Origin of the sequence: Actinocrispum sp. NPDC049592, assembly GCF_040675465.1 — a bacterium.
Taxonomy (GTDB): domain Bacteria; phylum Actinomycetota; class Actinomycetes; order Mycobacteriales; family Pseudonocardiaceae; genus Kibdelosporangium.
Genome location: NZ_JBFAPA010000007.1, coordinates 285,245 through 342,197 on the forward strand (window position 1 = coordinate 285,245; position 56,953 = coordinate 342,197).

Here is a 56,953-nt window from a genome sequence, read left to right on the forward strand (position 1 = left end):
GCGAGCGACAACGCGTCCGGCACGCCGCCGTCGAGGCACAACGTCCGGTCCGCGAACGAGGACAGCGGGCTCGCGCCGGATCCGTCCTCCTCCAGCAGCCGCCGGTTGCTCACCAGCACCTTCGGTTCGGTCCGCCGCAGCAGCGCCCGTACCGAATCGGGTGGCAGCAGCCCCGACAACATGACCGGGACGGCGCCGATCCTGATCCCGGCGGCGGCCAGGAGCAGGCAGTCGAAATGGTTCTCCTTGTACACCGCGACCCGGTCGCCGGGCCGGACTCCGGCCGCGTACAGGCCGGCGGCGGTGTTTCGCACACATTCGGCGATGGCCGGCAGGTCGAGAAGCCGCTGCTGTCCGGGATCGATATCCATGGGACGGCTCAGGCGGAAGAACATTGGTTTTCCAATGTCCGCCCTGCGGTCGAAAAGGGTTCCCAGACTCGACTTCCATAATTGCATGCCAGACATTGATCCGCATTCCCCCGTTTCGGGCCGATCAATTCGACGCTTCGACGTTACGGCCGTATAACGCGCAAGGTCAAGAACGCTCACTTCGGCTTCCGTAGTGAGTGGCGTGCTGGATGAAAGATTTCTTGACAGGCCGTGAACTGCGACTTCCCGCATTACCTGCCGGTACTCGGACAGATGTGTGATAGATTTTCGTCGTGATTCACGTCACAATCATGTCAGCGAAGTGCACTTTCGGGAGAATGGCGTTGTGCTGCAGGCGATCATCGGGGTCTCAACGCTTTTCGGGCTGGTCCAACGGCCGCGCGTCCGGGTCCGGGGCGGGTGGGGACATCCGGGGGTGTGGTTGCTCGGGGTCGTCGCGGTGCTGCTGGTCAACCAGGTGCTGCTGAACGTCCACATCCTGGCCGTGCACCACGGGGACGTGAGCTTCATCGCGAGGTATGTCCCGGATGGCTGGTTCGACATCGCCGACCACGATCCGGTGATCACCTGGCTGGCGGCGAACTTCCCGACGCCGCAAGCCTTCGCGGTCAGCATCTTCCGCATCCCGTCGTTCTTCGAGCTGCCGTTCGGGATGCTCGCCTACCTCACCGTCTGCCGGTGGTTCGGACCGGAGCTGTACCGCCGGGTGGCGAGCCTGGCCTGGCCGATGGCTTTCGCCTACACCACGGTCTTCTCGCTGATCGAGGTGAAGCTCGAGAACCCGTACACCGTGCAGGACGTCGTCATCCGGTACGCCTCGGCCGTGGCCGTCGCGTTCATCGTGCCGAAACTCGATGCGCCGCAAGGCCAACGGGTCACCAGCGCGAAGGACCTGGTGCTGTTGCTGGTTTCGGTGGGCGCGACCGGCGCACTGGTGCTGGCGATCTACGACACCGTGCTGCTCTACAACCTGGGTCGCGTGGAGAAGCAACTACCGGTGGTGATCATCGCGGCAGTGGTGCTCACCGCGACGAGGCTGGCGGCGCGTAACAAAGGAACTGCGGCGGGACCGGCGATCGGCACGGTCATCCGGATGCTGTCCTGGTTCCTGGCCTACTTCGCAGTGCCCGCGCTCGCCATCCGCTACGGGCTGATCTTCGGCGCGCCGTGGACGGCCACGATCGCCGGAGTCGCCGTGATCACCGTGGCACTCGCCCGGACCGTGCGCGAGATAACAGTCAGCGCCCGCTGGGCGCTGCAGCTGACCGGGGCGGCGGCGGCCGGGGTGGTCGCCGCCTACCTGGGGTACCGGTTCAGCGCCGGCTACCCCGAACTGCGGTTGCTGCTCGCGGTGACCGCGTTCTGTGCGATCGCGGTCACGACCTGCGCCGCGACCGACCGGCTCTACTGGAGGTAGCCCTCGACCTGCTGGGCGGGCCGGGCCTGGGCGTCGTCCGGGTCCTCGCCGGCGCTGCGCCGGGCCCGCCGCTGGCGCAACAGGTCCCAGCACTGGTCCAGGGCCTCTTCCAGGCCACGCAGCTGGGCGTGCTCCTCGTCGGAGTCGATCTCGCCGGCCACCGAGCGGGTGCGCAGCTCGTGCTCGCGGTCGACCAGTGAACGGATCTGGTCGAAGATTTCGCGTTCCGTCATGGACGAACCGTAACCCGTTCACCTGCTCTCAGGTCCGTTGGCTTAGCCTCGTGGCGTGGGGAATCTGAGGACACGGGTGATCGCGTGGTTCGCGCGACGCTATCTCGCGCGCGCCCAGAAAAAGGGCTTCGACCTGGCGAGAATGCCCATTCCCGAGGCCGCACTGATGCCGTTGAAACGCGATGGTCTCGATCCGGTGGCCGATCTCGGCCAGATGCGCGAGCGCACCCCGATCGGCAAGCTGCCGATCGGCTTCGGCATCAACCTCTGGCTGGTCAGCGGGCACGAAGAGGCCAAGGCCGTGCTCAGCGACGCCAAGGCGTTCAGCAACGACTTCGCCAACCTGGCCGGCGCGGGCGCGACCGTCCAGCAGGACCCGGGCGGTCTCGGGTTCGCCGACCCGCCGGTGCACACCAGACTGCGCAAGCTGCTGACCCCGGAGTTCACCATGCGCCGGCTGGCCCGGCTGACCCCGGGCATCAAGGAGATCATCGAGCAGCGGCTGGACGCGATGGCCGCCTCGGCCGGCCCGGTCGACCTGGTGCAGGAGTTCGCGCTGCCGATCCCGTCGCTGGTGATCTGCGAGCTGCTCGGCGTGCCCTATGAGGACCGTGAGGCGTTCCAGCACCTCGCGATGGCCCGGTTTGACCTGTTCGGCGGCGCGGGCGCGTCGCTGGGCGCCATCTCCGAGTCGCTGGAGTACCTGCTCGGCGTGGTCCGCAAGGAACGCGAGAACCCGGGCGACGGCCTGCTCGGCATGATCATCAAGGAGCACGGCGACGAGGTCGACGACCGTGAGCTGGCCGGTCTCGCCGACGGCGTGCTCACCGGCGGGTTCGAGACCACCGCGAGCATGCTCGCGCTCGGCGCCCTGGTCCTGCTGCAGGACGAGGAGATGTTCCGGCGGGTGCACGACGACGATGACGCCATCAACGGGTTCGTCGAGGAGGTCCTGCGCTACCTGACCGTCGTGCAGGTGGCCTTCCCCCGGTTCGCCCGCGAGGACATCGAGGTCGGCGGGGTGCGGATCGCCAAGGGTGACGTGGTGATCGTGTCGCTGAGCGGGGCGAACCGCGACCCGGCGCTCGGCCTGGACCTCGAACGCGTCGACTCGACCCGGGTGCCCACCTCGCACCTGGCCTTCGGGCACGGCGTGCACCGCTGCATCGGCGCCGAACTGGCCCGGATGGAGCTGCGGGCCGCCTACCCCGCGCTGGTCCGCCGGTTCCCGCGGCTGCGGCTGGCCAAGCCGGCCGACGAGCTGGCGTTCCGCAAGGTCTCGATCGTCTACGGCGTGGAGTCGCTGCCCGTACTCACGTCGTGATGCCGCTGGTAGTAGCGGCCGACGCGGGCCCGGTTGCCGCATGACGGCTTGCACCACGCCTGCCGAGGGTGGGCCTGCAGGAAGTACTTCACGCACCGGGGCGCCGGGCAGGCCTTGAGCCGCTTGCGATCCGGGCCGCTGAGCACGTCGATGGCCGAGCGGGCGATCTCGGCGAGCAACTGGTGCGACTCGTCCGCGAACGTCTCGCGGTACTCGACCTCGTCCGGCCAGACCAGCTGAGGCGCGCGCAACACCCCGGTGGCGGCCTTGTTCAGCTGCCGCAACGCGATGTCCAGCGACAGCCTGCCGTCGTCGTCCTTGGCCGGTGGGTCCGGGTGCACCGCGTGCGCGAACAACGCCCGGATCGCGCGGCGCAGTTCGACGACCTTCTCGCGGGCGCGCGACGGGCGCAGCCCCTGGCTCTCCAGCCATTCGCCGAAGCCCTGGCCCGTCTCGATGTCGTCGATCACGCCGTCCTTGCCGTCGTGGTGGACGGTCCGGGCGAGCTCCAACGCGAGGTTGCGCATTCTCCCAGCCTAATGGGACTTGGCTGGATTGCCGTGTGACCGCTAAGGTCGCCTAATGGGGTATGACGAGAATGCCATTAGAGACGCCATCGCCGCCGGGCACGAACGCCTGCTCAAGCTGCTGGACGGCGCCGATGACGCCGCCATGCGAGCGTCGACCGAGCTGCCGGGCTGGACCCGGGGACACGTCGCCACGCACGTGGAACACAACGGTGCCGCCTGTGCGCGCCAAGCCGTGTACGCGGGCCGGGGCGAGCTGATCGACTTCTACGACGGCGGCCGCCCGGCCGCACAGCCCCGGATCGAGGCCGCGTCGGGCCGTCCGGCGGCGGAGATCAAGGCGGCGATGGCGGACTCGATCGCCGCGGTGGAGCAGGCGTTCGCGCAGGTCGAGGACTGGGAGGCGCCGGTGACCTACCGCGACGGCGTGCTGCGCGACGTGCTGGAGGCGCGCTGGCGGGAGGTCGAGATCCACACGGTCGACCTGGGCCTCGGGTACACGCCGAGCGCGTGGACCAGCGAGTTCTGCTTGCACGCCTTGGGGTTCCTCAGCGCCCGGGTGGCGGGCGAGCTGACCGTGGTCACTCCGGATGGCACATGGGTCTTCGGGTCAGGTTCGCCTTTCCGGGTGACCGGGGAACTCGGCGATGTGGTGGCCTGGATCGCCGGACGGACGCCGGAGAACACCCTTTCCGGCGAACTCCCGGAGCTCGGACAGTGGCCCTAAGTCACAGTTCCTGACCTAATAGTGGTGATCTTGTTCCGCGCTCCGATAAGTTTGCCGGTGGTTGACCAGAACACCGGGGGTTGGATATGCGCGCAGCGCGCTTATGGGGTGCCGTCACCGTTTTTCTCGTCATGTCCGGGACACCGGCGCTGGCGGGGGAGACACCGGCGCCGGCGGCGCCCTCCGGGAGCGCGCCGGCGTCCGCACACGCGGCCGCGGCAGCCCCCGCGCTGAAGATCGACGTGGCCGTCCCGGACCGCAAGTTCGTGGTGGACGAGGAAGTCCCCTTCGACGTCACCATCAGCAACACCGGTGACGCGGATGCCAAGGCGGTCAAGGCGGTCGCCGAGCTGACGGCCGGTTCGCCGTTCCGGCTGAACACCGGAGGCTTCGGCAAGTTCGCCGGCGACGGGGACGCGGTCGCCGCGGGCAAGAGCACCCTGTTGCACCTCAAGGGCAGCGCCACCGAGTGGAAGGACGGCGACGCCAAGCTGACCTTCCGCGTGTTCACCCCCGATGACACCAGCAGCGCGGGCGCCACGAAGGACGTCACCGTCAAGCTCGTCCCGACCACGGCCAAGTCGACGGTCACCGGCGTTTTCTACGGTGACACCAACGACAACGGCGAGCTCAACGCGGGCGAGGGCCTCGCGAACGTCACCGTGAAGCTCACCGCGACCAGCGCGCAGTCAGCGACCGCGACCGCGACGACGGACGCCGATGGCAAGTTCCAGTTCACCGACGTGCCCGCGCGGATGTACAAGGTCGAAGCCACCGGTGCGCTGGCCAATGACTGGATCGCGCCGAACGTGCAGGTCGTGGCCGTCGACGGCACCAACCGGCAGGTGACGTTGCGCGCGGCCAAGCCGATCAGCACGTTCCTCAAGGCCACCGCCAAGTTCGACGACGGCCCGTACCGGCCGGGCAACGAGGCACACCTGACGATCACGTTGGTCAACAGCGGGACCCGCGCGGTCGAGCACGTCGTCGCGTCCTGTGACGCGGCCGGCTCCGGCTGGCACCTCAAAGGCCACAAGGACGCCGCCCGCTGGGGCGAGCTGGTGTCCGGGGCGACGGTGAACGTGGGCGAGACCCGGGTGTTCAAGGTCTCCGGGATCGTGCCGGACGATGCCATCAACTCCGGGATCGTCTACATCACCTGCCAGTTCGGCCCGGCCGACGGCCAGTACGCCAGCGGGTTCCCGAAGGTGTTCACGCTGGCCAAGGTGCCCGGCAAGAACGGTTCCTTCGTGGCGACGCTGTACAACGACGCCAACAACAACTCAGCGGTGGACGACGGCGAGGCCGTGCCGAACATCGACGTCGTCCTGCACGACCCGCTCACCGGCGCCGAGGTGACCAGGGCCAAGACCGACGCCGCGGGCCTGCTGAAGTTCGAGAACATCCCGGCCTGCTGGTACATCCCGGAGCTGTCCGGCGGCTGGCGGCTCAAGGACAACGGGTTCATGCCGGTCAACGCCAAGGACACCCAGCACTGGGCGCTGCAGGTCGTGCAGAAGAACGACGCCAAGCCACGGGACGACACCCAGGGCGCTCCGACCGAGGCCAAGAACGTGCAGACCACGAACCTGGCCAACACCGGGGTGGACGTGACCGGCCCGGCGATCACCGGGTTCGCCCTGCTGGCGCTCGGTGTCGGGGCGGTGTTGTCCGGGCGGCGGCGCGTGGCCTGACGTGTGTGCGGCCGGTCACACCGGCCGCTGTCACATTCGCCCCAGCCCGCCCGTCAAGTGGGTATGGCGAAGACGATTCTCGTGACCGGCGGGACCGGTAAGCTCGGCTCGTTGGTGGTCGGCCTGCTGCGGGCGGATGGCCATGACGTGCGGGTGGCCAGCCGCGGCACCGGGCCTGGACTGTTCACTGTGGACTGGAAGACCGGCGCGGGCCTGGACGCGGCCGTCGCCGGGGTGGACGCGATCGTGCACTGCGCGGCCGCGTTCAACGACATCGCGCCGGATCGCGCGCTCGTCGCCGCGGCGGCGAAGGCGCAGGTGCCGCACCTGCTGTACATCTCGATCGTCGGCGTGGACAAGATCCCGTTCCGGTACTACGCGACCAAACGCGCCGCGGAGGAGCTCATCGAGCGGTCCGGCGTGCCGTACACCGTCCTGCGCACGACCCAGTTCCACGACCTGATCCGGGTGCTGCTCGCGTTCCTGGCGCGCTCGCCGCTGATGTTCGTGCCCAGCCTCAGGTTCCAGCCGATCGATGTGTCCGAAGTGGCCACCCGGCTGGCCGGGCTGGCGGCCGGATCACCGGCCGGGCACGTCGAGGTGATGGGCGGCCCGCAGGTGCGGGAGCTGACCGAGATGGCCCGCGTCTACCTGGCGGCCACCGGGCGGCGCCGGGCGATCGTGCCGTTCCGCTTGCCGGGCAAGGCTTTCGGCCGGTTCCGGGCCGGTGATCACCTCGCGCCGGACCATGCCGTCGGCAAGATCACCCTCGAGGAGCACCTCGCGTCCACTAAGGACACCCGGAAGGTGGCGTACCGATGACTCGCGTTCTGGTGTGGCTGCTGGCCGTGGTGGAGGGAGCGATCGGGGTGTGGGCCACGGTCTGGCCGGTGTCGTTCTACGAGGACGGGCCGATCCCGTTCGCCGGCACCGGCTGGGTCGCCGCTTTGCCGCCGTACAACGAACATCTCATGCGCGACTACGGCACGATGACGTTGGCGATGACGGTGGTGCTGGTGTACGCGGCCGTGCGGATGACACCGTCGGTCGTCCGGCTGAGCATGGTGGCGATGCTGGTGTTCGCCGTGCCACACACTCTCTTCCACGTGCTGCACTTGGAACATTTCAGTCCGGGTGCCGCGGTCGGTCAGACGGTGACGTTGGCGCTCACCATCGTGCTGCCGTTGGTCGTTCTCGCGTTGTCCGGGAGGCGGGTCACGGCCGCGGTGTGATTGCATGGCGCTGTGGGGGAGGCACGGAGACCTTGGTGGCGGCGAGCGATGCGGATCGCGCTCGTCGTCGCCTGCGTGCTGGCCGTGTTGCTGGGCGCGTGCGTCACGTGGACGTTCCTCGCCTCCAGCGGGCACCGGTACGTCTACACCGACGCGCCGAGCACCGAGACCGTGATCGTGTTCGGCGCGAAGATCGAGGACGGCAACCCACTGCCGTTCCTCACCGGACGGCTGGAGACGACCGCCGCGCTCTGGCGGGCCCGCAAGGTCCACTCGGTCCTGGTGTCCGGGAACGCTTCCGGGACTTCGGGCGACGAGACCAAGGCGATGACCGAGTACCTCGTCACGCACGGGGTCGACCGTTCGGCCATCACCGTCGACCCGTATGGGCTGGATACGTACGACACATGCGCGCGAGCTGTACAGGTTTACGGGATCAATCGGGCACTGCTGGTGACGCAGGCCTACCACCTGCCCCGGGCGGTGTCGTTGTGCCGCAACCTGGGCATGGACGCCGACGGGGTGGCCTCGACCTGCGACTGCGGCCTGTTCAGCATGATCAAGAACCGGGCGCGGGAGGTGCTGGCGACCGTCGGCGCGGTCCGCCTGGCGATCTGGAACCGGCCGCCCGCCGTGTCGGCCAAGTGAGCGCGTTCCCCCGATAGTGGCATGATTGTGCTGAGCAGAGGGGGACACAACATGGTCGAAGGCGAGCACGGGAGGCAACCGCTGTTCCCGTCGCCGCTACCGGCGCCACCCACCCAGCCACGCAACTCGCCCTGGGCCATCCTCGGCGTCGTGGTGGCCCTGGCGCTGGCCCTGACGTTCATCGTGGCGCCCGGGACCTTCACGCGGACCGTCGCGGGCGTTCCGCTCGCCGCGCCTACCCAGGCGGACGACAAACCCAACGCCGCCGCCCCGGTCGCCCCCTCCAGCACCGCCCCGGAAACCCCCAAAGCGCAGTCCGTGACGGACACCAACGCGTTGCTCAACCCCGGCAAGTCGCTGCCGGCGGTGAACTGCAAACTGCCCGCCTTCGGCAAGTCCGCGGACCAGCTGCGCAACTACTACCAGGCCATGATCGGCTGCCTGGACTCCGCCTGGAAACCCGTGCTGGAGCAGGCACATGAGCCGTTCGAGTCCCCCTCCCTGAACGTCGAGGACGACCCGGTGAGCGGCTGCGGCACGCCCTCGTCGGAGATCGCGGTGGCCTTCTACTGCCCCAAGGACAAGACCATCTTCATGCCACGTAATCGTGTGGTGGACTCGATGGGCGCGAACCAGGGCGGGCACATCATGGTGCTGGCACACGAGTACGGGCACCACGTGCAGATGCTCAGCGGGATCACGCGCGGGCTCGGGTACAAGATGGGCGGGAAGGACGAGAACTCCCCCGAGTACCTCGAGCTGACCCGGCGGATGGAACTGCAGGCCGACTGCTTCTCGGGGATGTTCATCGGGGCGGTGAGCGGACGAGGGTCCATCGGCAAGACCCTGGGGACCTCCGCTTCGGGCGCGTTCCGGAGTTCGGTGGCGGACAAGACCCACGGCAGCGTCAAACACCAGATCCAGTGGGGCACCGCGGGCGTGAAGAACAACAACACCGCCTCGTGCAATACCTGGACCGCCGCGAGTGGGGACGTCAGCTGAGCCCCGGTCTTCTGTGGACAGCTGGGGGCTTGGGTCGCGGGATTGTCGGTGGGGGTCGGTACGCTGGATTTCGGGGGGCCGGAGGCAAGGGGCGCGCTGCGTTGGGGCGCGGTTCGGTTTGACATGGGTCCCGTCGGCGGCCCTACGGCAGGTCCGCACTGGGACGTGGCTTCAAGGCCGAGCCCGATCGCGGCTGGCCCTGGACCTGCCCCGCGCGACCTTCCTTAGGGCCGCCTCAAACCCCGCCGCTTCAGCGGACACCACCCCACATCTATCGCCTCAGCGGACACCATCCCAAGCCCACCGCCTCAGCGGTCACGACCTCAAGCCCAGCTACCTGGGCGGTCACTAGCTCAACCGCCCACCATCTCGGCGGGCACCACCTCGGGGCTGGCCACGCCACCAGGCCTTTCGCCCCCTCAATGGGCCTACCGCCCTCTCAGGCGCGCCCACCCGAACCGGCCGCCGACCCACGGTGCCCACCGCGCCACCTCCTCATCACCCGAACCGGCCGCGCCTCACCGTGCCGCCTCGCCATCCCAACTTCCCTCCGTGCCAACCTCCCGTCACTCAACCTCGCGCCACCGCACCCTGCTCGCCACCGTGCCATGCCTGCCCGCTCCGCATCGGCTCGGCTGCGGGGCGGGCCGATGCGCTACGTGAGGGTTTTCCAGAGGAATTCGAAGACGAGGGCCCATTTGAAGGCGAGCTGTTCGTTGTCGGCGGCGGCGCCGTGGCCGCCCTCGATGTTCTCGTAGTAGCGGACGTTGTGGCCCTGTTCGAGCATGCGGGCCACCATTTTCCTTGCGTGGGCGGGGTGGACTCGGTCGTCCCTTGTGGACGTGACGAAGAGGGTGGGTGGGACTTTCAGTCCTTTGTGGATGTTGTGGTAGGGGGAGAACGGCTTGATGTAGGCCCATTCCTCGGGTTCGCGGGGGTCTCCGTACTCGGCGATCCAGGAGGCGCCGGCGAGGAGTTCGTGGTAGCGCTGCATGTCCAGGAGGGGGACCTGGCAGACGATGGCACCGAAGTGTTCGGGGTACCTGGTCAGCATGACGCCCATCAGCAGACCGCCGTTGCTGCCACCCTGGATCCCGAGCTTGCCGGGGGTGGTGATGCCCTGGGCGACGAGATCCTTCGCGACGGCCACGAAATCCTCGTAGACGAGGTGCCGGTTCTCCTTCACCGCCTGGGAATGCCATTCCGGGCCGTACTCGCCGCCGCCCCGGAGGTTGGCGACCACGTAGGTGCCGCCGCGGGCCAGCCAGCCGCGGCCGACGTGACCGAGATAGCTGGGGGTCAACGAGATCTCGAACCCGCCGTACCCGGACAGCAACGTGGGACCGCCGGAACCCACGACGTAGTAAGGGATCTTCGTGCCGTCCGCGGAGGTCGCGAACAGCTGCCGCACCTCGATCCCGGTGGTGTCGAACAAAGCGGGAGCCTGCTTGAGGATCTCCGGCGACGAAGCAGCACTCAGGTCTCCGCGGCGGAGCGTCGCCGGTTCGGTGTAGCCGCTGGAGTTCAGGAAGTACTCGTTGCTCTCCTCCGGGTCGGTGTCGGTGATCCCGGCGATCTGGCCCGCGGGAACGCCGGGCAGCGGGGCACGCGTCCAGCCGGAAGGTCCCGGGGTGAGGACCTCCAGGCGGCTCTGCACGTCGTGCAGCGTGTTGATGATCAGGTGGTCCCGCGTCCACGAGTGGTAGCTCAGTGAGGTGTGTTCATCCGGCGCGAAAAGCACCTCGAGGTCGCGAGAACCGGCCAGGTAGGCCTCGAACCGCGTCGCGATCAGGCAGCCTGGAGGGTAGGTCGTGCCGTCGACGGTCCACGGCGAACGCGGCGTGATGAGCAGCCACTCGCGCTCGACGTCGGTCTCGGCGTCGTCGGGCACGTCGATCCGCACCAGCTCGTCGTCCCGGCGCAGGTACCGCTCGGTCCGGTAGAAGTCGATGCTGCGGGCGGCGAAATGCCGTTCGAACCCGCGGGTCGGATCGTAGGTCGCCGAGGCGGACACGTCGTCCGGCTTGCCCTCGAAGACGACCACGGCCTCCTCCAGCGGGGTGCCGCGCCGCCACTGCTTGACGATCCGCGGGTAGCCCGACGAGGTGAGCGAGTCCGGGCCGAAGTCGGTGCCGACGTACACCGTGTCGATGTCGATCCAGCGCATCCAGCACTTGGCCTCGGGCAGCTCGAACCCGCCCTCGACGAACGAACCCGTCTCGATGTCGAACTCGCGGATCACGTTCGCGTCGGCGCCGCCGCGGGACAGGTTGACCAAAGCGAAGCGGTGCTCCGGCCGCAGCACGGCCGCGCCGTCCCACACCCAGTTCTCGCCTTCGCGCGTGGCCAGCTCGTCCAGGTCGAGGATGATCTGCCAGTCCGGCTCGGCCTGGCGGTAGGACTCCAGCGTGGTGCGCCGCCACACCCCGCGTGGGTTGGCCGCGTCCTGCCAGAAGTTGTAGAGCATGTCCCCGCGGCGGCGGATGTAGGGGATCCGGTCGTCGGCGTCGAACACCGCGCGGATCTCGTCGCGCAACTCGGCGAAACGGGCGCTGCCGGTCAGCTCGGCCACCGCCTCGGCGTTGCGGGCGCGGACCCACGCCATGGCGTCGTCCGCGGTCACCTCCTCCAGCCAGAGGTACGGGTCGTAGTCGCTCATACCTCCTAGTGTGACCTAACCGCGCCACAACTCCAGCACGGAGTCGATCTTGGTCCGGATGCGTGCCCGTGCGTCCTCCCGGTCCACACCGGACATCAGCAGTTCGTCGTAGTCGGTGTCCTCATGACGGATGGACGCGATGACAGCCCGGGTCATGGCCTCCTCGTCGAGCGCGCGCCCGGCCGCCGAACGGCCCACCCGGCCACTCCCACGCAGCCCCGTGTGCCGCGCGATCGCCTCCGCGCGACCCGGCGGACAGTGCGGGAACAACCGCCCGATCAGCTCGGCCATCCGCGCCTGCAGCTCGACGTCCCCCTCGGCCCGGCGGACCGCGTCCCGTTCGCGCCGCCGCAGCCGGACCTCCTCGTCGGCGAAACACTCCTGCTCGGCCTGCTCCAGCGCCCGCTCCTCGACGAGCACGCCCTTGCGGTCGTAGCGCTTGCGCCGCTTGTTGAACTCCACGACCACCGCGGCCAGCCCGCTGGCCTTCCTCGCGCGCCGGGTCAGCGTGGCGTCGCCGGACGGCAGGAACACCAGGTGGTCCATGTCCGCGCAGGTCAGACAGCTCGGGCCGGTGTTGTCCATGATCAGGTACGGGCCGGTGTCAGCACAGCCCACGCACGTCCACTCGCCGGCCGGGATCACCACGATCAGATCCGGAGCGGTGTTCTGCTTCTGCGTCAGCCGTTCCCGGCGCTTCTCGGACAGGTCCGGCGCCAGCCAGTGCGCCCGGTACTCGCGTTCGACCGCCTCATCGCCGTTCTCGGTGAACCGCAACGGCCGGCGGCCCCGGTTGGTCGAGACGTAGCTGCTCTCGCCCGCGGTCAGACCGCGTTCGCGGGCCCAGCGGCGCAGGATCTCGCGCGCGTCGGCCAGCTTGGCCGAGTCCACGGCCGCGATCGACTCCAGCGTCCCGGCCTGCTCGCGCTCCCACGCCTGCAACCGCGGCAGCCAGCCCAGCTGCGCCAGCACGTCCACCGTGGTGACGATCTTGGACTTGGCCAGCAGGGCCTCGGCCGCGGTGACGATCCGCCGTTCCAGCTTCGTCTCGAAACTCACGCGCGCCATTCTCCCGTCGTGGTTACCGTGCCTGGACATGGTTCCAGGAGTGCGCATCCCGGCGGCGGCCGAGCTGGCCCTGCTCGAGGCGATCGAGACCGCGGCGGACAAGGTGTTCCAACCGCTGGGCATCGTCTTCCCGCCGGGCAGCGTGATCAGCACCGTCACCGACCCCGCCAAGCTGCTCGTCGCGGGCGACCCGCCCGTCGGCTTCGCGTACGCCGACGACGTGGACGGCGCCCTGCACCTGCACCAGATCGCCGTGCACCCCGACCACGCCCGCCAGGGCATCGGCACCCAGCTGATGGACGCCGTGTTCGAGCGCGCCGGGGGACGGCCGGTCACCCTGACGACGTTCCGTGACGTGCCGTGGAACGGGCCCTGGTACGCGCGGATGGGGTTCACCGAAGTCGCCGAGCCCGGTCCGGGGCTGGCCGCGATCGTCGCCGAAGAACACGCCGCGGGCCTGACCGACCTGGGTGTTCGCATCGCGATGACAAGACCGGAACATAACGGACACATACAGTGATCTGTTGCCGATCACACCTGAACGCCTAGCCTGCCAGTAGGCAACGTCACACCGGCGGTTAGGACGGAGGCGCCTCATGCGGATCGCGGACGTATTGCGCACCAAAGGCTCGACGGTGGCGACAGCGGAACCGGAGACCACGGTGACCGAACTGCTCGCCATGCTGGCCGGGCACAACATCGGCGCCATGGTCGTGCTCGCCGCCGACGGCACGGTGGTCGGGATCGTCTCCGAGCGGGATGTGGTGCGAAGGCTGAACGAACGCGGCGCCGCACTGCTGGACCGGCCGGTCTCGGAGATCATGACGCCCGAGGTGTTCACCTGTCAGCCCGACGACTCGGTGGACAGCCTGACCGTGCTGATGACCGAACGCCGGATCCGGCACGTTCCGGTGGTCACCGAAGGCAGGCTGGTCGGCATCGTGAGCATCGGTGACGTGGTCAAGAGCCGGATCAAGAAGCTGGAGGAGGACCAGCAGCAGCTCGAGGCCTACATCACGCAGGGCTAGTGAGCTTCGCCAGGACTGCGTCCAGTTCGGCGTCGGTCAGCTCGACGCCGAACTGGTCCCGCAGGGTCTCGACGGCCTGTTCGGGGGTCAGCGTCCGCTGTGAACGCACGCCTTCCGGGCCCTTCACGGTCAGCTCGGTGCCGCTGAGCACGAGGTGCTCGTCCTCGTCCCGCGACTGCGCCACCAGCCGGTTCACGAAGGGGGATCCCTGCCAGGTGGCCGTGTAGTGGTTGGCCATCAGGTAGTCGGCCGGGTAGGTGTGCTCGATCGCGAACGCGTACAGGTCCGACCAGCCCTCCGGGCCGAGCAGCTGCAGCACCCAGATGTCGTCCTCGCGGGTCAGCCGGAACGTCCAGGACCCGTGCTGCACCGTGGTTTCCCGCAGTGGCACGGGATCGAGCAGGTTCGCGCCGAAACCCACGTCGGTCAGGAACCGTTCACCGTCCACAGTGGCCAGAAGCATCATGTGCGTGCGCGGGCGGACGGTTTCCGGACCGCCCACGCGGGTGCGCGCGGCCAGGCGGGTCACCTCGATGCCCAGGCGTTCCAACGCGGCCGCGTACAACGTGTTGTGCTCGTAGCAGTAGCCGCCGCGGCCGCGCTGCACCATTTTCGCTTGCAGGCTCGGCAGATCCAGCGCGGGAACGCGGCCGATGTACGGGTCCACGTTCTCGAACGGGATGTTCGCGCGGTGCCCTGCGGCGACCGACCGCAGGTTCGGCTTGTCCACCTCGATGCGCTTGAGGTACGCGTCCAGGTCCAGCTCTTCGATCCCCCACTGCGACAACGTGTTACTCCCGCCAGCCGATCATCTCCACGCCGCGTGCGACGTCCACCCGGAAGCCTACGGTGATCTCGCCGCTGGCGCCCGCGGCCAGCGGCAGCTTCCAGGTCAGCTCGCCCAGGTCGGTGCGCTCGTCCGGGTTCGGCTTGCAGGTCACCTCCTTGACCACGATGCTGTCGTCGCGCGACACCGGGATCTGGTCCAGGACGGTCACGGTGGTCTGGCGGCGGCCGAAGTTGCCGATCTTGATCCGGTACTCGGCCTCCCGCCTGCGGGTGCTGCCGATGATCGCCTTGCCCGCGGTGCGCCGGACGAGTTCGCGTTCGACCCGGATCCGGTCGTCCACGCCGAGGTTGAGCTCGACCTCCTCGCTCGGCGACCACACCTGCAGGCTGGTCGTGCCGACGAACTCCGACTCGTGGAACACCGACGCCTTGCCCGGCCGCAGGGTGTGCTCGGAGGTGTTCACCGCGGTGGCCCGCAGGTAGGCCTCGGGGCCGATGACCGGGGCGGTGACGTGGTCGAGCGACGCGGACAGGTCGATGACCGTGACGGTCGTGCGGTGCGCGGTCCCGTCGGATGGCACCGCGACCTGGCGCGTCGGCCGGTAGGTGGCCGCGGCGGCGCCGTGTTCGACCTCGTGGACTGCCCTGGTGAGCGCCTGCGCGGACCGGGCGGCGCCGGGCATCGCCATCTTCGGCGCGGGCGGCGGGGCCGCGGCTCCGTAACCCGCGACGGCGGTGTCCATCATCGCGGCCGGCACCGGCATGGGCTGGAACCGGTCCAGATACCAGGGGTCCAGTTCCGGCACCTGGGCGGTGACCGCGGGGCGGGCAGTGGACAGCGCCAGCTCGCACTCCGGCCAGTCCTCGCCGGTGCTCTGGGTGATCTCGGCGTGCCAGGTCAGGGTGAGCTGCTCGCCGGTCAGCCGGATGTCGTAGGTGGACTCCCACTGGGCCTGGTAGACCACATAGGACAGTTCGACCTCGACGTCACCGTCCTCCCGCACGTCCAGCTCGACGAACACGGCCTTGCGGTCCGGGACCTGCTGCGCGTGGTAGGCGGCCAGCGTGCGCTGGTGCATGTCGTGCTCTTCCTGGACCCGCAGCCGCTGCTCGGCCAGCTCCCGTTTGCGGCCAAGCGCTTTCGTCAGCTGGTAGCTCAGATCCCCGGACAGGCCGGCGACCTTGCGCGTCTCCATGGTCCCGGCGGCGAGTGCGCGGGCCAGCGGCCCGGTCATCCGGCGGCCCAGCGTGTTCAGCAGCTCGACGTGGCTGTCCTCGACGCTGGTCAGGTCGGCCAGCTCGGCGAGCTCGCCCTCCAGCGCCTCGATCTTGTCCTCGAGCTCCTTGACCCGGTCGTCCGGCGACTGGGTGTGCAGCTGCATGGTCACGTCGACACCCAGCACGGTCGCCGCCCCGCGCCCGCTCACCCGCACGGAATCCTGTTGCAGGCCAAGCGGAAGCCCGCCCACCGTCACGCGCTGCTGGCCCTGCGTCAGCGTCACCGTGGTCCGGCGCGTCACCCGCGCCTGGCCGGGGTACACCGTCACGGCCACGATCGGAGCCTCTGTCCGCACACCGCTGGTCACCCGGTGAGGCTACCGGCATTCCCACTCAGCCCGGCCGTGCCCCGGCATCCCGCGCGGCTTGGCCTGCCTCCGGAGTCCAGCTCCTTCCGGGTGCCTCGGGGATCCCGGACCCCTACTTGGTCCCGCCGATCATTTCCGGCGTGCAGCACGCGCGGTCTCGCCTACGCTGGAACACGACCCGCGCTGGGGTCGCGAGGCCGGCCGCGTGGCGCGAGCCGGAAATGACCGGCTTCCGGCGACCAAGCCCGTCCGAGCGAAGCGAGGACAATTGACACAGTTCGCGATCTCCTTGCCGCAGGCCGAGTTCGATCCCGGGGCATTCCGGGCATTCGTGACCAGGGCCGAGGAGCTGGGGTTCGACAGCGCGTGGACGCAGGAGCAGGTGCTGGGGTCCGCGCCGCGGCTCGGGCCGGTCGAGGTGATGACGTACGCGGCGGCGTGCACGACGACCCTGCGGCTGGGCTGCGCGGTGTTCGTCAGCACGCTGCACAGCCCGTTGCACCTGGCGAAGAGCATCAGCACGCTCGACCACCTCAGCGGCGGCCGGGTCGAGGTCGGCATCGGCGCGGGTGGGCCGAGCCGGGCGCTGTCGGCGTTCGGCGTGTCCCGCGACGGCCTGGTCACCCGGTTCACCGAGGGCCTCGCGTTGATGAAGGCGGCCTGGACCGAGCCGGAGATCACCTTCCAGGGCCGGTTCTGGCAGGTCGAGGGCCTGCGGATGGAGCCGAAACCGGTGCAGAAGCCGCACCCGCGGGTCTGGATCGGCGGTGGCCACCCGAACGCCGTCAAACGCGCCGCGCACCTCGCCGACGGGTTCTTCGGCGCCGGGTCGAGCACCACCGAGGCGTTCGCCGAGCAGGTCAGGATCCTGCGCGAGGCGCTCGGCGGCCGCGAGTTCCCGATCGCCAAACGCGTCTACATCCGGGTGGACGACGACACCGACCGCGCCCGCCGGCACATCTCCGACGATCTCGACAAGCTGTACGGGTTCTTCGGGATGAAGGGCAAGCTCGCCCCCGTCGCGGTCGCGGGCACGCCCGAGGACTGCATCCGCGGCCTGCGCGAGGTCGAGGCCGCCGGCGCCGAGCTGATCCAGCTCAACCCCATGAGCGACGACGCCGCGCAGCTGGAACGCCTGGCCGCCGAGGTCATCCCCGCCTTCGCCTAGAGCGCGGACATCCAGGCCGCACACTGCCAGCTGTGCCCGGCGTGCTTCACGCACGGCCGGAAGGAGCGGCCGGGCACCTGGTTGACTGCCTTGGTCGTGACGCTGGTGTGTCCTTTCGCGACAGTCGCGTGGCAGGGATGCCACGTCCGGTGCCCATCATCCGACCAGTCCAGCGAAACGACGTCTCCCGCCTTGAGCCCATGTCCCCACACCCAGAAGATGGGCTGGTTGTTGATGACCGGCCGGATGCTCATGTAGAGGGTGCCGGTTGCGTTGCCGCCCGTAATCGCTTGGACATGAGCAGAACCTCCCTGACTGCTGGTGTGGAAACACCAGCGTGCCTCAGGGAGGTTCGTTCCCGCCGGTCCAAGCCCTTGCGTGGCAAGGGTTTTGGCAAGGTCTAGGTGTCCGCGTAGAGGGTGATCGTGGTCCAGGCGCCCATGTGGATGCGGTCGCCGTCGGTCAAGGGGCGAGGGGTGTTGGGTTTGAGGTTGTCCTTGCGGTAGTTGAGGAAGGTGCCGTTGGCGGAGTTCATGTCGACGACGGCCCAGCCGCCCTCGGCGTTGGCGACCAGCAGGGCGTGCAGGCGGCTCACTCCCGGGTCCTCAGGCGGACCGGTGAGGTCGATGTCCGGCAGGATCCCGCGGGTGGCGCTGCGGCGCCCGACGCTGACCTGGTCGCCGCGCAACGGGAAATGCCGGTCCGGGCAGTACGGCGGGAACTGGATCGAGTCGGCGTCCGGCCCGCCGTCCGCTTTCACGCTCTCGTAGTACTTCCGGTCCGCGGACACCACCACCGACCACGTCGAGACCTTGGGACCAACGGGCGCCGCCACAACCGGGGCCGAGACCGGCTCAGGCACAGCGGAAACAGCGGGAGCGGCCGGCTGGGCCGCGGGGATCACCGCGAGGGAGTCCGCGCCGCAGTCCTCGCAGAACCGGTCGTCGAGCGGCGCCCCGCACGACGGGCAGTTGCGAGCCTCCTCCTGGACGACGGGAGCCGCGGCGGCGACGGCGGGCGTGGAGTCGAAGGCCAGCCCGCAGACGTCACAGAACTCCTCGTCGGCCGAGTCGTGGCCCTGGGAACAGGTAGGCATCAGCTCTCACCTTCGCCGGACTTCCTGCCAACGCGCTTGGTCACCTGCGACCGGCTCTCCAGCGTCATCGCGTCCACCGTGCTGACATCGCGTTTGAGCCGGACAGTGCCCCGTGCGGCGTCCTCCACATCTACCACTTTCGCCAGCAGTTTGGCGGTGTCCTCGTGCCCGGACTCGTGCGCGATGGCCACCGCGCGGCCCAGTTTCGCCGTCGCGGTCTCGATCTGGCCCGCGCGCTGCGCCTCCAGGCCCTCCTCGATCACCTGCGCCAGCTCGGCCTGCCCGGTGTAGTGCGCGACCTCGGGGTTGATCTTGGTGGACAGCGCGGTGTCGTCGGTCCACACCGCGAGCACCTTGCCGTTGCCAAGCACCTCACCGCCGGAGGCGACCAGGCTCACCCGGGCGGCGAGCATCTTGTCGCCGACGTTGGCCGGTGCCACCTGGATGCACACGTGGTAGTCGCGGCTCTCCGAACCCCACGAGCCGGTGGGGTAGTCCCCGCTGCGCGGCACCGAGTCCACCCGGCGCTCGGTCAGGTCCTGCAGCGACGGCTCGACCTGCTTGACGAACTTCACGGTCGCGCCCTGCGGGGTCCACACCCGCAGCGCGACGTCCGCGACCTCCTTGCCCATCGCCGCAGTGGTCATCGCGCGGAAGTCCGCCTCCAGGCCCTCCGGCTCGGCCACGATGTCCACGCTGCCCAGCAGGGTGTCCGCGATCTTGCGCAGTTCCTTGACCTCCCAGTCGGTTCCGACCCCGCGGCAGTCGCACACGAACTGCCCGTTGACGTTCGCCAGGATGCGTTCCAGCTTCTTCGGCCGCTCATGGACGTTCTGGCCGTCGGTGAGCAGGATCGCGTGCCGCAACGGGTTCGACTGGGTGGCGAACAGCTCCTTGGCCAGCAGCAGCCATTCGCCCATCGCGGTGCCGCCGTCCGCGCGCAACGCGTTCACCGCGCGCTTGGCCTCCTCGCGGCTGATCATGCTGGCGCCGCGCATGCCCAGCTTCGGAGGGTAGACCAGCTCCGCGATGTCGGTCCCGGCGACCACCGCGAAGTTCACGCCGTCGCGCAACGCGTCGATCGCCGCCGCGGTCGCCCGTTTGGCCGCGGATAACTTCGTCGGCGGATGGTGCATCGACCCCGAGGTGTCGATGATGATCACCTCGGCGGCCGGTTGTGCCGAGGACGAGGACAGGGACGCCGACCCGCTGCCGGTCGAGGTGACGGTGACGATCGCGTTGACCTCGGCGGCGCCCTGCGGCAGGAACTCGTTCTGGTAGACCTCGACCTGGAAGTCCGGGTGTGCGCTCATCATCTCTCCTTGAAGGGGAACGGGACCACGACGGTGGTGATGTTGTCGTGGCCGCCGAGGTCGAGGGCGACAGTGGTCAGCTCCGCCGCGAGCTTGAGCGGCGGCGCGTCGGATGTCTTCTCCGCCAAGGACTCCGCCTCCGGCAGGTAGTTCCACAGGCCGTCGCTGCACAGGATCAGCCGGCCGGGGCCTTCGGGTGTGAGCACGGTGATGTGCGGGGGAGCGGCCTCCGCGTCGGCGCCGACCCACCGGGCCAGCGCGTGCGCGTTCAGTGCCGCGGACGCCTCGTCCTCGGGCAGGCCCGCGGCGACCAGCTGGGCCGCCAGGGTGTCGTCGGTGGTGAGCCGTTTCGACGGTGTGCCAGGGGAATCGGAGACCCAGTAGGCGCGGCTGTCGCCGATCCAGCCGACGGTGATCTCGTCCGCGGTCACCACCGCGGAGACGAACGTGCACGAAGGCGCGGTGTCCGGCGAGTTCGGCCGCGCCAGCTCGCCCACCGCCTTGTACGCCGCCTCGGCACCGTCGTCGGTCGCCTCGCGCGCGCCCTTGCCCTCCATCAGTGCGTCCACAATGGACTCGATGGCCGCGTCCACGCCCGCCTGCGAAGCCGAGTCCGCGCGCTCGGTGGACCCCACCCCGTCGCACACCACCACGACGATCGAGGACGGGTCGTCCACCGGGCCGAGGACGCCGAACGCCATCGAGTCCTCGTTGCGCGCCCGCGCCCGGCCCCGGTCGGACACCCCGGCGACCAGGTCCAGGTCGAACTCCATCCGGTCGCGCCCGGCGGGCTGGGCCAGCCCGCACTTCTCGCAGAACCCGTCCTTGCCCATCTCGGCGGCGCCACAGCCCACGCAGGTGTCCGCCGAGATGGGCCCGAACGGCCCGCCGGACGGCGTTCTGCGCAGCTGCAGGCTGCCACCGCAGTTCTCGCAGTAGCGGTCGGTCGTCTCGGCCGGCTCGCCGCAGTCAGGACAGTTCAACGCGGTTCTCGTTTCGTCGTCTAGATCCAGGTGCGGGGCCGGATCCGGTTGGCGTGGTCCACCAACGCGATGCGCTCCCGGCGGGTTCCCGCCTGCCGGGCCAGCGCGCGGTAGGTCCGCTCCAGCCCACGCCGCAGGTCGTCTTCGGCCAGGCGGCATCCCAACACGGTGCCAGACGCCCCGTTCGGACCGCTGCGCACCCACGCGAACGCGGATTCCAGCAGGTCACGCGAGGCGTGCGCGCGCCGCGAGTCGTCCAGGTCCAGCCCGGCCAGCTGGCTGCCGGCGAGCACCAGATCCTGTTCGGACAAGCCATCCGATCGTCCGACGCCGGTCCGCGCCCGGATCGCGGCCAGCTGGGCGGCGAGGTGGTGGCTCGACGTGTCCGGCACGGAGTTGAGCACGTCCACAGCCTCCCGGCGTTCGCCGCGGCCCTGCAATGCCCGGGCGAGCCCGAAAGCCGCACTGATGAACGTCCGGTCGGTTCGCCAGACGATCCGGTAGTACTTGTCCGCCTCCAGTAAGTCGCCCTCCGCCTCGGCGCACACCGCGATCGCCAGTTTCGGCGCCGCCTCGCCGGGAACGGCGTCGTAGACCGTCTCGAACGCCATCCGCGCGGCACCGGGGTTCTGCTCGGCCAGCGAGGCCAGCCCGCGGTGCCAGGCCACCCGCCAGTCGCCCTGGGTGATCTTGGTGGTGTTCAACGTCTTCTTCGCGCCGGCCAGGTCGCCCAGCTCGATGTACGCCCGGGCCAGCCGGAGTTTCACCTCGGCGCTGGACACCTTGGCCGCCTTGAGCTCCTCGACCAGTTGCGCCGGATCCGTCGCGGTCACCCCGGCGAGGAACACCGCGCCCGGATCGGCCGCGTCCACCCGCGGAATCGGCAGCGACTGGGCCACCACACGCAGGTCGAGCGCCTCGGTGATGCCGAAACTGCGCCGCTCCGGGGTGAACTCGACCGAGATACCCGGCCGGGGGTCGCCGTCCTGCGCGGCGGCGACCTCCCGGAACACGCCCTCCAGCTGGTCGCGCATCTCCTCGGCGGAACCGAACCGCTGGGCCGGGTCGACGTGCGTGGAGCGCAGGAGCAACCGGTAGAACGACTCGTACTCGGCCAGCAGCGGCTGTTCCGCCGGACCGGGCAGGGTCGTCTTGTACGTGTTGTGGAAGTCGAACGGGAACGCCATAACCGCCAGCGCGCGGCCCACGGTGTACACGTCGGTCACCGGGCTGGGCAGCTCCTTGCCGACCTCCGGCGCCTGGTAGCCGGTGGTGCCGTAGATCGGGCTGTCCTCGTCGTCGACGTGCCGCACCGCGCCCAGGTCGATCAGCTTGAGCTGCTCCTCGACCTGGATCATGTTGTCCGGCTTGAAGTCGCAGTACGCCAGGCCGATCCCGTGCAGGTAGCCCAGCGCGGGCAGGATCTCCAGGGTGAACGCGATCGCCTGGGTCAGCGGCAGGCAGGCCTGCGGGTTGTTCCCGGCCAGCCGTAACGCCCGCACCATGTCCTTGATGGACGTGCCGCCGACGTACTCCATCACGATGTAGCCGGTGGTGGTGTCGCCGTGCTGGTGCTCGACGAAGTTGAAGATCTTGACGATGTTCGGGTGCTCGACCTGCGCCAGGAACCGGCGTTCGGCCATGGCCGCGGCCATCGCGTCCGCGTCCCCGGTGTCCAGCAGGCCTTTCAGCACCACCCACCGGTCGGCGACGGCGTGGTCCAGCGCCAGGTAGATCCAGCCGAGGCCACCGTGCGCCAGGCAGCCCAGCACCTCGTACTGGCCGACCCGGTCACCGGGGTTGAGCTTGGGCCGGTAGTCGAAGTTGTGCCCGCACTTGGCGCAGAACCCGTGCACCCGCCCGGGTTTGTCCTCCCGGCCACGCCCGACCTTGGCCCCGCACTTGCTGCAGAACCGCTTGTTCTCCGGCACTTCCGGGTTGGTCAGCACGGCCTCGCGCGGATCCCGTTTGGGCACACGGGGAATGTCCACGATGCCGCGGCCGAGCAGGCCGCGGTTGGTCGACCGGGTCGAGCCGCGGCGCGAGGTCCGCGAGGACGACGCGCTGGTCGGCGAGGTCCACGCGGTCGCCCGGCTGGTGCTGGACGTGCGAGAGGACGGTGTCGACGACGACGGTGTTGCTGACGGGGGCGGCGCCGTGGACGAGCTCAGCGGGGCCGGGGCCTGCAGGCCGCAGGTGTCGCAGAAGCCGTCCTCGTCGATGGTGCCGTCGCACCCGGTGCGGGGGCATGTGGTCACGAGACACTCCTCTTGTCCTGCAGTGCCTGCTGGTAGCGGTTGACGGCCCGGGTGGCGGCGGCGAGGTCGGTCGGCCGCGTGTACAGCACGGTGTGCGCCTCGCGGTGCAACGCGGACAGCTCGCGGTCTTCGGCGTGCCCGAGGCGGTTCGCCTTGGCGCGGTAGGCATCCAGCCGGCCGCGCAGCTCCAGCCTGCGGTCCAGCAACCCGGTGATCAACCGCAGCTGGGTGCGCGCCTCGGCCAGCGCGGAGGTGGCATCCCGTTCCAGGTCGTCCAACCCGCCCGCCAGCTCCCGCCACTGCCCGGCCCGCCACAGTTCCGGCAGCTCGGTCAGCCGGGCCCGCAAGGGCGGCAACAGGTCCGTGAGCCGGGGCAGGCCGGGGGACGCGATCTTCTCCAGCACGGTCGCGTACGCCAGCTGCGCCTGCTGTTGCGCGATGGTGATCTCCGCCAGCAACGCCTCGATCCGCGCGGTGTGGTCGTCGAAGGAGTCCTTGGCGGAGGCCAGTTTCGCCAGCCTTGTGCGCGCATCCGCCAGCTCGTCGGCGATCCGCTCCGGCGGGGTCACCTTGCCCATCGCCATCGGGTCGGACAGCGCCAGGCTCCGGATCTCGGACAGCTCGCGGTCGATCCTGGTCAGCCCCGGATCCTCAACGCCAAGCGACGCGGCGACTCCGGCGACGGAGCGCAGCTCGGTCTCCAGCGGGTCAAGCTGTTTCACCGTCGTGGTCCACGCGGTGTCCGCCACGGCAAGCACTTCGGCGACCGACGCGTAGGCCGCTTTCATCCGTTCGACCAGCTGGGTCAGCGTGACCCGGTCGCTCACGATCGCCGGACCGGTCAGGCCGCGCTGCTCGATCGGCACCTGCTGGGCGTTGAGCTCCACGACCGCCTCGGTCAGCAGCGTGGTCACCTCACCCAGCTCGGCCGGGCCCGGCCGGGACTTGCGCGACAGCACCTCGTTGGCCTGCTCCAGCAGCCGCCGGTGGGTGTTGAACTGCTCCCACAACACCGCCATCGACGCGCTCGCCTCGTCCCACCGGCGTTTGGTCAGGCCGGTGAGCGTGGCGTTGCGCAGCAACTGGTTGCCGGCGTGCGAGTCCATCGCCACCAGCGCGTCCGCCATCCGGTCGCTCTCCGCGCCGAGCCGCTCCAGGGCGTGCACGGCCTCTTCCTGGCTCAGCACGGGATCAGTCCTTGTACCGCGGGACCGGGGCGGCCGGCGGCGGACCGGGGATCAGGTCGTCCAGCCAGCGCTTGTACGACGCCGACCAGTAGCCGCTGGCGATGTCCTGCGCGATCACGCCGTTGACGAACCGGACGAAGTCCACATTGGCCTTCGGGATCGCCATCCCGTACGGCTCGTTGGCCAGCGGCGTGCCGACCACCTCCGTGTACCGGTCCTGCGCGGCCATCCCGGCCAGGATCACGTCGTCCGTGGACACCGCCTCCACCTGGCCCTGCTGCAGCATCACCAGGCAGTCGGTCCAGTCGGAGACCTTCACGCCGATCGGCTTGGACCGCGCCTGCGCGATGTTGCTCAGCGAGGTGGACCCGTTGGTCGCGCACACCCGTTTGCCGCCGAGCTGGTCGATCCCGCCGATGCCGGAGTTCTTCTTCACCAGCACCTGCTGCTTGGCCTCGTAGTAGACGGCCGAGAAGTTCACCTTCTCCAGCCGGTCGCAGGTGATGCTCATGGTCCGCACGACGATGTCCACGTCACCGTTCTCCAGCGCCGGGATGCGCTGGTCGGACGTGACCGCGCGCAGCTGGATCGCGTTGGGGTTGCCGAAGATGGCCTGCGCGATGCTCTTGGCCATGTCGATGTCGAAACCCTGGATCTCCCCGCTGAACGGGTCGCGGAAGCCCACGTTGTAGGTGTTCTGGTCGACGCCGACGACGAGCTTGCCGTGCTGGGCGATCTTCTCCATGGTCGACCCGGCGGGCATCTGGCCCGGCCTGGGCAGCGCGCCCTCCGGGCGCCAGCTGGCCAGCTTGTCGCCGCACTCCTGCCTGGTCACGCTCGGCGGCGCGGTCAGGTCCCCGGCGTTGGCCGGTTTCGGCACGACCGCGGACACGGCCAGCCGTTCGGTCGTGGTGCCGCCGCCGCTCGTGCCACAGGCGGTCAGCACGATCGCCGCCACGCCCAGGGCGGCCGCCAGTCGCCGGTTCATCGGTACTCCTTCAGGCGCTGCCAGATCCCCGCGGCCGCCCCCGCAGCGACCACGACGGCCAGCAACACCACTGCGACCACTGTGCCACCAAGCGCGTCGCTCGCGTCACGGATTCGCGCGGTGAACGACTGCCTGGTCTGGTCGATGGCCTTCTGCAGGTTGCCGTCCAGCTGGTCGAACGCGGTCCCGGCGCCCTCCGGGGTGGGGTCGATGGCCAGTTTCACCGCGGTGCCGTAGTCACCCGAGTCGTCTGCCGCGCGGACCTTGTCGTGCGCGGACGCCCACGCCTGGCCGCGGTTCCAGGCGTCGTGCACCCGGTCGCGGACCAGGTCGTCGGTGGCCTGGGACTGCGCGGAGTTCAGCAGGCCCTTGAGCTGCTCGGTCTTCTTGACGTAGTCGTCCTGGTAGGCCTTGCCGGTGCCACGGGCCACCAGGGTGAGCGTCTCGTCGGTCCGGGCCTGGAGGGTCGAGATGCGGGCCTTCGCCAGCACGTCGGTCTGCGTGGATCCCTTGGTGCGGCTGTCGTCCACGCTGCCGATCACGCTGAAGCTCGCGACCGACACCCACAGCAACGACACCACCGCCGCGGCGGTCGCGAACAGCAACCCGATGTTGAACACGCGGTTGGTGTGCCTGCGCATGTACACCTGCGCGACGATCAACACGCCGAGCACCAGCAGCCCCAGCAGGATCTCCACGACCGGGAACGCCCCGGCCCGGTCCTGGTCCGCGGACACCCGGCCGGACTCGGCCTCGTACAGCGACTGCGCCGCGGGGAGCAGCTTCGTGCTCATCAACGTGGACGCCTCACGCTGGTACGCAACGCCCAACGGCAGACCCTGGCGGTTGTTCGCGCGCGCGGTCTCGACCAGTCCGGTGTACACCGGCAACTGGCCTGCCAGTGTCGCCAGCGGGCTGCCTGCGGCGGTCACATCCGCGGTGTCCCGGGCGGCGATCGCGAACGCCAGCGAGTTGCTCGCCTGCGCGATGTCCTGCTCGTAGCGCGCCCGGACCGCGGCCGGCTCCAGCCCGCCGGACAGGAACGCCCCCGTCGCCGTGGCGTCCGCGTCCGACAACGACCGGTAGATCTCCTGCGCCGCCTCGCTCAACGGCCCGCTGCGCGCCGACAGGTCATCCAGCGCCTGCACCCGCCCCTGCACGCTGATCGCGCCGAACACCCCCGCCGCGAGCCCCACGACGACCACGAGCAGCGCCAAGGTGCCGAGCACCCCTGGTGTCGTCCTGGCCAGCGACCTGACCTGGCGCAACGGCCGCACGGCCGTGCTGTCCTGAGTGGTGATGGTCATCCCCGGTCACCCGCTGCCATACCGCAGTCCCACCCCTCACTACGCCGGTCTCCCCATAGCCGGTGATGATCCCCACATTAACCCGAAGACCGGCTTCCGCGAGGTCCGTTGACACACTGGCTGTGGACAACTCCATCTCTTCTCCATAACAGCATGGACACCTGGGGACAGCTCCCCGGAACGATCCGTGTTGTTGGTCCTCGCTTCGCTCGGACGGGCTTGGCCGCCGGGAGCCGGTCATTTCCGGCTCGCACCACGCGGCACCAGCCCGGGTTTCCTTCCGGCGCGGGCAAGGCCGGGCGTGGTGCGAGCCGGAAATGACCGGCGCGGCCAAGCCGGTTTGTTCCTGACTTGACGCTCGTGCGTTTCGGTACTGGAATGCGGAAATGGACAGCGTGGTCGGGGACGTGACGTGGCGGAAGGCAGCCCGGCGGCTCGTGCCGTACCTGGGGCTGCTGTACTTCGTGAACTACCTGGACCGGGTGAACATCGGGTTCGCCGGGCCGAACGGGATGTCCAAGGAGCTCGGGCTGACCGCGACGGCGTTCGGGTTCGCCTCCGGCGTGTTCTTCATCGGGTACCTCATCCTGGAGGTGCCCAGCAACCTGGCGCTGCACCGGTTCGGCGCGCGCCGGTGGATCGCCCGGATCATGATCAGCTGGGGCATCATCGCCACCGCGGTCGCGTTCGTGCCCAACCCGACCGTGCTGGTCATCCTGCGGTTCCTGCTGGGGGTGGCCGAGGCCGGGTTCTTCCCGGGGATCATCCTTTACCTCACGTACTGGTTCCCGGCCGCGCACCGGGCCCGGATGGTGGCCTGGTTCATGGTCGCCATCCCGGTGTCCACCGCGGTCGGCTCGACCGTGTCCAGCCTGTTGATCAAGGGCGGCGAGGGTGTGTTCGGGCTGTCCGGCTGGCGGTTCATGTTCCTCGTCGAGGGCATCCCGGCGATCCTGCTCGCGTTCGTCACCTGGTTCTACCTCACCGACCGGCCCAGCGACGCGAAGTGGTTGACACCAGAGGAAAGCAGGTGGATGCAGGACCAGCTGGACCGCGAACGCGCCCAGACCGAGCAGGAGCACCGCTGGACCTTGCGGAAAGCCCTGACGCACGGGCGGATCATCGGTCTGGCGTTCGTCTACTTCGGAAACGTCTACGGCCTGTACGCGCTGAGTTTCTTCCTGCCCACCATCATCGCGGACTTCCAGCACGACTTCGGCACCACGTTCTCGATCATCGAACGTGGGCTGATCACCGCGATCCCTTACGCGGCAGGGGCGATCGCGATGGTCTTCTGGGCGCGGCACGGTGACCGCACGGGCGAACGGGTCTGGCACGTGGCCGGGCCGATGATCCTCGGCGGCATCACCATCCCGGTCGCGTTGTACCTCGGCAGCCCGTTCGCGGTGATGGTCGCGGTCACCATCACAGGGATCTGCATCTGCTGTGCGCTGCCAACGTTCTGGGCGCTGCCGTCGACGTTCCTGGCCGGTACCGCGGCTGCGGGCGGCATCGCGTTGATCAACTCCATCGGCAACGTCAGCGGGTTCGTGGCTCCCTACGTCACCGGCGGCCTGAAGGACCTGACGAGCACCGACCGCGCTGGGTTGTGGGTGGTCGGCGCGTGCATGGTCGCGGGCGCGGCACTGGCGTTGGTCCTCAAGGCGGCACCGCGGAAAGACACGACTTCCGGCGCCTTGACAGCGGACTTGGACGGCGGCAAGGGTTCGGACTGACCCTGTTTGCCGTTCTCCCTGGGGAGTTGCCTGTGCGGCGTGTAGTGACCATGCTTGCCGCGGTTGTGGTGGCCCTGCCGTTGGCTTCGGCGACGGCGTTCGCCGCACCGGCGCAAGGACCTGTTTTCGTTGACGGACAAGCGCAACCGGTGTTCGACCCGACCGACATCGTGCGCGACAACCTGTGGGTGACCGCGCCGGTCGACAGCGACCGGGACGGCAAGGACGACCTCGTGCACGTCGAGGTGGTCCGGCCGCGCGCGACCGAGCAGGGCCTGAAGGTTCCTGTTGTCTACCAAGCGAGTCCGTACTACGCGGGCGGCAACGACGTGCCGAACCACGACGTTGACGTCGAGCTGAACGTGCCGACACGGGGCCACGGTGGTCACCACGGCGCGGACGAGCGCCTTGCCGCGGCCGTCGGCCCGAACCCGCAGATCACCTGGCGCTACGAGTCGTACTTCATCGCCCGCGGGTTCGCTGTGGTGTATGGGGAATCGCTCGGCACCGGCCAGTCGACGGGGTGCCCGACCTCCGGCGGCCGCAACGAGACCATCGGCGCGAAGTCCGTTGTGGACTGGCTGAACGGCCGGGCCCGCGGCCAGGACGCCGCCGGGGCGCCGCTTGCGGCCAAGTGGTCCAGCGGCAAGGTCGGCATGATGGGCGTGTCCTACAACGGAACCCTGCCCAACGCGGTCGCGACGACGGGTGTGCGCGGCCTGGAGGCGATCGTGCCGATCGCCGCGATCTCCAGCTGGTACGACTACTACCGCGCGGATGGTGCGGTCGTCGCGCCTGGCACGTTCCAGGGTGAAGACCTCGACGTGCTCGCGAAGTACGTCTACACCCGCGCGGACCGCGAGATCTGCAAGCCGGTCATCGACGAGATCGAGAAGCAGCAGGACCGCGTCACCGGCGACTACAGCGCGTTCTGGAACGAGCGCAACTACCTCAAGGACGTCGGCAACGTCCGCGCCGCGGTCCTCGAAGTGCACGGCCTGAACGACTGGAACGTCAAGGACACGCACGCCAACCAGTGGTACGAGGCGATCAAGCGCGTCGGCGTGCCGCACAAGATCTGGTGGCATCAGGCCGGTCACGCCGACCCGTACAACCTCCGCAAGGACGAGTGGCTGGTCGCGCTGAACCGCTGGTTCACCCGGTTCCTGTACGGCGTGCGCAACGGTGTCGAGAAGGAGCCGCACGCGACCATCCAGCGCGAGGACATGTCGTGGGTCGACGAGGCCGAGTGGCCGGCGCCCGGCACCTCGCCCGCGTCGCTGTTCCCCGGCGCCGGTGGCAGCGCCCGCGGTCCGCTGACCCAGTCGCAGACCCACCGGCCGGTGATCGAGTCACTCACCGACGACTCGTCGATCCACGCCGAGACCCTCGCGGACGCGCCCAGCTCACCGAACCGGCTGGCGTACACGACCGGTGTGACCAAGACGCCGGTGCGGCTGAGCGGCAAAGCCACGGTGGACCTGCGGGTGTCGTTCACCCGCCCGGCCGCCAACGTGACCGCGCTGCTGGTCGACCGGGGCCCGGACGGCAAGAGCAAGATCGTCACCCGCGGCTGGACCGACCCGCAGAACCGGATCAGCCCGTGGATCACCACCCCGGTGACCCCCGGCCGCAAGTACCCGGTCGAGGTCGGTTTCGAGCCCAAGGACTACGTGTTCGCGGCCGGCCACACCATCGAGTTCGTGCTGTTGTCGAGTGACTTCGACTACACCCTGCGGCCCAAACCGGGCGCCGGGATCTCCCTCGACCTGTCCCGCACCGAGGTCCACCTGCCCATCGTCGGTGGTCAGAAGGCCCTTCGCGGCGCACTGTAGATCCACTGGATCACAGCCAGTCCCTATGCGGTCCTCAGCTGATCCACAGCTGGGGACCGCATTGTGGTGGGTGAGGGGCTGTATCGGGAGCAGGGAGGGACGCCATGCTGCGCGACGAGGTGATGACCTGGGACACGGCCAGCCGCCAGGGCGGCCGGCGGTTCAACGCGGACGCGGTCGGGGCCGCCCGGGACGGTGACGGGATGGTGTTCGCCCTCGCCGACGGCATCGGGGACAGCATGTGGGCCGCCGAGGCCGCCCGCGTGGCCTCCGACATCGCGGTGCGGACCCCACGGCCGGCCGGGCCGGTCGAGGCCATCCTGGCGGCCCAACGAGCGCTGCACTCCATGCACACCGGCGGCGACTGCGTCATGGTCGTGGCGATGGGCGACCAGATCGCCTGGGTCGGCGACGTCCGCGCCTACGGCTGGGACGGCAGCCAACTGGTCCAGCTCACCTCCGACCAGACCCTCGCCGAGTACTTCCGGTCCCACGACGCCATCCCCACACCCCGGATGGAACACGTCGTGACCAACTCCCTGCGCAACACCCGCCCGGACCAGATCGGCCTGGTGACCGCCCACAACTGCACCAGCATCCTGCTCACCAGCGACGGCGTGCACAAAACCCTGTCCCCGGACCTGATCCAGGGCATCCTCGCCGAAACCGGGACCACGGCGCTGACCCGAGTGTCCACATTGGTCGACACCGCCATCGTCATGGGCGCCACCGACAACTCTACGGCCCTGCTCGTGATGAACCGCTAGTCCACCTCGAGCAGTTCGGTCAACTCCGCCTCGATTCTGGCGTCCGCGATGCTTTCGGTCGTGGACAGCTTGCCGGTGGTCCCTTCCTTGAGCAGGGCAATCTCAGGCTGGAGCGAGTCCAGGGCGTCCACTCGGCCTGCCGCACTGCCCGATGGATCTCTTTGCGAAGCTCGCTTTCAGCGTCTCTTCCCGTTTTGCCTTCCAGGCGATCTGGCGGCCGATCTTCCGGCCTTGGCACCACGCGCGGAACATCGTCTCGGTGCGCCTGACGCGCTTTCGGGTTTCGGTGAGGTTGCTGGCCTCTCGTCGCCGCTGGTGGATTTCGTCGACAAGCCCGCGCATTGTGGGAGTGATGTACTTCTTGTCCACGCCGCCTCCCGTCCGAGTCAGGAGGAACACCGTAGTCTTCTTCAAGACCAACAAAAAGTGTCTGTGCGGCCGCTGGTGATGAACCGCTAAGCGCGTTTGGGCATCTCGTTGTTCTCGGCGGTGAGCGTGGCCCGGAGCCGCTCCGTGTCCCGCCGCAGGGTGGTCAGCGCCTCCTGGTACGCGGCCAGCTGAGCGATCCGGACCGCGTCGGGGGCCTTGCGGGTGGCGAGCTTCGACCGGACGCGGTTCAGGTAGTGGTACGGCAGCTGATGTCCGGCGGGCGCCGCGAGGTTCACGTCACGGGCCTCGTACGCGACCATCCAAGCGTCCTCGAGCACCTCATGTGCCCAGGCTTCCAAGGTCTTCTCCGGGGTTCCGGCCAGATCGGCGCTCGCGGCCTCGACCGTCTCGTACGCTTCGCCGATCGACTGCAACAGTACTTCGCACTTGCTGATCGTGCGGATCCGTCGCTGTTCCGGGGACTCCGCGAACCGGTCGGGCCCCTTGTCCGTGCGGGAGACCTTCCTCCACCACCGCATGCGCACCACAGTAAAGCAGGTCAACACCAACAAAAAGTGGCTTGTGCGGCCGCAGGGGCACCGCACAAGCCACTTCGTCCGAAAGGGCTACCAGACCTTCAGCAGCTGCGTGCCGTGGCTGGGGATGGTCGCCTCGTAACCGTTCTTCTTGAACCCGAGGAACTTGTCGGCCCAGACGTCCCGGGTGAGCCGGTAGCCGTTCAGCCCGATGTCGCTCCAGTTGACGTTCACCTTGGCGGGGGCGGAGCCGAGGTTGAACAACGCCACGGTGTACGAGCCGTCCTTGTTGCGGGCCCACCAGACCTGCTGGTCGCCACCGGCCTTGACCGGCTTGGCGGGGCGGCCCTGCTGGTTGAGGGCGAGGACTTCCCGGTTGGTCAACAGCTTCACGCCGAGGTCGTCCAGTTGCGTGACGTCGTCACCGGTGTACAGCGGTGAGGACGTGATGGCCCAGAACGTCATGTACGCGTAGCGCTCGTCGTCGGTGAGGCCGTCCATCTTGCCGTTGCCGACGTCCAGTGAGTCCAGGTCGTGCCAGCCGCCCGGACCGGAGAACGGCAGCCACGCGGGCAGGTCGTTCCACCGGTCGTTGACCGAGTTCTCCCACGTCACCAACGTGTCGCAGTAGCACTCGACGTCGGTCTCGATCCGCCAGCCCTGCGAGATCCGCTGCCAGTCGGAGATGTAGTTGATGTCCAGCGACCAGGACAGCTCGACGTGCACATCGCGCCCGGTCTTGTTGAACGCCTTCTGGTACGCGGCGATCTCGTCGCGGTTGTCGTACTGCGGGCCGCTCTTCCACGAGCCCGGGCCGACGCCGTCGATCTTCAGGAAGTCGTAGCCCCAGCCGGCGAACATCCGCGCGATGGAGTCGATGTACTTCTGCGCACACGGGTTCGAGAAGTCGATCTTGTACGAGCTGTCCCACCCGTTGGTGGTGCGCTTGTCCGGGAACACCAGGTTCAGCGTGGTGCACCCGGGCGCGCCCTGCACCGGGTGACCGCCGTCGTCGACGACACCCTTGGCCAGGCCGACCGGGATGTAGATGCCGGCCTTGAGGCCCTTGTGATGGATGTAGTCGGCGACCCACTTCATCCCGTGCGGGAAGCGTTCCGCGTTCGGGGTCGGGCGGCCGTACTGGTCATAGCCGAAGTTCCACTTCCAGTCGGCCCACCAGCCCGCGTCGATGTTGATGTACTCGTAGCCGTAGCGCTTGAGCTTCGAGGCCACCGCGTCGGTCTGCTTGAGCACGTTGGCCTCGGACAACCAGCTGTAGTCGCCCTTGTCGTTCAGACCCGGGTACTTGCTGGACTGCATGCTCCAGCTGCTCCAGCCCATGTAGGGCTTGTCAGCCTGGCCATGGTGGCCGTAGTGGTCACTTTCCGGCGCGGCCGCCGACGCGGGCACGGCGACGGTCGTCGCGAGCACGGCGCCGAGCAGCACCGTGAGCGATCTCTTCAGCATGGCGCTCCCTTGCGCGTCTCAACTGATCTTGTAGATAACGGCGTCCTCGGCCGGCACGGTGATCGAGGCGTTGCCGTAGGAGGTGAAGCTCTTGCCGGACCACAGTTCCCGGAACGTGGACCGTCCACTCAGGCCGATCCGGTCGCCGTCGATCCGGAACGACCGTGCGGCCTTGTCGAAGTTGAACACGGCCAGGTAGGTGGTCCGGCCGTCGTTCAGCACATACATGTTGTTCGCCTTGAACCCGGTGTCGCCGTTGACCGGCCGGAACGAGCGGCCGAGCCGCGCGACCTTGTTGATCTCCGGGTTCTGCAGGAACTTCTCGGCCCGCTCACGCAATGCGGGTTCGCGGTAGTCGTCGCTGATCAGGTACACACCGGTGAGCACCGACGAGGTCACCCGGGCGCGGTTGTAGTTCTCCGGCCAGATCCTCGGTTGCGCGGGATCGGTGCCGTCGAACAGCTTCGCGTTGTTCCCGCTGTCGTAGTAGTAGTTGCCGAACTGGATGTGGTCGGCGTCGTTGTAGTTGTACATCTCGTCCAGCCACCAGCCGTAGCTGAGCGAGTTGAGCAGGTACTCGGTGCTCTTCTGGTAGTGCGCGGGATCGGTCTCGTGCCAGTTGTTCATCGAGCCGTGCACGTCACACGAGATGCGCCGTGCGTTGCCGTACTGGCCCATGAACAGCGGCGAGATCGCCAGGTCGATGAACGTGTCGCTGCCCGCGTACCCGACGACCTGCTGCATTCCCTTGTGGAACGCCTGCATTCCGGTGTGGACGGTCTGGTCGTACCAGCTGTCGGACTCCAGCATGGCGTGGCTGAAGAAGTCCATCTTCACGTACCGGCTGCCGCTGCCCGGTGACCTTCGCGTTGGCGCGGCCGAAGGTCTCCATCCCGGTGCGCCAGTCGTCGAAGTAGCCGACCATCATCCGCGGCGAGGTCACAGTCTTGCCGGTGACCGGCCGGTGGGGGAGCAGCTCACGCGGCTTCTGGTACTTGTTGTCCGCGGTGCCGTAGTCGTATTGGTAGTCCGTCAAGCCGGCGGTGACCTCAAGGCGATCCAGCTTGCCGCGGCGACCCTGCCCCGTGATGCCAGACTTCCAGGTGTCGTGGTCGATCGAGCCGAACACGAACCCGTGCCGGCTGGTGTCGTCGAACACCGTGGTGACTTCGAAGCTGCGCTGCTTCGAGGTGATGTCGTTGATGGGCTTGGACTCGTAGCGGACCCAGTTGTCGTTGTCGACGGGTACCAACAACATCCGGCGGTCACCGTTGGTGCCGATGTCCACGCCGCCGGGGGAGTCGACGAGCACCGGCGTCATCTGGTTGGTGCTCAACGTCTGGTCGGACGACAGCTCGATCTGCACGTAAAAGTGGTCGGGACCGTCGAAGCTGAACTTCTGCTTGAAGGTCGGCAGGCCCCACCGGGTGCAGGTCACGGTGAACCGGTCGTACCGGCAGCCGCCCCGGTAGTCCTTAGTGGACACCGTGCGGCCGGCGAGTTTCACGGAGCTGGAGAAGTCGCTAATGCGCTTGGCGCCCCGCCAGTACACGTCGGCGGTGCCTTTGCCGGTCTGATAGACGATGGTGACGTTGTCGTGCCGGATGACAGCCGCCGAGGTGGCCGCGCTGGGCGCCACCGAACCGGCCAGGACCGAGAGAACGATCGCGGATAACGCAACTACACGTCTCTTCATTGAAACGCCCCGTCTGTTGGTCAGGATTCGAACAGCGTCCGCACGGCCACGGCCGCCGCGCCCCGGGCCCACTCCTCGAACGGCAGCGGGCGCAGGATGAGCTCACACTGAGCCGCGGCCCCGAATGCCTGGGTGGCAAAGGTTTCCCGGATCTCGTCGGCGAACAGGTCGTACGCGTCCAGCCCCTCGCCGGACACCACGATCCGCTCCGGGCCGGCCAGGTTGGCCATCGCGGCCAGGCCGCGGCCGATGGCCACGCCCGCCCGGGCGAACACCCGCCGTAGCGCCACATCGCCCATCCGGGCGCCGGTGATCACCTCGTCCATGGTCAGGCCCGGTTCACCGGTCGCCGTCCTGGCCTGCGCGACGATGGCGTCGGTGGACGCGATCGCCTCGACGCACCCGGTCGCGCCGCAGTGGCACAACGGGCCGTCCCCGGACACCGGGATGTGGCCGATCTCCCCGGCCACCCCGTGCGCCCCGTTGACCACACCACCGTTGATCACGAGCCCGCAGCCGATCCCGGTACCCAGGGTGACCAGGGCGAACGACTGCGCGCCGATCCCGTCGCCGAACCACTGCTCGGCGACGGTGAGCGCTTTGACGTCGTTGTCGACGATGGTGTCTAGGCCGGTCGCCTCGGCCACGGGCTCCGCGAGCTGCACGTCCCGCCAGTGCAGGAACGGTGAGTAGCGGACGAGCCCGGACACACGGTCCACATCCCCGGCGACGGTCACGCCGAGTGTCCACGTCCGCTTGCGGTAGCGCGGCGAGTCGTACGTCAGGTCGCCGACCAGCTCAGCGACGTCCGACACGACCGCGTCGGCCTTGCGAGAGGTCAGCCTGCGGTGCTTGGCGGTGTGGATCCGCGCCTTGAGGTCGGTGACGACCCCGATCAGCTCACTGTCGGTGATCTTGACCCCGACGAAGAACTCCCGGTCGGCCTGCACATCCAGGGGGCTCGCCGGGCGGCCGACGTTGCCCTGCTCTGAGTCGAGTTCGACCAAGTACCCGGCTTCGATCAGCGGGCGAGCCGCTTTGGTGACCGCCGCCGAGGACAGTCCCGTGCGTCGCGCGACGTCCACACGCGACACCGGGCCCTGGGTCAGGACCGTGGTGAACACGGTGGCCGCAGCCGGGCTGGTGACCGGCGCACGTTGCGTCTGGCGTCGGGAGGACATGGTTGGGTAGCGTAGGTTTAGAAAATTAACTTCGTCAATAAACTAAGGGTAATCGAGGCGGAAACGCGAGGTCCGGCATGGCTGAAGTGATCTTTGACGCGGACGAGCGACTCTGGCTGCTGAGCACCGCGACCACGTCGTACGCGCTGCGTCTGGACGCCTCGGATGCCCCGAGGCACGTCTACTGGGGGCCCACGCTGACCCTCGCGCAGGCCGCGACCGTGCGCACCCCGGTACTGTCCAAGATCAGCAGCGTCGACTCGCTGACGGACGAGGAGCTGCCGGTCGAGGGCGGGTCCCGGTTCGACGCGCCATCGCTGCAGGTCCGGTTCGCCGACCGGGTGGCGGCGTTCGAGTGGAAGTACGTCGACTACACAGTGGACGGTGGCCACCTCGCGATCCGGTTCACCGACAGGCACTATCCGCTCGAGGTCGTGCTGCACTACTGGGTCGGCGCCGGGACCGACGTCATCGAGCGCTGGACCACGTTGCGGCACACCGGTTCCGACGACCCGATCACGTTGCTGCGCTGCGACTCCGCATCGTGGTTCCTGCCGCTGCGCGCGGACTACGAGGTGTCGCACACGGTCGGCGGCTGGTCGAGTGAGTTCCGCTTGCAGCACACACCCATTCCGGTCGGCGAGACCACGTTCACCTCGCGGCGCGGGACTTCCAGCCACCAGGCCAACCCGTGGCTGATGGTGACCTCCGGTGACGAGGTGTGGAGCGGGGCGCTGGCGTGGAGCGGCAGCTACCGGATCACCGTGCGCCGTACCCCGCAAGGGCAGACCAGTTTCACCGGTGGGTTCGGCCACGAGGGCCTGACCTGGCGGCTGAACCCGGGGGAGGCGTGGGAAACCCCGGTCTTCGCAGGGCTTTACGCGGCCGACGGCGCCGACGCGGCCTCACGCCGCTGGCACGCCTACGTGCTCAACCACGTCCTGCCGCACTCGGACGAGACCCGCACGATCGTCTACAACTCCTGGGAGGCAACGGAGTTCGACGTCAGCGAGCGCAACCAGAAGATGCTCGCCGCTCGGGCCGCGGCGTTGGGCTGCGAGCTGTTCGTCATGGACGACGGCTGGTTCGGCGCCCGCACGCACGACGCCGCCGGCCTGGGCGACTGGACCGTCAACCGCGACCGGTTCCCCGGCGGGCTGGACCCGTTGATCGCCGAAGTGCACCGGCTGGGCATGCGGTTCGGCCTGTGGGTCGAGCCGGAGATGGTCAACCCGGACAGCGACCTCTACCGGCAGCACCCCGACTGGGTGATGCACATGCCCAACCGGACCAGGACCACCATGCGCAACCAGCTGGTGCTCAACTTCGGCCGCACCGACGTGGCCGAGTGGGCGCACAAGTGGCTGGACCAGCTGGTCGGCCAGCACGAGATCGACTTCCTGAAGTGGGACATGAACCGGTCGTTCAGCGAGGCGGGCTGGCCGGCCGAGAGCGACCCGGACCGGCTGTGGATCGACCACGTCCGGCACGTCTACGCGATCATCGACCGGTTGCGCGCCGACCACCCCCAGCTGCGGATCGAGGCGTGCTCCGGCGGCGGCGGCCGGATCGACCTGGGCATGCTCGCCCGCACCGACCAGGCCTGGGTCTCCGACAACACCGACGCGCTGGACCGCATCCACATCCAGCACGGCTACAGCCGGATCTACCCGGCCCGCACCCTCTCGGCCTGGGTCACCGACAGCCCCAACCAACTGACCGGAAGGACGATCCCCCTGGCGTTCCGGTTCCACGTGGCCATGGCCGGCGTCCTGGGCATCGGCGGAAACCTGCTGAACTGGACCGAACAGGAGCTCGCGGAGGCGACTTCCCTGCTGGCCCAATACAAGTCGGTCCGCCACATCGTCCAGCACGGCGTCCAGTACGACCTCACCGCAGGCCCAGTGACCGCCGTGCAGTACGTCCTGGGCAACGAAACCGTCGTGCTCGCATACCGACCCGCCGTGAACTTCGGCCTGCCCCAGGTCCCCTTGCGCCTCAAGGCCCTCGACCCCGCCGCCTCCTACACGACGGGATCGTCGACCCACTCCGGCGCGGTCCTGATGCACCACGGCCTCGAACCCGCACTGCCCCTCGGCGACTACGCCAGCACGATGATCCACCTCACTCAGGTCGCCTGATCTCGACCTCGTAGGTGTTGTGGTTCAGCAGGAACAGCCAGTCACCCCGGCGTGCGGCCTGGACGCCCTCGGGTAGTCCACTCAGGACCGGCCGCACGCCGGCCTGGCCGGTGATGTGATCCATGACCCGGCGCATGCCATTCGCGTCGAGCCGGGTGCCGAGATACCACGCTTTGCCTTGCCCGTAGGCGTTCTGGGTGAGGACGTCGCCTTCCGCGCCTTCCAGCACGATCTCGTCCAGCCAGAGGCTCGCGGTGGCGGGTTCGCCGAGGATCTCGACGGGTTCATCGTGGTCGATCGGGTGGAACTCGGGGATGCTGAGACCGAGCATCTCGCGGAACGGCGCGGGATAGCCGCCGAGATACACCTGGTCGTCGCCGTTCACGATGCCGGAGAAGAACGACATCAACAGGTGCCCACCATTGTGGACATAGCGCGTGAGGTTCTCGGGATCCTTGGTGAGGTACAGGTTCGGCACGACGACGAGTTTGTACTTGCTGAGATCCGCGTCCGGCGGCACGACGTCGACGCCGATGTTGGCCTCGAACAACGGCGTGTAGTGGGCGAGCAGGGCGTCCATCTGGGTGAGCTCGTTGGACGGGTGCGAGTCCAGTTCGAGGGCCCACCAGTTGTCCCAGTCGAGAACCAAAGCGACGTCGTTGTCCGGCTGCGTGCCCAGGATGTCGCTGTACTGCTGGAGTTCCTCGCCGAGCGCGGCGACCTCCCGGAAGACGCGGCTGTCCGGCCCGGCGTGCGGGACCATGGCGGAGTGGAACTTCTCCGCGCCGCCCTTCGACTGCCGCCACTGGAAGTAGAGGACCGCGTCGGCGCCGTGCGCGATCGCCTGCCAGCTCCACAACCGCATCTGGCCGGGCTGCTTGATCCCGTTGTTGTGCCGCCAGTTCACCGCGCTCGGGGCCTGTTCCATCAGGATCCACGGCTGGCCCTGCCGGCTGGAGCGGATCACGTCGTAGCTCAGCCCGGCGAGGATGTGCGCCTGCTTGTCGAACGGGTCGGGGTAGGAGTCGTAGCTGACGACATCCACTTCCTTGCCCCAGGCAAAGAGATCCAGGGTCTTGGCGAGCGGGACGTGGTTCGTGGTGACCGGGATGTCGGAGTGGCGGCGGATGATGTCGCGTTCCATGGTGAGCAGGCCTTTGAGGGCGTCACTTGAGAACCGCGCGAAGTCGAGTTGCTGGGTGGGGTTGGCGAACGTGGGGGCGGAGCGGGGCGGGAGGATCTCCTCGAAGGCGTCGTACCGCTGGGACCAGAACTTGGTCGACCATGCCCGGTTGAGTTCGTCGATCGTGGAGTACTTGTCCCGCAACCAGTCCTGGAACGCCTTGGCGGAAACGTCGCAGTAGCAGGCCCTTGTGTGGCAACCATACTCGTTGTTGATGTGCCACAAGGCAAGCGCGGGATGATCGTGGTACCGGCTCGCGACCTGCTCCACGAGCCGTCCCGCGTACTCCCGGTAGATCGGGCTCGACGGGCAGTACGCCTGCCGCGCACCGGGCCACATCCGCGTGCCGTCGGCCTTGATCGGCAACGTCTCCGGGTGAAGGCGCGCCAGCCAGGGCGGCGGCGACGCGGTCATCGTGGCCAGACACGCCTTGACGCCACCTTCGGCCAGCATGTCCATCACCCGGTCGAACCACCCGAAGTCGAACGCCCCGGGCCGCCGCTCCACCTCAGCCCACGAGAAGATTCCCACGCTGACCATCGAGACCCGCGCCTGCTGCATCAACGCGACATCCTCGGCCCACACCTCCTCCGCCCACTGCTCCGGGTTGTAGTCCCCGCCAAACCCGACCCCACCCAACGGCCACCCCATAACAACCACCCTCCCAAAACATAGGACGTCCTACATCCTAACCTCACGTTCTCCCAACCCTCGCACCCATCCAACCTCGCTCACCCACCCCATCCATCCCGCCCACTCACTCACCGCGCACCCCAGCTGCATCCTGTGCCCAGTCCGCAGGCATCCCCGTCCCGTCGTCGCACTGGTCCGCCCGATCTGGGCTCGACCAGCCCGCCCGGTACGCGTGCCTGAGCACGGCCCGATTTAGGCTCGACCGGCGTGGTCCGGTACGCGTAGCTGACCGCCTGAGCCGGGTCCCGATCTAGGGCTCGACCAGGCCCGTCCGGTAGGCGTAGCTGACCGCCTGTGCCCGGTCCCGCAACCCCAGCTTCGCGAACAGGTGGTTCACGTGCGTCTTCACCGTCGCCTCACTGACCACGAGCTGCCGCGCGATCTCCCCATTGGACAGCCCGGCGGCGATGAGCTGCAGCACATCGACCTCTCGCGGCGTCAACCCGTCATCGGGTCGCTGCACCGGCCGCCGAGCCCCAACCGAGGCGACCAGCCGTTTCTGCAGGTCACCGTCGACAGTGGACAGACCAGCAGCCGCAGAACGCACTGCCCGAGCGATCGACTCGGCGTCCGCGTCCTTGGTGAGAAACCCTCGAGCCCCGGCCCGCAAAGCCGCCAGCAACGACTCGTCATCCGCATAGGTCGTCAACACCACGACCTCGGTCGCCGGATACTCGGCCCGCACAACCTGAGTGGCGGAAACGCCATCCCGGTTCGGCATCTTCAAGTCGACCAGCAACACATCCGGCCGAACCTCGGCAACCAACCGAACGGCCTCATCCCCATCCGCGGCGGCCCCAACAACCTCGATCCCAGGCAACAACCCCAGCAATGTCACCAACCCCTCCCGCACCACCGCCTGGTCATCGGCAAGCACAACCCGAACCCGCCCGCCCTCACCCACCATCACCAACCACCCCACCCATCCCAACGATGACCATCACACCGACCCCTCGCATAGTTCCCCGCCCACACCATCCCCGCGAGCCAAGCCCCACCATCGACACCCGCCCTCCCAACGCTACCGACGAGCCCCGACGCCGAGAGTCAGCAAGACCCCAACGAGCCCGAGTTGTCCACATCCACGAGTTGTCCACAGCCAGACGCCCGGAAGGCTTGACACACCAAGCTCTCACGTCGGCACCGTCATCCGAACCCGCCAGCCCCCATCAACAGGCCCGGCCTCAAGTGACCCACCCAGCAACTCGGCCCGTTCCCGCATCCCGGTCAGCCCGAACCCCCGCTCCCGAGCGGGAGCCGTCCGTTGCCCACCCTGATTGGTGACCGTCAGCGCGACTTCCCCCGAGCCGTGTTCAAGCACGACATCGACGCGCGCCCCAGGTGCATGCTTCCGAACGTTGGTCAACGTCTCCTGAACCGCCCGGTACAGCGCGTCCTCGGTGTCCTCAGGCAGCGACGACGAGCCGACCACAGTCAGATGCGCGTCCGCGCCATAGTCGCTGACCAGCGAAGAGATCGACCGCGGCCGGTCCGACCGCAGCGCGGCGACGGCCCGCCGAGCTTCGGCCAGCCCTTCGGTAGCCAGCCGCTGTGCGCGTTCGACCTGCCGCAACGCTTCTTCGCTGGCCCCGTCCCGCACCAGCACCAATCGTGCGCCTTGCAGGCTGAGCGCGAGCCCGGCCAGGGAGTGCGCGAGGACGTCGTGCATCTCCCGCGCGATCCGTGCCCGCTCCGCCAACGCCGCGGCCCGCGCGTGCTCTTCACGCGCCGCCTGCGCTCGGGCCAGCGCCAATTCGGTCTGTTCGATCCTCGCGTTGCGCTGCCGCCGGGTCTGCCCGGCGAGTACCAAGGCGGCGAACCCGGCCAGCGCCGCCACGAAGTCCAGCCAACCATGTTGCCGGACGAAGATGCTCACCGCGATCGCGGCCAGGCTGACCGGCAGGACGACGAACGTCGTCACGGATTTGGCGTCCCGGACCGCGAACCCGACGGCGATGTAGGTCAGCGCGATCGAGAAGCCGCTCGGCAGTTCGATCGACAGGAACAGCCCGGTCAGGGCGAGGATGACCAGCCCGATGGTGACGATCCAGGCCGGCAACCGGTCCAGCCACACCAGCGGGAGCGTGCCGATGACCGCCGCCACGACGAGGAACGCGCCCAGCAACGACAGCTTGTCGCCGGCGGCGACCATCGTGATCACCAGGATGGCGGTCGGTGCAAGCCTCAGCCATCCGCGTCTCACCAGGACATCATCCCCTGGATGCGACCGGAATGCCGAGCCTGCGCGCCCGCTCGAAGATCATCCAGTTCTGCGCGGCCAGCGTGACACCCAGCGTCACCACGACCGAGGCGCTGGTCAGCGCACTGTCCAGGCCAAGCGCGCGGTCGGCGAAGATCACGCCGACGCGAACGGCGATGGTGGCGATCCAGAGCACGAGTGTCCATTTCGTACCCTTCTGGAACGCGGCGCCGTCCCGCTCGGTGACGGCCACGCTCGCGCCCCGCGCAGCGCCGAGCACGATCAGCAGGATCACGTCGACGCCGAGCATCAGCAGGTCGGCAGGCTTGGCGGCGCCGATGACGTCCTTCGCGCTGACCACGCCGACGACCATCATGATCAACGGGACCATCACGAGCCCACGAGTCGTGACGACGCTGCCCTTCGTCTGCTTCGCGATCACTCGCACGACGACCAGCACCGCTGCGACGGCGACCAGCAAAGTGGTGGACAACGACATCTCCGGCTCCCTCCGTGGTGTTCTTGGTACCAAGAATGCGTTGGGGGAGGGGGGTTTCGCGTCGGAACGGGGGTTGAACCGGATCTCAACCCACGGGTGGAGCACAGCGTGTAGCACACCCAACCGACACCCGAACGAAAAAACCAGCGAAACCAGCCGACCGGTCCACAACAACCAGTTGTCCACAGCCCAAGAACCGCGATCTGGCCCGGAAAACCCCACCCAAGGCAGAGTCGAACCATGCAAACAAAGCAACGACCCCGCGTCCAGATCAAAACCCCGGGCGAGCTGATCGCGGCCGTCCCGCACCTGCTTGGCTTCGTCCCCGAGGAGTCGCTGGTGATCTGCTCGCACCGCAGCCCCCTCACCGGTGAGCTGGGCATCTGCGTCCGTACCGATATCCCGCCGCCGAAGGACTATCGCGCCCTCGCCGAGCAGCTGAGCGTCCCGATACTGCGGTCGAACGCGGCGACGGTCACTGTCGTGATCGTCAGCCAGGACGAGGGCAGGCCGCCTGACAAGTTGCCCGCGACGGGCCAGGTGGAGGCTCTTGTTGGTGTGTTCGCCGGATGCGGCGTGCTGGTCGACCATTCACTGTGGACACCGAAGATCACCGCGGACTCGCCCTGGTGGTGTTACGACGCCATGGAATGCAGCGGCACGGTGCCCGATCCCAGAGCGACCGAACTTGCCGCGATGACCGTTGCTCACGGCGCGACCACCTACCGCAGCAGAGAGGAGATGCGCGCGACCCTGGAACCCGGTAACTCCCGCATGTTGGCCGCCCGGTCCGAACGGATCGCCATGGCCCTGCGCCAGCAGCCCGACCCCGCATACGCGCAGCGCCTGGTCGAGGCGGTGATCGCGGACATCCGGGAGGGACAGGGTGGCCTCGACGAGGACCGGATCGTCGATCTCACTGTGGCGCTGGTCCACGAGGAAGTGCGCGATTCCTGCCTCAGACCCGAGGTGATCGAGCTCGGGCAGGCGGTGCAGGACCTCTGGCTCGACCTCACGCGCGCGACGCCGGTGCCCTATCGAGCCGAGGCCGCGGGACTCCTTGCCGCCACTGCGTTCCTGCACGGCAACGGCCCGCTGGCCGGTGTCGCCATCGATGCCGCCCTGGACGCCAACCGGGGACATCGCCTGTCCAAGATGCTCCGATGCGCCATGGACCTGGGCCTCTCACCCGAAGGTTTCGCCGACATCGTCGCCCGAGGCCTCGTCGGAGTCGACAACCCATTCGGTCCCAACACAAACCCCCGCCGATACTGACCCCCATCCTCACCCTCACCACTCCACCAACCACCCACCAGGACACCTATGCCTTAACCCTCAACAAAAAGACCACCATCACAACCCGGGCGCGCTGGTCGCCGGCACCCAGCGCGCCCCACATACAAGCACGACCCCCACTCCTGGCCCACCAGCGAGCAAATCCCGCGCGCCCCAACCCATCCATCCACCCACACCCATCCACCCACACTCGTCGATCCACCCCACACCCATCCACCTCCCGCACGCATTCACGCACACCCACACGCGTCCACCCACCCCGCACGCATTCACGCACCCATGCGGGTCTACCCATCCCACCCCACCCATCCCACCCACACGTCTAGCACCGCCCACATCCATCCCCACCCATCCACCCACACGCGGCCACCCGTCCCTCACGCATCCACCCCACGCAGGTCCACCCCCCCACGCACACATTCAGCACCCGCTCCAGTGCGCCCAGCCTCACCGCTGCCACCATCCGAAGCGTCGCCCACCACACCGAAACCGCAAACGCCCGGCCCCGCCCACTCCGAACCGCAAACGCCAGCACCCCACCACACCTAACCGCAAACGCGCGGCGCCCCTCCACCAGGCAGCCGCCAGTGGGCCCCTGAGGAACTATCCCAGGCAATCGACCGCATCGTCCAGATGACCTTGCCCAAACGGCATTCGTCCCTCAAATGCTGTAACCCTGCTGCGCCCTAACCAAGTCCGCCCCACACATCCCACTTAAGCCCTTCACAGCACGCCTTCTGCGCAGCGCCCCAACCACACCCCGAAGGAACTTCGACACCCAACGCCTCGACAACGCCACCCTGCCATGCACGGACCAGCGGCCAACTGCGTCTGCCGCCGGTAGCTCACGCACGCCAGCGCAGCCAACGCAGCCACCAACCACCTCGACTTGCGCATACCTCACCACCTCGATCGCCCGATATCGGCCCGATCCACTCTGCGCACACGCGGCGCGATCACCTACTCCCCAAGTTCCTACCCCACACCCCCCACACCCCACACCCCCACACCCCACACACATCCGCGCTCTACGTATGGGATGCTCTTCCGCGCCTCGCGCCTCGCGCCTCGCGCCTCGCGCCTCGCGCCTCGCGCCTCGCGCCTCGCGCCTCGCGCCTCGCGCCTCGCGCCTCGGCTGGAGGTGTCGGCTGATAGGGAGGATGCCGGTGGCCGTGCGTTGCACGAGCCCGAATAACCGAACATGCGGATCCGGCGTACCTCAAGGGATTGGGCTACGCCGGATCCACATGCATAGGTGGGGGTGTGTTGTTGTACTTGCCCGGTTCATGGGTAGGCCGGAATTTCAGTGGTCGAACCAGTCGCGGGCGTCGGCACGGTTCAGCAGGTTGATGACTCCCGCTGCGAGCAGAAAGCCGATCACCGCGGTGAGCTGACCGCTGATCAAGTTGATTACGCTGCTGATGATGCCGATCACCTCAATGGTGATCACCGTCGGGCGGATCCACGAAAACCGCTTCGGCGTGAGCACCACACACGCCAGCAGCGTTCCCGCCACCGCGAACGACAGGTATCCCAGGAAGTACGCCAGGCCCGCGTTCGTCGCCTTCGCCCCGTGACTTTCCAGGTCGCTCAACGCGTCCAGGACGAAATACCCCAAGAACCCGTTCGCCAGGATCTGGAAGATCAGAACCGCGAGAACACCCTTGACCTGTCCCGGCATGCTCATCCGCTGATGCGCGATTCCTTCTGTCATGACACAAACCCTGCCGCCACCCACCCCAACCGGACAAGCCTGCCGCCACCGGAAGGTTCCTGCCAGTCCCACCTCCCATGCCCGCAGCCCGAGCCCCACCCACTCACTACAGCGAATCCGTCAAATCCCTGAACCCTGCACTCTGAAGCGGGTCCAAATCCCGCGCCCCAAACCCAGCATCCCAAACCCAGCGCCCAAACTCGGCCTCCCGAACTCCGTGCCCGCAAGCACAACCCCTCGAGCCACCTCACCAACCGCCACAGCGATTCCGTCCGCCACAGAGACTCCGCCGATCCCAGAACACACCGCACCACGGGCGGCCCGACCAGTCCGCCCGGAGAGCCGAGCGGTCGGCTCTTGTTCGTGACGAGCGCGGAACTCGCTGAGGATGGGGTTCGTGTCGAACAAGAAACCGCGCCCACATCAACGAGGTTGAGTGGGCGCGGTTCTTGGGAACAGCTGGGTGGGTCAGCGGGACTGGGTGAACTCCCAGGCGTCGCGGACGATGGTGGCGATGTCCGGGCGTTCGGGCTTCCAGCCGAGTTCGGTGCGGGCACGTTCGCTGGAGGCGACGAGCACGGCGGGGTCGCCGGCGCGACGCGGGGCGACCTCGGCGGGGATGGGGTGCCCGGTGGCCTCGCGGCAGGCATCGATCACCTGACGGACCGAGAAACCGGTGCCGTTGCCCAGGTTGTAGATCGCGTGCTTGCCCTTGGTCGCGCTCTCGATCGCCAGCAGGTGCGCGTCGGCGAGGTCGGTCACGTGAATGTAGTCACGGATGCACGTGCCGTCCTCGGTCGGCCAGTCGTCGCCGTAGATCTGGACCTGGGCGCGCTGGCCGGTGGCGACCTGAAGGATGATCGGGATCAGGTGCGTCTCGGTGGTGTGGCGCTCGCCGAACCGGCCGTGCGCACCGGCGACGTTGAAGTACCGCAGGCTCACCGCCGCGAGGCCGTGCGCCGCCGCGTACGAGGTGATCATGTGGTCCACCGCGAGCTTGGTGGCGCCGTAGGTGTTCGTCGGGCGGGTCGGCGCGGTCTCCGGGATCGGGACCTCGTCCGGCTCGCCGTACACGGCCGCGGTGGAGGAGAAAACGAGACGGGGAGTGCCGTGTTCGCGCATCGCGTCGAGCAGCCGCAGGGTGGTCAGCGCGTTGCCGTACCAGTACTTGGCCGGGTCCTGCATGGACTCGCCGACCAGCGACTTCGCCGCGAAGTGGAGCACACCGTCGAAGCCTTCGCCCAGCAACGCGCTCGCCGCGTCGGCGGCGTCCGCCTGAACGAGCCGGCAGCCGTCGGGCACCGCGTCCGCGTGCCCGGTCGACAGGTCGTCGACCACGACAACCTCATGGCCGGCCTCGACGAGCCGGGCGGAGCAAGCGCTTCCGACGTACCCCGCACCGCCCGTCACGAGCAGCTTCACCTTGTGGTCCCCTTTCAACGATCCTGGCCGGCGCCCGCCGAGGGCACCGCCGTGAACATGCGTGGCGCGGTGAACGACCGCGCGGCGAACGCGGCGGTCACCGCGGCCTCCACCTCGGCGCGTCCGTCGGCGTGCACGAGGGCGATCGCGGATCCACCGAACCCGCCGCCGACCATCCTCGCACCGAGCGCCCCGGCGCTCTCCGCCGACTCCGCCGCGACGTCCAGCTCGTCACACGAAACGCGGTAATCGTCGCGCAGGCTCGCGTGCGAGGCGCTCAGCTGCGGCCCGATCCCGGCGTACTTGTCGGCCCGCAGCAACGCCACGGTCTCCAGCACCCGGTTGTTCTCGGTGACCACGTGCCGCACCAACGGCCGTAGTTCCTCGGGCAACGCGGAAAGCGCCGCGTCCAACCCGGACAGTTCGACCTCCCGCAGCGAGGACAGGCCGAGCAGTTCGGCCGCACGCTCGCAACCGCGCCGGCGGTCGCCGTACCCGGACTCGGTGTGCGAGTGGCTCGCACGCGTGTCGATCACGAGCACCTCGAGCTCGTGCCGGGCCGCGTCGAACGGCACCTGGTCGGACTCACCGGACCGCACGTCCAGGAAAAGAACGTGCGACTCGGTGCAGCACAGCGAAGCGGTCTGGTCCAGCAGCCCGGTCGGCGCACCGACGTAGTCGTTCTCCGCGTGCTGGATCCACTTTGCGATGTCGCTTCTGGACGGACTCGCGCCGAGCAATCCCAGCAACGCCAGGGCGGTCGCACATTCCAGGGAGTGCGACGACGACAGTCCGGCGCCGGCCGGGACGTTGCCCGCGACCACGAGATCCGCGCCCTGGCTGAACCCCTGTTCGCGCAGAATCCAGGCGACACCGGACGGGTACGCGGCCCAGCCGCTGACCGAACCGGGCTCCAGCGACGCGATCTGCACGGGATCGGCCGTCTCGGCCCGGTCGTTGTCGTGCAGAGTGGACACAGTCAGCACATCATCGGACCGTGGCGACGCGGCGACCGCGGTCCGGTGCGGCAGAGCGAACGGCAGCACGAAACCGCCGTTGTAGTCGGTGTGCTCACCGATCAAGTTCACCCGGCCCGGGGCGGACCACACACCGGCCGGAGCCCGGCCGTGCAGTCGCTCGAACGCCCCGGCCGCCCGCGCGGCCTGGCTCACAGGGCCCGCGCCAGCACTGCGTGCAGCACGCTCGGCGGCAGCTGAGCCGACGATCCCGCGCCGCTGACCTCGATGGTGTTGCCGTCGCCCTTGGACGGTCCGACGCTCACGGTCTGACCGGGCAGCAGGCCCACGGATTTCAGATCCGCCATGAGATCCGGGTCCATCTGCACGTGCTCGGCGATCCGGCGGACCTCCACCTTCCCGCCGCCGCGCCGGGCGACCTCGTCGATCCGCACCAGGTCGGCCTCGGCCGGCGGTGCGGGCTCGCCCGCGCCCAGCTGGTCGAGACCCGGGATCGGGTTGCCGTAGGGCGACGTGGTCGGGTTGCCGAGGAGGTTGACCAGCTTGCGCTCGACGGCCTCGCTCATCACGTGCTCCCAGCGGCACGCCTCGCTGTGCACGTGCTCCCACTCCAGGCCGATCACGTCGACCAGGAGGCGCTCGGCCAGCCGGTGCTTGCGCATGACCGCGATGGCCAGGTTGCGCCCGTGGTTGGTCAGCTCGAGGTGGCGGTCGTCGGCGACCACGAGCAGCCCGTCGCGCTCCATCCGGCCGACGGTCTGGCTCACGGTCGGCCCGCTCTGCCCCAGCCGTTCGGCGATCCGGGCGCGAAGCGGGATCACGCCCTCCTCTTCCAACTCGTAGATGGTGCGCAGGTACATCTCTGTGGTGTCGATGAGATCGTTCACGCCGCTACCCCTTCGTCGGCGTCCATGGTAGTCGCCCGGTCCGACAGTTCCGGCTGGCCGTCACCGGCCTGTGGCAGGCGCGAGCTGGGCGCGGCAGGATATCGGCCGTGCGCATACTCGTCTCCACTTCGGAACTCGCCGAAGCCCTCGTTTCCGCTCGTCCGCCGGTGGTGCTCGACGTGCGGTGGGCGCTGGGCGGACCGCCGGGACGCGAGTCCTACCTGGCCGGTCACGTGCCGGGTGCAGTGTTCGTGGATCTGGACAAGGACCTTGCAGCCGAACCCGGTGCGGGCGGCCGTCACCCCTTGCCCGCACCAGAAGACCTACAGAGCGTGTTGCGTGCCGCAGGCGTTAGCAGTGACTCCAGTGTCGTGGTGTACGACGGCAACAACGGCTCTATCGCAGCACGCGCGTGGTGGCTACTGCGCTGGGCCGGCCACCGTGATGTGTCGGTGCTTGATGGTGGATACGCGGCCTGGGAAAGCGAAGGCCGTGAGGTCACGACCGACGTTCCCGAGCCGGAACCCGGCGATTTTCAGGTTCAGCCCGGACACATGCCGACGATCGACGCCGACGGCGCGGCCCGGCTCGCGAAGGACGGCGTACTCCTCGACGCACGCGCGCCCGAGCGATTTCGCGGCGAGGTCGAACCGGTCGACCCTCGCCCGGGCCACATCCCAGGAGCAGTGAACGCTCCGTTCACGGGGCACCTGAACGCCGACGGCCGCTGGCTGCCCGCCGCTGAACTGGCTGAGCGCTTCCGGGCGCTGGGTGTTCACGCTGACTCCGAAGTCGGCGCGTACTGCGGATCGGGCGTGACGGCGTCCTCGGTCGTTCTGGCGCTCGAAGCCGCAGGCATCACCGACCCGGACAAGCCGGCCGTGCTCTACCCGGGGTCATGGTCCGAGTGGTCTTCGGACCCGTCCCGCCCAGCCGCCACGACCGGCTGACGAGCCGTTCGCGGAAATCCCGAAACGGTCCTGACCAGGCATTTCATTGCCGTGTGCGCCGGGTTGATCATGTATGGGACCCGCGATCAGCGGCCGAGCGCCACGGTCGTGAGGCCGCTCGCGGACCGGAGCCCGAAGCGGGCTCGGGAACAACGATCCGGCGTCTCATCGGCCAGGTACGGCCTGCTTGGGCAGCCATTCCGGGCCGGGCATGAACGCCGGATCAGCCGTCCGGGAGCTTGTCGAACACGATCTTGGCGAGCTTCTCGACCTTCGGGCACGTGGACTCGGTGGCGTTGGTCAGCACAAGGGTCACCCACAGCGCCCGGAACGGTGCGTGCTGGTCCTCGGTGAGCGCGATCCGCAGATCGCACGTCGTCGACGCGGTGGTCGTGCGGTACGCCGTGTTCCCCTCGAACGTCGTCGGCTCCGCTCCCTGCGCGTCGGTGGACGGCGTCAGCACGATCATCGCGACCCCGGCCGGACCGCCGCCGGCGGCCAGGTCGAACCCGCAGAACCCGCCCTGGTCCGACGGCTCGGGGGATGCGGTCGCGCTGGTCAGCTGGGCGATCTCGGACCCGGTGATCAGCGTCGAGCAGCTCGGCGCGGTGCTGACCGTCTTGCGTTTCGCGATTGTCACGGACGTGCCGGTGGATGTCGTCGTGCTCGGGCCCGAAAGGGTCGTGGCGCTGGGCGGCGACGAGGGGAACTCGGATTCCGTCGTCTCCGGTAGCGGCGGTTCGGTGTTGGTGGTGGTCTGCTGGATCGCGATGGGCTGCCCGGATACCGGCGCGAGCTGGAGCTTGCTGACCACGAGCGCCGCTGCGGTTGCGACGACGAGGCCAACCGCCGCCAGCGCGAGCAAGCGAAACCGACCTTGCATGGCTGTCAGACTAGTGTTGTCCCATGGGCACGCCAGCCGCCGTTGTGTGGGATCCCGCTCTGCTCGCGTACGACCTTGGCGGGGACCACCCGTTCAACCCGGTCCGCCTCGAACTGACGATCGCGCTCGCCACCCAGCTCGGCGTTCTCGACGGCGTCGAACTGCTTCGTCCCGAGCCGGCGAGCGACGAGGAGATCGAGCGGATCCACGAGGTGTCGTACGTCAGCGCGGTCCGCGAAGCGCCGATGGTCGGCTGGGACGTCGGCCATGGCCTGGGCACGCCGGACAACCCGGTGTTCTCGCAGATGCACGAGGCTTCATCGCTGGTCGTCGGTGCCAGTCTGCAGGCCGCGGCCAAGATCGCGTCGGGCGCGGCGAACCGTGCGGTCAACATCGCGGGCGGACTGCACCACGCGATGCGTGACCACGCGGCCGGGTTCTGTGTGTACAACGACTGCGCGGTGGCGATCTCGTGGCTGCTCGACAACGGGGCCGAGCGCGTCGCCTATATAGACGTCGACGTTCACCACGGGGACGGAGTCCAGGCGGCGTTCTACAACGACCCCCGTGTCCTGACGATCTCCCTGCACCAGAACCCGATGACGCTCTGGCCCGGCACCGGCCGGGTGACCGAACTCGGGGGACCGGGAGCGGAGGGAACCTCGGTCAACATCCCGCTGCCCCCGCACACCAGGGACCCTGCGTGGCTGCGTGCGTTCCACGCCGTTGTGCCGTCACTGCTGGGTGCGTTCCGTCCGGATGTGCTGGTCACTCAGTGCGGCGTGGACACCCACGAGGAGGATCCGCTCGCGGACCTGTGGCTGAGCGTGGACGGTCACCGCGAGATCTACCGGGTTCTGCGTGGACTGGCCGAGCAGTACGTAGGCGGAAAGTGGCTCGCAATGGGCGGCGGCGGTTACCAGCTGCTCCGCGTGGTGCCCCGATCGTGGACGCACCTGATCGCGACGGTGCTCGACCGGGACGTGGATCCGGAGACACCGCTACCCATCGAGTGGGTGAACGATGTGCTTCGCCGCGCGCCCGGTGCGGAGCTGCCCCGCACGATGGGGGAAGGCATGGACACCGGGTTCGTGCCGTGGGACGGGACGGCGCAACAGCCGGTCGACTCGGTGATCCGGGACGCCCGGGGCGCGGTGTTCCCGTTGCACGGCCTGGACCCGGACGACCCTCGGGACTGAGCTTGACCGGATTCGATCCGTACGGCTATCCACGCCGCTGGGAGGCGGACGTGGTGCTGGCCGATGGCGGCACCGTCCATCTGAGACCGATCACGCCCGGCGACGCCGACCGCCTGGTCGCGTTCCACAGCCGGCTGTCCGAGCGCACCAGGTACTTCCGGTATTTCGGTGCGTATCCGAGAATCCCGCCGCGCGACCTGGAACGGTTCGTCACGGTCGACCACCACGACCGGGTCGCGTTCGTGGCGCTGCTGGGCGACGACATCATCGCGGTCGGCCGCTACGAGCGGCTTCACGAAAACGACGAACTGACCGACCACGCCGAGGTCGCGTTCGTGGTGGAGGACGACCACCAGGGCCGGGGGATCGGCTCCATCCTGCTGGAACACCTCGCCGCGGCGGCGCAGGAGAGCGGGCTGAAGCGGTTCGTCGCCGAGGTGCTCGGCGAGAACGGGCAGATGGTCCGGGTGTTCCGGGACGCGGGGTACAAGGTCAGCCGGGTGCTTGAGGAAGGCGTCCTGCACCTGGAGTTCGACATCGACCCCACCGACGACTCGGTCGCCGTGGCTCGCGCCCGCGAACAAGCCGCCGAAGCCCGCAGTGTGTACAACCTGCTGCACCCCAAATCGGTCGCGGTGATCGGCGCGTCCACGGATCCGACGAAGGTCGGCTACGCCGTGCTGACGAACCTGCTGACCGCGAACTTCACCGGTCCCGTGTTCCCGGTGAACCCGGAACGCCGGTCGGTGCGGGGTGTTCGGGCGTACAAGCGGGTCCTCGACATTCCCGATCCGGTGGATCTCGCGGTCATCGCGGTTCCCGCTGAAAGCGTCGACGAGGTGATGGACGACTGCCTGGCCAAGGGCGTAAAAGCTCTGGTCGTCGTGTCCTCGGGATTCGGCGAGACCGGCGGTGATGAGGGCCGTGGCGCCGAACAGAAACTCGCCGAGGAGGCTCGCGCGCACGGCATGCGCGTCGTGGGCCCGAACGCCCTCGGTGTCGTGAACATGGATCGTAAGGTCCGGCTGAACGCGAGCCTGGCGCCGAAACTTCCGGGTTTGGGCCGAACCGGGTTCTTCTGCCAGTCGGGTGCGTTGGGAACGGCGATCCTCGCCCAGGCCGCGACTCGTGGGCTCGGTTTGTCGACGTTCGTGTCCGCCGGGAACCGCGCGGACGTGTCCGGTAACGACATGCTGCAGTACTGGATGACGGATCCAGCGACCGACGTCGTGCTGCTGTATCTGGAGTCGTTCGGAAATCCGCGGAAGTTCGCGCGGATCGCCCGGCGGTTGGGCCGGACCAAACCGATCGTGGCGGTGAAATCCGGACGCAACGCCATGCTCCCCGCGCTCGCCGCGACCTCCGTGCGAGTCGACGAGCCGAGTGTTCAGGCTGTGTTCGAACAGGCCGGCGTGATCCGGGTGGAGTCACTGGCCCAGCTGTTCGACACCGCGCTGCTCCTCGCACACCAGCCGCTTCCGCAGGGCAGCCGGGTCGCCGTTGTCGGCAACTCGACCGCGATCGGTGTCCTCGCCGCCGATGCCGCGCTCGCACAAGGCCTGGAACTCGCGGCGGATCCGGTCGACGTCGGTGCCCAGGCGGATCCCACGATTTTCGCGAACGCGGTCCGGGAAGCCCTGCTGCGCGACGACGTGGACGCGCTCGTGGTCGTTTTCGTGCCGCCGCTGGCTGTCCCAGGGACGGCATACGCTCGCGAATTGCGTGAAGTCGTCGCCAGCCTTGCGCACGGCGAGAGCAAGCCGATCGTGTCGACTTTCCTCGCGGCAGAAGGCGTTCCGGACGAGCTCGCGGTGCCGGGCCCGGACGGGACTCCGGGCCGAGGCTCGATTCCGTCCTATTCCAGCCCGGAACGAGCGGTGGTGGCCCTTGCCCGCGTCACGCGGTACGCGCGGTGGCGGTCGGCGCCGCGCGGAATGCTCACCCGGCCCGAAGGCATCGACGCGGCGGCCGCGCGGGATCTGCTCTTTTCCAGCCTGGACGCGAACAGCGAGCACTGGCTGACCGATAGCCAAACCGTCGAGCTGCTGACCTGCTACGGCATCCAGATCGCGCCCTTCCGGATCGTCGGCAGCGCGGACGAAGCAGCCGACGCAGCGGCGGAGCTCGGGTTCCCGGTCGCGGCGAAGGCGGCGAACTCCCTGCTGCGGAACCGGTTCGACCTCGTCGGCGTCCGCCTGGACATCAGCAGCCCGGACACGATGCGCGCGGCCTACGACGACATCTGTTCCGTGTCGGGTGTGAACGAGGTGTACGTGCAGCGCATGGTGGACAAGGGAACATCCTGTGCGATGGGGCTGCAGGACGACCCGTCGTTCGGCACGTTGGTCTCGTTCGGACTGTCCGGTGTGGTCCACGACCTGCTGGGCGACCGGGCCTACCGGGCGATCCCGATGACCGATGTGGACGCCGCCGGACTCGTGCGTGCGCCGAAAGCCGCGCCGCTGCTCGCCGGATACGGCGGTTCACCGGTCGCGGACCTCGTGGCCTTGGAGGACCTCGTCCTGAGGGTTGCCGCCCTCGCCGAGGACATCCCGGAGGTCCGTTCGCTGGAGCTGGATCCGGTCGTGGCCTCCGACAAAGGCGCGAACGTCGTGTACGCACGAGTCCTGATCGGACCGCCGCCCTCCCGGCACGACACCGGTCCGCGCCGGCTGCGGAAACTGCCCGACGAGGAATGATCTGGCCCACGTGGGGTGGACTCACCGATGGGGCGGGGTGTCTACTGCTTGAGGCCACGATGCCGATCAACACCGATTGATACCGCGTCGATCAACCTGGCCGCGAGGTCGATGAACCTGACTATCAGGAGGTGAGCCGAGTGTCCGCTGACGGATTCAGTACCGACGGAAGTTGTTGTAGTTGTCCGCACATCGCGGGCTCGGCTGCCACAGGCTGATTTCGCCGATCCCGCGAATTTCGCATGGGAGCCGGTGAGATGACCACTTTCCAGATGATGCTGCGTATCGGCGCCGGCGTGGGGCTCGGCGCGTTGATCGGATTCGAACGGCAGTACCGCGCCCGGATGGCCGGCATGCGCACGAACGCGCTTGTCTCCGTCGGTGCCACATTGTTCGTCCTGCTGTCCGCGCACGGTTTCGGCGGTATGGCGGACGCGGATCCCACCCGGGTGGCCGCTCAGATCGTGTCCGGAATCGGGTTCCTGGGTGCCGGGGTGATTCTGCGGGACGGCGCGAGTATCCGAGGCCTGAACACCGCTGCGACCCTTTGGTGTTCGGCCGCCGTTGGCGCCCTCGCCGGGGCTGGCCTGTACGCCGTCGCGGCCCTCGGTGCAGTCACGGTTCTCGCGGCCAACATCGTCCTTCGCTGGGCCGCCCGCGTCGTGGACAAGGTGCCCCAGAACGGCGCCGACCAGTGACAGCGCCAGCCAGATCCTCGCCATTGCCGCAGTTCAGGGGCCGTTTCGTGCTCAGCGTGAACTCAAGGCACGCATGGACCCAGGGGAGACCGACTTTGTGCCGAACCCACGTGAGTGCTTCGTCTGCAGGAGGACGAAGCACTCACGCGGGCAGGGCGCGGAATGTGGCCTAGGTGGGGGCTCGCTCCCGCCGCCAGACTGAGCGAGCCCCCGGTCTATGCGGTGAGGACCAGCTGCCGGCCGCTTTTCGCGGTGGCGCTGAAATCCGCACCGGAGTCAGTTACCCCGGCGGAGAACCGGGTTTCCACACGTGAGTCAGACAGCACCTCGTGCTCCGCGAAGCCGGCGCTGACCTCGCGATCACGAACCCTGCCCTGGACTCGGACCGCCTTGTGGCGGCCGGTCTTGCCCAACTCCTGCCCGGCGATGTTGTCCGTGCCGAGCGTGAACAGGCCTTGCCGACCACCCTTGATGGCCCGCTTCAGCGTGCGACCGCCGCTGAAGCCCAATACGTCCGCGTAGCGCGAGCCGTTCATCTGGATCCGGCGCGCAGAGGTTCCACTCCTCGCGACCACGAACGAACCGATGCAGGCCGTGTTCGCGGCCAGGCGGATTCCGTCCCCAGGTTGTACGTTCACGAGGGCCAGCAGGGTCATTGCCAGCACCGCGAGCACGGCAGCCTGCGCCGTCACGCCGGTCAGCGCACCCACGACGGCCATCCCAGCGACGACAGACGTCGCTAACAGGACACGATCACGTGTGCGCATCGGGCTCCTCCTCATCGAGGACCGAACGGCTCGGCAGGGTGAGAGAAAGTTATGACATCCATCGCCCTCTGGTCAAGAATGTGACTAGAGTTCATCTACATGAACAAGGCGACTTGCGGGTCGCCATTGAGGTTCGCGACGGGATGCTCGCATATCCACCCGCCATGCCTGGAGCGTCACCGACATCCAAACCTCAGTGGTAGTCAATACCGCAACCGTGGACGTGGCGCATACGAGGAGCGGGCGCTGCGCGGCTGTTCGATGCTGTGGGTCCTATCTGGACGGACAGGGTCCGGTTCAGTGGACTATCACCATCGTCCATAACGCTGGCAGTGACGGCACTCGTTCCACCGTCGGCGAACGTGTTCGCGTGCTGCGCCTCGAGTAGAAGAGTCGGGCACTACCATCGCATGGCAACAGAGCGGCGCGGATGTCGTGGCATACATGGACGTCGACCTGTCCACCGGCCTCAACGCGTTGCTGCCCTTGGGTGCGCCGCTGGTCGGCGTTCACTCATACATTTCGATCGGCT

The 56,953-nt window shown here is 68.4% G+C and carries 50 protein-coding genes and 2 pseudogenes (2 of these 52 cut by a window edge); 21 read left to right on the forward strand and 31 right to left on the reverse strand.

What is annotated here, in order from left to right; translation table 11 throughout:
• Positions 1-395, reverse strand: the 5' end (the start) of a protein-coding gene (locus AB0J95_RS20270; RefSeq protein WP_364759572.1) for a class I adenylate-forming enzyme family protein. 1,147 nt of this gene lie to the left of the window's left edge; only the first 395 of its 1,542 coding nucleotides appear in the window; the start codon lies at positions 393-395; its stop codon lies off the left edge, out of view.
• A gap of 322 nt (positions 396-717) precedes the next feature.
• Between AB0J95_RS20270 and AB0J95_RS20275 the strand changes: the two genes are divergently transcribed.
• The gene (locus tag AB0J95_RS20275) at positions 718-1,809 is read left to right on the forward strand and encodes a hypothetical protein (protein WP_364759575.1); all 1,092 of its coding nucleotides are present in this window, start codon (positions 718-720) and stop codon (positions 1,807-1,809) included.
• On the opposite strand, the gene AB0J95_RS20280 is transcribed toward AB0J95_RS20275, so the two are convergent.
• The gene (locus AB0J95_RS20280) at positions 1,797-2,042 is read right to left on the reverse strand and encodes a DUF2630 family protein (protein WP_364759578.1); all 246 of its coding nucleotides are present in this window, start codon (positions 2,040-2,042) and stop codon (positions 1,797-1,799) included. The two genes, AB0J95_RS20275 and AB0J95_RS20280, sit on opposite strands and share 13 nt — an antisense overlap.
• A gap of 55 nt (positions 2,043-2,097) precedes the next feature.
• Here AB0J95_RS20280 and AB0J95_RS20285 point away from each other — a divergent pair, with 55 nt between their 5' ends.
• Positions 2,098-3,366, forward strand: a complete 1,269-nt coding sequence (locus AB0J95_RS20285) for a cytochrome P450 (RefSeq protein ID WP_364759581.1) — start codon at positions 2,098-2,100, stop codon at positions 3,364-3,366.
• Here the strand turns inward: AB0J95_RS20285 and AB0J95_RS20290 are convergent.
• Positions 3,330-3,893 (reverse strand): CGNR zinc finger domain-containing protein, encoded by a 564-nt coding sequence (locus AB0J95_RS20290; RefSeq protein WP_364759584.1) that lies wholly within the window; start codon positions 3,891-3,893, stop codon positions 3,330-3,332. The two genes, AB0J95_RS20285 and AB0J95_RS20290, sit on opposite strands and share 37 nt — an antisense overlap.
• Before the next feature lie 55 nt (positions 3,894-3,948).
• Between AB0J95_RS20290 and AB0J95_RS20295 the strand changes: the two genes are divergently transcribed.
• The 6 genes from AB0J95_RS20295 to AB0J95_RS20320 all read left to right on the forward strand — a co-directional run bounded on the left by AB0J95_RS20295 (position 3,949) and on the right by AB0J95_RS20320 (position 9,196).
• Entirely contained in the window at positions 3,949-4,620 is a 672-nt protein-coding gene (locus AB0J95_RS20295) for a maleylpyruvate isomerase family mycothiol-dependent enzyme (protein ID WP_364759586.1), read from the forward strand.
• Between the two features lie 131 nt (positions 4,621-4,751).
• A complete protein-coding gene (locus AB0J95_RS20300; RefSeq protein ID WP_364759589.1) occupies positions 4,752-6,314 on the forward strand; it encodes an SdrD B-like domain-containing protein in 1,563 nt (520 codons plus the stop codon).
• A 63-nt stretch (positions 6,315-6,377) separates the two neighbouring features.
• Positions 6,378-7,136 carry an SDR family oxidoreductase gene (locus tag AB0J95_RS20305; protein WP_364759592.1) on the forward strand — a complete coding sequence of 253 codons (759 nt, stop codon included), beginning with the start codon at positions 6,378-6,380 and terminating at the stop codon, positions 7,134-7,136.
• Positions 7,133-7,546 (forward strand): hypothetical protein, encoded by a 414-nt coding sequence (locus tag AB0J95_RS20310; protein WP_364759595.1) that lies wholly within the window; start codon positions 7,133-7,135, stop codon positions 7,544-7,546. The genes AB0J95_RS20305 and AB0J95_RS20310 overlap by 4 nt, the downstream gene beginning before the upstream one ends.
• A 48-nt stretch (positions 7,547-7,594) precedes the next feature.
• Entirely contained in the window at positions 7,595-8,194 is a 600-nt protein-coding gene (locus tag AB0J95_RS20315) for an ElyC/SanA/YdcF family protein (protein ID WP_364759598.1), read from the forward strand.
• Positions 8,195-8,245: 51 nt separating this feature from the next.
• On the forward strand, positions 8,246-9,196 hold the full coding sequence (locus tag AB0J95_RS20320; RefSeq protein WP_364759601.1) for a neutral zinc metallopeptidase: 951 nt from the start codon (positions 8,246-8,248) through the stop codon (positions 9,194-9,196).
• Between the two features lie 655 nt (positions 9,197-9,851).
• Here AB0J95_RS20320 and AB0J95_RS20325 read toward each other — a convergent pair.
• Both AB0J95_RS20325 and AB0J95_RS20330 read right to left on the reverse strand, forming a co-directional pair.
• Positions 9,852-11,855, reverse strand: coding sequence for a prolyl oligopeptidase family serine peptidase (locus tag AB0J95_RS20325; RefSeq protein ID WP_364759604.1), 2,004 nt, complete (start codon positions 11,853-11,855; stop codon positions 9,852-9,854).
• A 15-nt stretch (positions 11,856-11,870) separates the two neighbouring features.
• Entirely contained in the window at positions 11,871-12,914 is a 1,044-nt protein-coding gene (locus AB0J95_RS20330; protein ID WP_364759607.1) for a DUF2293 domain-containing protein, read from the reverse strand.
• A 37-nt stretch (positions 12,915-12,951) separates the two neighbouring features.
• Here AB0J95_RS20330 and AB0J95_RS20335 point away from each other — a divergent pair, with 37 nt between their 5' ends.
• Both AB0J95_RS20335 and AB0J95_RS20340 read left to right on the forward strand, forming a co-directional pair.
• A complete protein-coding gene (locus AB0J95_RS20335) occupies positions 12,952-13,443 on the forward strand; it encodes a GNAT family N-acetyltransferase (RefSeq protein WP_364759610.1) in 492 nt (163 codons plus the stop codon).
• A 76-nt stretch (positions 13,444-13,519) separates the two neighbouring features.
• Entirely contained in the window at positions 13,520-13,951 is a 432-nt protein-coding gene (locus AB0J95_RS20340) for a CBS domain-containing protein (protein ID WP_364759613.1), read from the forward strand.
• On the opposite strand, the gene AB0J95_RS20345 is transcribed toward AB0J95_RS20340, so the two are convergent.
• Complete coding sequence (locus AB0J95_RS20345; protein WP_364759616.1) at positions 13,938-14,738, reverse strand: arylamine N-acetyltransferase; 801 nt, start codon at positions 14,736-14,738, stop codon at positions 13,938-13,940. The genes AB0J95_RS20340 and AB0J95_RS20345 overlap by 14 nt on opposite strands.
• A 4-nt stretch (positions 14,739-14,742) precedes the next feature.
• The gene (locus AB0J95_RS20350; RefSeq protein WP_364759619.1) at positions 14,743-16,326 is read right to left on the reverse strand and encodes a mucoidy inhibitor MuiA family protein; all 1,584 of its coding nucleotides are present in this window, start codon (positions 16,324-16,326) and stop codon (positions 14,743-14,745) included.
• Between the two features lie 268 nt (positions 16,327-16,594).
• Here AB0J95_RS20350 and AB0J95_RS20355 point away from each other — a divergent pair, with 268 nt between their 5' ends.
• Positions 16,595-17,494, forward strand: a complete 900-nt coding sequence (locus tag AB0J95_RS20355) for an LLM class flavin-dependent oxidoreductase (RefSeq protein ID WP_364759622.1) — start codon at positions 16,595-16,597, stop codon at positions 17,492-17,494.
• Here AB0J95_RS20355 and AB0J95_RS20360 read toward each other — a convergent pair.
• The 8 genes from AB0J95_RS20360 to AB0J95_RS20395 form a co-directional block, all read right to left on the reverse strand.
• Positions 17,491-17,748: a hypothetical protein gene (locus AB0J95_RS20360; RefSeq protein WP_364759625.1), complete on the reverse strand. Its 258-nt coding sequence runs from the start codon at positions 17,746-17,748 to the stop codon at positions 17,491-17,493. The genes AB0J95_RS20355 and AB0J95_RS20360 overlap by 4 nt on opposite strands.
• Before the next feature lie 146 nt (positions 17,749-17,894).
• Positions 17,895-18,590 carry an FHA domain-containing protein gene (locus tag AB0J95_RS20365; RefSeq protein WP_364759628.1) on the reverse strand — a complete coding sequence of 232 codons (696 nt, stop codon included), beginning with the start codon at positions 18,588-18,590 and terminating at the stop codon, positions 17,895-17,897.
• A complete protein-coding gene (locus AB0J95_RS20370; protein ID WP_364759631.1) occupies positions 18,590-19,903 on the reverse strand; it encodes a VWA domain-containing protein in 1,314 nt (437 codons plus the stop codon). The genes AB0J95_RS20365 and AB0J95_RS20370 overlap by 1 nt, the downstream gene beginning before the upstream one ends.
• Positions 19,903-20,886, reverse strand: a complete 984-nt coding sequence (locus AB0J95_RS20375) for a PP2C family serine/threonine-protein phosphatase (RefSeq protein WP_364759634.1) — start codon at positions 20,884-20,886, stop codon at positions 19,903-19,905. The genes AB0J95_RS20370 and AB0J95_RS20375 overlap by 1 nt, the downstream gene beginning before the upstream one ends.
• Before the next feature lie 20 nt (positions 20,887-20,906).
• Positions 20,907-23,144 carry a tetratricopeptide repeat protein gene (locus tag AB0J95_RS20380; protein WP_364759637.1) on the reverse strand — a complete coding sequence of 746 codons (2,238 nt, stop codon included), beginning with the start codon at positions 23,142-23,144 and terminating at the stop codon, positions 20,907-20,909.
• Positions 23,141-24,331: a hypothetical protein gene (locus AB0J95_RS20385; protein WP_364759640.1), complete on the reverse strand. Its 1,191-nt coding sequence runs from the start codon at positions 24,329-24,331 to the stop codon at positions 23,141-23,143. Before AB0J95_RS20385 ends, AB0J95_RS20380 begins: the two co-directional genes overlap by 4 nt.
• Before the next feature lie 4 nt (positions 24,332-24,335).
• Positions 24,336-25,319 carry a glutamate ABC transporter substrate-binding protein gene (locus AB0J95_RS20390; RefSeq protein ID WP_364759643.1) on the reverse strand — a complete coding sequence of 328 codons (984 nt, stop codon included), beginning with the start codon at positions 25,317-25,319 and terminating at the stop codon, positions 24,336-24,338.
• On the reverse strand, positions 25,316-26,626 hold the full coding sequence (locus AB0J95_RS20395) for a hypothetical protein (protein ID WP_364759646.1): 1,311 nt from the start codon (positions 26,624-26,626) through the stop codon (positions 25,316-25,318). Before AB0J95_RS20395 ends, AB0J95_RS20390 begins: the two co-directional genes overlap by 4 nt.
• 386 nt (positions 26,627-27,012) lie before the next feature.
• On the opposite strand from AB0J95_RS20395, the gene AB0J95_RS20400 reads away from it, so the two are divergent.
• The 3 genes from AB0J95_RS20400 to AB0J95_RS20410 all read left to right on the forward strand — a co-directional run bounded on the left by AB0J95_RS20400 (position 27,013) and on the right by AB0J95_RS20410 (position 30,964).
• Positions 27,013-28,362 (forward strand): MFS transporter, encoded by a 1,350-nt coding sequence (locus AB0J95_RS20400; protein ID WP_364759649.1) that lies wholly within the window; start codon positions 27,013-27,015, stop codon positions 28,360-28,362.
• Between the two features lie 50 nt (positions 28,363-28,412).
• Positions 28,413-30,197: a Xaa-Pro dipeptidyl-peptidase gene (locus AB0J95_RS20405; protein WP_364759991.1), complete on the forward strand. Its 1,785-nt coding sequence runs from the start codon at positions 28,413-28,415 to the stop codon at positions 30,195-30,197.
• 104 nt (positions 30,198-30,301) lie between these two features.
• Positions 30,302-30,964: a serine/threonine protein phosphatase gene (locus AB0J95_RS20410; RefSeq protein ID WP_364759652.1), complete on the forward strand. Its 663-nt coding sequence runs from the start codon at positions 30,302-30,304 to the stop codon at positions 30,962-30,964.
• On the opposite strand, the gene AB0J95_RS20415 is transcribed toward AB0J95_RS20410, so the two are convergent.
• From AB0J95_RS20415 to AB0J95_RS20440, 6 genes are all read right to left on the reverse strand, one after another.
• Entirely contained in the window at positions 30,961-31,095 is a 135-nt protein-coding gene (locus AB0J95_RS20415) for a hypothetical protein (RefSeq protein WP_364759654.1), read from the reverse strand. The genes AB0J95_RS20410 and AB0J95_RS20415 overlap by 4 nt on opposite strands.
• A gap of 324 nt (positions 31,096-31,419) precedes the next feature.
• Complete coding sequence (locus AB0J95_RS20420) at positions 31,420-31,872, reverse strand: hypothetical protein (protein WP_364759656.1); 453 nt, start codon at positions 31,870-31,872, stop codon at positions 31,420-31,422.
• A gap of 87 nt (positions 31,873-31,959) precedes the next feature.
• Complete coding sequence (locus tag AB0J95_RS20425) at positions 31,960-33,336, reverse strand: glycoside hydrolase family 27 protein (protein WP_364759658.1); 1,377 nt, start codon at positions 33,334-33,336, stop codon at positions 31,960-31,962.
• 18 nt (positions 33,337-33,354) lie between these two features.
• Positions 33,355-34,080, reverse strand: coding sequence for a hypothetical protein (locus tag AB0J95_RS20430; RefSeq protein WP_364759660.1), 726 nt, complete (start codon positions 34,078-34,080; stop codon positions 33,355-33,357).
• Positions 33,977-35,032 (reverse strand): hypothetical protein, encoded by a 1,056-nt coding sequence (locus AB0J95_RS20435; protein WP_364759662.1) that lies wholly within the window; start codon positions 35,030-35,032, stop codon positions 33,977-33,979. The genes AB0J95_RS20430 and AB0J95_RS20435 overlap by 104 nt, the downstream gene beginning before the upstream one ends.
• Before the next feature lie 20 nt (positions 35,033-35,052).
• A complete protein-coding gene (locus tag AB0J95_RS20440; protein ID WP_364759664.1) occupies positions 35,053-36,213 on the reverse strand; it encodes an ROK family transcriptional regulator in 1,161 nt (386 codons plus the stop codon).
• A gap of 77 nt (positions 36,214-36,290) precedes the next feature.
• Here AB0J95_RS20440 and AB0J95_RS20445 point away from each other — a divergent pair, with 77 nt between their 5' ends.
• A complete protein-coding gene (locus tag AB0J95_RS20445; RefSeq protein ID WP_364759667.1) occupies positions 36,291-38,354 on the forward strand; it encodes an alpha-galactosidase in 2,064 nt (687 codons plus the stop codon).
• Here AB0J95_RS20445 and AB0J95_RS20450 read toward each other — a convergent pair.
• The 4 genes from AB0J95_RS20450 to AB0J95_RS20465 all read right to left on the reverse strand — a co-directional run bounded on the left by AB0J95_RS20450 (position 38,338) and on the right by AB0J95_RS20465 (position 42,929).
• Positions 38,338-40,188, reverse strand: coding sequence for a beta-galactosidase (locus AB0J95_RS20450; protein WP_364759670.1), 1,851 nt, complete (start codon positions 40,186-40,188; stop codon positions 38,338-38,340). The genes AB0J95_RS20445 and AB0J95_RS20450 overlap by 17 nt on opposite strands.
• Positions 40,189-40,480: 292 nt before the next feature.
• Positions 40,481-41,137 (reverse strand): response regulator transcription factor, encoded by a 657-nt coding sequence (locus tag AB0J95_RS20455; protein WP_364759994.1) that lies wholly within the window; start codon positions 41,135-41,137, stop codon positions 40,481-40,483.
• Between the two features lie 225 nt (positions 41,138-41,362).
• Positions 41,363-42,433, reverse strand: coding sequence for a histidine kinase (locus AB0J95_RS20460; RefSeq protein WP_364759673.1), 1,071 nt, complete (start codon positions 42,431-42,433; stop codon positions 41,363-41,365).
• 7 nt (positions 42,434-42,440) lie between these two features.
• Positions 42,441-42,929, reverse strand: coding sequence for a hypothetical protein (locus AB0J95_RS20465; protein WP_364759676.1), 489 nt, complete (start codon positions 42,927-42,929; stop codon positions 42,441-42,443).
• 240 nt (positions 42,930-43,169) lie between these two features.
• Here AB0J95_RS20465 and AB0J95_RS20470 point away from each other — a divergent pair, with 240 nt between their 5' ends.
• Positions 43,170-44,204 (forward strand): DUF4192 domain-containing protein, encoded by a 1,035-nt coding sequence (locus AB0J95_RS20470; protein ID WP_364759679.1) that lies wholly within the window; start codon positions 43,170-43,172, stop codon positions 44,202-44,204.
• A gap of 1,324 nt (positions 44,205-45,528) precedes the next feature.
• On the opposite strand, the gene AB0J95_RS20475 is transcribed toward AB0J95_RS20470, so the two are convergent.
• The 4 genes from AB0J95_RS20475 to AB0J95_RS20490 form a co-directional block, all read right to left on the reverse strand.
• A complete protein-coding gene (locus AB0J95_RS20475) occupies positions 45,529-45,939 on the reverse strand; it encodes a hypothetical protein (RefSeq protein WP_364759682.1) in 411 nt (136 codons plus the stop codon).
• A gap of 468 nt (positions 45,940-46,407) precedes the next feature.
• The gene (galE, locus tag AB0J95_RS20480) at positions 46,408-47,361 is read right to left on the reverse strand and encodes a UDP-glucose 4-epimerase GalE (protein ID WP_364759684.1); all 954 of its coding nucleotides are present in this window, start codon (positions 47,359-47,361) and stop codon (positions 46,408-46,410) included.
• 14 nt (positions 47,362-47,375) lie between these two features.
• Entirely contained in the window at positions 47,376-48,533 is a 1,158-nt protein-coding gene (gene galK / locus AB0J95_RS20485) for a galactokinase (RefSeq protein WP_364759687.1), read from the reverse strand.
• Positions 48,530-49,225 (reverse strand): metal-dependent transcriptional regulator, encoded by a 696-nt coding sequence (locus AB0J95_RS20490; protein ID WP_364759690.1) that lies wholly within the window; start codon positions 49,223-49,225, stop codon positions 48,530-48,532. Before AB0J95_RS20490 ends, galK begins: the two co-directional genes overlap by 4 nt.
• 107 nt (positions 49,226-49,332) lie before the next feature.
• Between AB0J95_RS20490 and AB0J95_RS20495 the strand changes: the two genes are divergently transcribed.
• Complete coding sequence (locus AB0J95_RS20495) at positions 49,333-50,175, forward strand: sulfurtransferase (protein WP_364759692.1); 843 nt, start codon at positions 49,333-49,335, stop codon at positions 50,173-50,175.
• A gap of 223 nt (positions 50,176-50,398) precedes the next feature.
• On the opposite strand, the gene AB0J95_RS20500 is transcribed toward AB0J95_RS20495, so the two are convergent.
• Positions 50,399-51,058, reverse strand: coding sequence for a hypothetical protein (locus AB0J95_RS20500; protein ID WP_364759695.1), 660 nt, complete (start codon positions 51,056-51,058; stop codon positions 50,399-50,401).
• 23 nt (positions 51,059-51,081) lie between these two features.
• On the opposite strand from AB0J95_RS20500, the gene AB0J95_RS20505 reads away from it, so the two are divergent.
• The 3 genes and pseudogenes from AB0J95_RS20505 to AB0J95_RS20515 all read left to right on the forward strand — a co-directional run.
• A complete protein-coding gene (locus AB0J95_RS20505; protein ID WP_364759697.1) occupies positions 51,082-52,257 on the forward strand; it encodes an acetoin utilization protein AcuC in 1,176 nt (391 codons plus the stop codon).
• Positions 52,258-52,259: 2 nt separating this feature from the next.
• Positions 52,260-54,956: a GNAT family N-acetyltransferase gene (locus tag AB0J95_RS20510; protein ID WP_364759700.1), complete on the forward strand. Its 2,697-nt coding sequence runs from the start codon at positions 52,260-52,262 to the stop codon at positions 54,954-54,956.
• A gap of 257 nt (positions 54,957-55,213) precedes the next feature.
• Positions 55,214-55,633, forward strand: a pseudogene (locus AB0J95_RS20515) (MgtC/SapB family protein); the annotation flags it as partial.
• Positions 55,634-55,869: 236 nt separating this feature from the next.
• On the opposite strand, the gene AB0J95_RS20520 reads toward AB0J95_RS20515, so the two are convergent.
• The gene (locus AB0J95_RS20520) at positions 55,870-56,373 is read right to left on the reverse strand and encodes a hypothetical protein (protein ID WP_364759703.1); all 504 of its coding nucleotides are present in this window, start codon (positions 56,371-56,373) and stop codon (positions 55,870-55,872) included.
• Between the two features lie 456 nt (positions 56,374-56,829).
• On the opposite strand from AB0J95_RS20520, the pseudogene AB0J95_RS20525 reads away from it, so the two are divergent.
• Positions 56,830-56,953: pseudogene (locus AB0J95_RS20525) on the forward strand (glycosyltransferase family 2 protein); its annotated part runs 2 nt beyond the window's last position; the annotation flags it as partial.

What these genes read in the sequence shown, in the direction of transcription:
- AB0J95_RS20325 (WP_364759604.1), bottom strand. Translation starts at nt 11,855, where the DNA reads ATGAGCGACTACGACCCGTACCTCTGGCTGGAGGAGGTGACCGCGGAC.
- AB0J95_RS20425 (WP_364759658.1), bottom strand. Translation starts at nt 33,336, where the DNA reads ATGCTGAAGAGATCGCTCACGGTGCTGCTCGGCGCCGTGCTCGCGACG.
- AB0J95_RS20420 (WP_364759656.1), bottom strand. Translation starts at nt 31,872, where the DNA reads ATGCGGTGGTGGAGGAAGGTCTCCCGCACGGACAAGGGGCCCGACCGG.
- AB0J95_RS20470 (WP_364759679.1), top strand. Translation starts at nt 43,170, where the DNA reads ATGCAAACAAAGCAACGACCCCGCGTCCAGATCAAAACCCCGGGCGAG.
- AB0J95_RS20520 (WP_364759703.1), bottom strand. Translation starts at nt 56,373, where the DNA reads ATGGCCGTCGTGGGTGCGCTGACCGGCGTGACGGCGCAGGCTGCCGTG.
- AB0J95_RS20360 (WP_364759625.1), bottom strand. Translation starts at nt 17,748, where the DNA reads ATGAGCATCCGGCCGGTCATCAACAACCAGCCCATCTTCTGGGTGTGG.
- AB0J95_RS20395 (WP_364759646.1), bottom strand. Translation starts at nt 26,626, where the DNA reads ATGACCATCACCACTCAGGACAGCACGGCCGTGCGGCCGTTGCGCCAG.
- AB0J95_RS20430 (WP_364759660.1), bottom strand. Translation starts at nt 34,080, where the DNA reads ATGCAGCAGGTCGTCGGGTACGCGGGCAGCGACACGTTCATCGACCTG.
- AB0J95_RS20320 (WP_364759601.1), top strand. Translation starts at nt 8,246, where the DNA reads ATGGTCGAAGGCGAGCACGGGAGGCAACCGCTGTTCCCGTCGCCGCTA.
- AB0J95_RS20455 (WP_364759994.1), bottom strand. Translation starts at nt 41,137, where the DNA reads ATGGTGGGTGAGGGCGGGCGGGTTCGGGTTGTGCTTGCCGATGACCAG.
- AB0J95_RS20440 (WP_364759664.1), bottom strand. Translation starts at nt 36,213, where the DNA reads ATGTCCTCCCGACGCCAGACGCAACGTGCGCCGGTCACCAGCCCGGCT.
- AB0J95_RS20390 (WP_364759643.1), bottom strand. Translation starts at nt 25,319, where the DNA reads ATGAACCGGCGACTGGCGGCCGCCCTGGGCGTGGCGGCGATCGTGCTG.
- AB0J95_RS20340 (WP_364759613.1), top strand. Translation starts at nt 13,520, where the DNA reads ATGCGGATCGCGGACGTATTGCGCACCAAAGGCTCGACGGTGGCGACA.
- AB0J95_RS20290 (WP_364759584.1), bottom strand. Translation starts at nt 3,893, where the DNA reads ATGCGCAACCTCGCGTTGGAGCTCGCCCGGACCGTCCACCACGACGGC.
- AB0J95_RS20295 (WP_364759586.1), top strand. Translation starts at nt 3,949, where the DNA reads ATGGGGTATGACGAGAATGCCATTAGAGACGCCATCGCCGCCGGGCAC.
- AB0J95_RS20435 (WP_364759662.1), bottom strand. Translation starts at nt 35,032, where the DNA reads ATGAAGAGACGTGTAGTTGCGTTATCCGCGATCGTTCTCTCGGTCCTG.
- AB0J95_RS20305 (WP_364759592.1), top strand. Translation starts at nt 6,378, where the DNA reads ATGGCGAAGACGATTCTCGTGACCGGCGGGACCGGTAAGCTCGGCTCG.
- AB0J95_RS20370 (WP_364759631.1), bottom strand. Translation starts at nt 19,903, where the DNA reads ATGAGCGCACACCCGGACTTCCAGGTCGAGGTCTACCAGAACGAGTTC.
- AB0J95_RS20445 (WP_364759667.1), top strand. Translation starts at nt 36,291, where the DNA reads ATGGCTGAAGTGATCTTTGACGCGGACGAGCGACTCTGGCTGCTGAGC.
- AB0J95_RS20280 (WP_364759578.1), bottom strand. Translation starts at nt 2,042, where the DNA reads ATGACGGAACGCGAAATCTTCGACCAGATCCGTTCACTGGTCGACCGC.
- AB0J95_RS20465 (WP_364759676.1), bottom strand. Translation starts at nt 42,929, where the DNA reads ATGTCGTTGTCCACCACTTTGCTGGTCGCCGTCGCAGCGGTGCTGGTC.
- AB0J95_RS20300 (WP_364759589.1), top strand. Translation starts at nt 4,752, where the DNA reads ATGTCCGGGACACCGGCGCTGGCGGGGGAGACACCGGCGCCGGCGGCG.
- AB0J95_RS20475 (WP_364759682.1), bottom strand. Translation starts at nt 45,939, where the DNA reads ATGACAGAAGGAATCGCGCATCAGCGGATGAGCATGCCGGGACAGGTC.
- AB0J95_RS20405 (WP_364759991.1), top strand. Translation starts at nt 28,413, where the DNA reads ATGCTTGCCGCGGTTGTGGTGGCCCTGCCGTTGGCTTCGGCGACGGCG.
- AB0J95_RS20400 (WP_364759649.1), top strand. Translation starts at nt 27,013, where the DNA reads ATGGACAGCGTGGTCGGGGACGTGACGTGGCGGAAGGCAGCCCGGCGG.
- AB0J95_RS20410 (WP_364759652.1), top strand. Translation starts at nt 30,302, where the DNA reads ATGCTGCGCGACGAGGTGATGACCTGGGACACGGCCAGCCGCCAGGGC.
- AB0J95_RS20365 (WP_364759628.1), bottom strand. Translation starts at nt 18,590, where the DNA reads ATGCCTACCTGTTCCCAGGGCCACGACTCGGCCGACGAGGAGTTCTGT.
- AB0J95_RS20505 (WP_364759697.1), top strand. Translation starts at nt 51,082, where the DNA reads ATGGGCACGCCAGCCGCCGTTGTGTGGGATCCCGCTCTGCTCGCGTAC.
- AB0J95_RS20315 (WP_364759598.1), top strand. Translation starts at nt 7,595, where the DNA reads ATGCGGATCGCGCTCGTCGTCGCCTGCGTGCTGGCCGTGTTGCTGGGC.
- AB0J95_RS20450 (WP_364759670.1), bottom strand. Translation starts at nt 40,188, where the DNA reads ATGGGGTGGCCGTTGGGTGGGGTCGGGTTTGGCGGGGACTACAACCCG.
- AB0J95_RS20310 (WP_364759595.1), top strand. Translation starts at nt 7,133, where the DNA reads ATGACTCGCGTTCTGGTGTGGCTGCTGGCCGTGGTGGAGGGAGCGATC.
- AB0J95_RS20335 (WP_364759610.1), top strand. Translation starts at nt 12,952, where the DNA reads ATGGTTCCAGGAGTGCGCATCCCGGCGGCGGCCGAGCTGGCCCTGCTC.
- AB0J95_RS20500 (WP_364759695.1), bottom strand. Translation starts at nt 51,058, where the DNA reads ATGCAAGGTCGGTTTCGCTTGCTCGCGCTGGCGGCGGTTGGCCTCGTC.